The sequence below is a fragment of the Bradyrhizobium canariense genome (genome assembly GCF_019402665.1).
In the GTDB taxonomy this organism is placed as follows: domain Bacteria; phylum Pseudomonadota; class Alphaproteobacteria; order Rhizobiales; family Xanthobacteraceae; genus Bradyrhizobium; species Bradyrhizobium canariense.
Genome location: NZ_VSST01000017.1, coordinates 57,672 through 115,342, shown reverse-complemented (window position 1 = coordinate 115,342; position 57,671 = coordinate 57,672). Strand labels below are relative to the sequence as shown.

Here is a 57,671-nt window from a genome sequence, read left to right as displayed (position 1 = left end):
CCTCGTGCGACGAGCGCGGATGACACCAAACGCCGCGACTTCGGGCCGACCAAGTCTGACGAATCAGTGGCGGATCGGTTGGTTCCCCCTGCCGATCGCAAGCCGCCGCGCGATGCACTTCCGCATCGGGGCACTGAGGCGACAACAGTCCAAACGGAGGCGCCCAACAGGCCGCTCTCTGCGCCAAAGGATCGCCCGAAGCCTCCGGCCAATTATCCTTCGCGCGGCGCGTCGGATGTCCGATCGTTTGAGGCCTATCGGCTTGGGTTCTCGGGAGGGACGACGACACCGGCCACCGGGATCGACCCGCGCATACGATCGGATTTAGCCGCAGGGGAGCGGACTGAGACCTATGCCTTTCTGCTGATGGATTTCCTGCCGGACGCGGCCACGGAGCGCACGCTGATGAGCGAGTTCGGGGTCGCATCGCTCGGGCTGCATGGGACAGCACTCAAGGTCCGCGTCCCCCTGCAAGCCCAGGCGTTGGAGGGTATTGCCAGATTGCCCGGGTTTAGATCACTGGCTTACCCCTTGCCCGACCAAAAATTAGCGCCGGAGCTGAGATCTGCCATCGAGCGTTTCGGGGCCGAGGTGGTTCGATTTCCAATTGTCATCAGCCTGTTTGAAACTGATCCCAAAACTTCGTTCGCCGAACGGGTCCAAGCTACGGGTGCGGAGGTCGGTCGCTACGACCCGGTGTTGCGGAGCTATGAGGCTCTCGCAACACCCGAACAGATCCGCATTCTTTCCGGTTTGGATTTCATCCTGTTCATCGAAATCGAGCGTCGCAGCGGCGGCGGACACGATCAGAGCATGGCTACGAATGGCGTCGATTACATCCGAGCGTCCGGCTTCCTGGGTGCGGGAACTGTGTTGGGCTTACTCGACACCGGCGCCATGTTGGGAAGCGCGGCGGCAACCATGCACCAAGACCTCAACAAGAACGGTTGCGGGATTAATTTCACGAGTGACGCTGCGGGCGTTTGGAATGATCAGAATGGCCATGGCACTCACGTCCTCGCAACCATCTCCGGAACTGGGGCTGCGAAAGCGCGGTTCCGGGGCGTCGCAACTGCGGTCGGTTCGCGTGAGCGCATCCGGGTTGGAAAGATCTGGAAATCGACCAACACTGGACAAAACTCTTGGTTGCGGGACGCAATCGACTACATGGCGGACCCGACCAGCTGCGACGCGCCACGCCCCTCTGTCATCAATCTGAGCGGTGGGGCGAGCGGATCGGGACAGACTGGAACCGATTCCGAATCGCGCAAGCTCGACGCCCGCGTCTGGGAAACACGCCAGGCCTACATCGTGTGCTCCGGCAATAACGGCCCGGGCGCACAATCGATCTGGTCTCCCGGCGTGGCCAAGAATGCTCTTACGGTCGGAAACGTGCAGGACGCGGGATCGAGCTTGGTTGGCGAACTGTCCGGCAGCAGCAGCCGCGGCCCGACCGGCGATAATCGGATGAAGCCAGACCTCGTTGCAACAGGTGCTGTCGTGACCTCCGCGCAGGCGGGAACGACGGATGGTTATGTGGATAAGAGCGGATGCAGCATGGCAACGCCACATGTCAGTGGCATCGCGACGACGTTGCTGGAGCACTATCCTGATTTCAGAGATCGACCGCACTTGCTGCGTGCCCATCTCATGGCTTCCGCTACGCTGCATTCGGACGAGGTCAGTCCGGCGAACAACACCGGTGGCGGACGCAATGATTTTGGGCTCGGACGCGTCTCCGATTATCAATCGCATTGGGCGCGCCTCGACCCCAACGGCTGGAGCGGCCATTGGGCGTGGATGACAATCACCGACAAGTCTTGGGGCTTCTTCGACATCGACGTGCCTCGGGGTACCAAGCGGGTCGTCGCTGTGCTTACTTGGGACGAGCCCGAAGCGAGCGCAGGGGCATCACAGGCGGTGACATACGATGTTGACCTGTGGGCCGATCCCGGCGCCAGTTGCACGCCGGACGCAGTTGGACAATGTGGTGGCTGGGCCTCGCAGTCTAATATCGACAACGTCGAATATCTCATCATCGACAATCCGCCTCCTGGCGTTCTCCGGCTCAAAGCAATCAACTGGAGAGCTCCCTCATTTGGCTTGCCGGTGGCAATCGCAGCTAAAATCATTCGCGGCGATCCAACGCCTGCGATTTCGATGACGGCTACGCCGAGCACAACGTCTCCCGCGATCGGCTCGACCTTCACAATCAAGACAACCATTTTCAACCCGAGTTACGAGGCATATGGGGTTCAGGTGTCAGCGGCGGCGGGGTCTAGCGGTCTAAGCCTGCTCGGGGTCTCGACCACCCGCGAGGATGGCGTGGCGATGGATTTTTCAAATGCGGCCAGCCTCACACTTGGCACTGTGACGGAGGCCGATACGCGCTCCGCCATCTGGAAATTCAGTGCCACCTCGCGAGGCCCGCAGACCGTCCGCTTCAGCGGCCGTTCCAACAATGGCGGCACCGTCTTCAAGAGCGTGACTGTTACACCTTGAGCACCCAGGACTGAGTTTGACCAAGTCGCCTGAGACATTCACACTTTGCTCTCAGCTCAGAGTTCACGGTCGGCCGACTCACCAATGAATAGTTGTTGACTCCAGGGGAGAGCACGCGAGGGTTCGAGACGATAGCCCGAATAGCGGACCTCTCCGAGATCAGCAGCTTCGGACCAGAGGCCGACCTTCCGCAGAGATTTTCGGATCCGTCAGTTAACGGATTAGTAACGGCTTCTTGCCAGCCTGAATCATTGCAGATCGTCGCAACTGCGACTTCAGAAGCATATCGTCTCTCTCAGTTCATACCTGCTCGGTTGGCAGTCTCATCAAGGGACAAGTCCGCTATGTGCAAGGGAATTCTGATTTCGCTTAGTGCGCTGTTCTTTTTGCTGGTTTGCGATCAGTTCTGGTCGAACGGCCGCTATACGGACGTTGCTATCGTGATGGCGAAACACATCAGTCGCTCTTTCGGTGTCTGATGCAGCCAGTTTCACGAGCTCGAAATGACTGTCGCAGATGCTCTTGACGCATTGAACCAGAGAGAATGCCCGGATTGCTGGTCAAAAAAGATGTTATCTGGATTGCGGGTTGACATTGCGGAGCACTTGGAATGCCTCGCCTGTGAGGCACGCTTTTACGTTGCTCCGCGACCTCCACATGCCATAGTTTTCATCCGACAATAGGTCCATGCGAGAATCAACAAGCGCTTGCATTGGTCAACAGCGCCTGCCGTCATTGCCGACCACCTACCTGCAGCCGCGGCAGATCGTAAGCTTGCGCTGCAATACCTCATCTACTTGCTCAACCAGGTGCTGTGCCGCGATGTTGTCTGCCCCCGAATTGGGCTAGGAAGGTCTTGCTGCGCGGGACTTCATGGTTCGCGCCGCGTAACCTGACGTTTTACTATCGTCAACCGTGCCGACGCTAAAGCCATCGTAGTCCCCGGCTGGGCTGAGGACCGACGCAGGCGCGCCGATCAATGGTGTAGACAAAACCTTGTTCGACGCTGCCGGCCGGAGAGCGTCGGTCCGCGATGACGGCCCGCCATTGGTCTTCGCCGAAGGCCTTGGATTCTTGGCCGGCGCCGGTGGCGACGATACTTTGGCCGCCGCCGTTGTCGGCCAGGCATTCTTAGGGGTGGCCGGAGTGCCGGCTCCCGTTCGCTCGATGGCGGAGCGAGCGGAAGCGGCGGAGCGACTAAGGTCTGACCTATGGCGGCGCCCTGCTACCAAACGCCAGCAGACACGAAGCCAACGACCAACAGCGTCGCGCTTTTCATCCGCGTCATTCAAACGGCTTTGGTTGACCATTGACGCATGATCCTCCGAAATATCCAGCTCATATGGCGATCAACGTTGACGGAAATGGGAGGGAGGGGCGTCTGCACGAATCCGGAGCTTATTTCATAACGTGGCGCGCACGGCCCGCTCTCGAGTCAACGCACCGCTCTCATGGACATGATGGACGAGACCAGACACTGCCTATCGATCAAAGTGTCGCATTGCCGACTGATACAGGCCAATAGAGCTGACTTTTCTTATCCGGCTCGGTTCGACTAAAACCAGTTGGACACAAAGGAACCGCGTCGATTGTCGCGTGGCTAGTCGAATGGCCGACCAACCAGTATTGCCGGCATGAGCGAGGTATCATACTGATATGCAAGGGTCATCCCCAGTCAACGAAGGCCTCCTGAATCAGCGCCTCATAGAGCTCGGGTCAATAGCGAGCTGGGCGCCGCAGACCCTTTCGAACCTCGAAGGTTTTATTCGCGCCTCCGGCGACTATGATCTCTTTCGAGTCAATCCTATCCAATATGCGATTGCCAACGGCCTAAGTGACGCCGAAGGAATCGAGCTGTTCGTGCACGCCGCTAAGGTTGGCCTATTCGAGATGCAGTGGCTGCTCATCTGCGCCTATTGCCCGCAGGTCGCCGGCACTTTTCGTGAGCTAGACCAGGTTCATCCACGTTTCCAATGCGAATTCTGCAACGCCCTCAATGAGGCGGCGCTTGACGACTACATCCAAGTCACCTTTACGGTCTCGAGTTCGGTTCGCGACATCCTATATCGTCATCCGGACATGCTGTCCGTCCAGGACTACTATCTCCGTTACAACTTCTCCAAGGACTTCAAGCCCCCGCACGGAATGACACACGAGCAACTCGTTGCGGCACTCTCGCGGGGATTTGCCGATATCGAGGCGGGTCAGCGGTTGAACTTTGAATTCGCCGTAACGGCCGGCCGATTCGAGGTGCTCGATCTTAGCCATAAGCTTCTTCTGGTTTTCTTCGCGAACGGTGAACCGGCGGAACGCCAAGAAACGCTGGTCCAGCTCGAATCGGGCCGGTTCGTAGTTGCTGATCGGCCCACTGGACCGAGAAATATGATCCTTGGCGACGGACGCTTTGCGTTTCGACAGACGGCCGATCTTAGCCCAGGCAAACACATCATCCACATTGAGAACCGCACCAAGGATCGAGGCCGCTTCTGGTTTCTCCAGTATCCTTCCCAGTTCCAGCCCCATCTGGTCGAGTATGAGCCTTTTCTTTCCGGTAAGCGATTATTGCTCACCCCCTGCTTCGCCGAACTCTATAAGACTCAATTGGTGGACGAGCGCGATAGTCTAGCCGTTTCCGACATCACTTATCTGTTCACTGATCTAAAGGATTCGACTCCGCTGTACGAAAGCATCGGCGATGTGAATGCCTACTTTCTCGTCCGTCAGCACTTCGACATTTTGAATAAGATCATTAGGAATCGATCTGGCACGATCGTGAAGACGATCGGCGATGCAGTCATGGCTGGCTTCGAGCGTCCACAGGATGCCGCTGTTGCATCCGTCGAGATGATCGAAGAGCTGTCGCGATTCAACAAAACCGCTTCGCGGCCGCTCGGCCTCAAAATCGGCGTGCACAGAGGCAGGGCCATCGCCGTAAGGCTCAACGATCGGATCGACTACTTCGGACAGGACGTGAATATCGCCGCCCGTGTGCAAGGTCTAGCCGGTGTCAACGAAATATGCCTGACAGAGATGGTGATGGAGGCTCCCGGAGTCAGTGACATCGTCAAAGGATGCCCGGCGTCGCGCGACTACCAAAACTTGAAGGGCATCGGTCAGAAAATGGAAATACATCGGTTCAAAATTTCTCCCACGCAGAGATGAACGACCGCGCCCGTCCTGCGCAGCGGCAGACCGATTCTCGGCTGCGGTTTACCGCCAATTTTCGGCGCTGCTGCGTTGGTCTCCTGTATATTCCCGGCGGACGACGCCAGCAGGCATCAGCGTGTCTGCGTTCCCAAGCCGCGCGATCGTTCGGGTATCCTTCATTATGGAATATCGAAGTCGAGTTTACATCAAGATCGTGTTGCGGAAAGCCCGCCTGGTTAGTTACTGAGCTAGAGGGATTCCACGTGTGGCCTTAGCACGTCAACCGTCTCAATCAGCCCCGCAGCTTCCATCACGAGCAAGAGCTCCGCCGGCGTCATTTCCGGTTTCTTGAAGCGTTCGCGCATACACCGAATGGCTGCAACAGCGCGAGCTTCGTCGAGCGCGATAGTATCCGCAATGAAAGCGTCGGCCGATTTCGCCTCCATGTTCAGGTCGGAAAGAACTGCCGCGGGAAAGTCCTTAAGGTTTTCGGTTACGATCATTGCGGCCTGCGTCTTGGCCGCCGCAGCAACAACGTGATGATCGCCAGGATCGGGGAGCCCAGCCGCAACGGACAAGAAGTTGTCAAAATCCGTAACCATGGCATCTTCAAAGGCAGCTTCCATGCTGGCGCGCGCCCGCTCTGCACGCGCCGCGGCATCGGCAAAGCCTTTGGCGTTCAGGATCTCCTCGATAGCTGTTTCGGTCTCATCCAGAACGCGGCTTGACCAGCGGAGACGAAAAAATTCCGCCTCCGCCAATGAGAGAAGCAGGTTCCTTTTGAGCGCGCTTGCAAGCGAGCACGCATCGACGAATGCGGTGAAGCGGTTTGCAAACAAGCTTACAGGTGCTCCGCGTCCTGCTCAGCGAGATTCGCAAGCGCTTTGCCCCGCTTCTCATCACGCGTGCGCTTATATGCGAATAGGTCCTCTGCCCTAATCCTGCGATGACGCCCCACTGTCACGTGCTGAATTTCGTTCTTTTCGAGCAGCGAGACCAGAAACGGACGCGAGACATTCAGAATGTCGGCAGCTTGCTGCGTGGTCAACATCTCATGCACAGGCACAAGCGTCACCGCATCGCCGCGACCGATATGCCGCAGCAATTCCATCAAAAGACTCGATAGCGCCGGCGACAAGGTTATCTCAGCAGCCTGCTGTGCATCGTCGAGCAGTCGCAGTTTGGCATCTCCCGTCGCATGCGAAGCGAGTATCTGACGAAGCTGGTTGGCTGCCGCCTTCTCGCTCGCGGAAGGCAGGCGAGTACCTCCCAGCTCTTCAGCGTAGGCTGGCATCGTCATCGTATCTTCTCCCCTGTACGGCCTTTTGTATAGGCCACATTCGAAATAAACGCAACAAGCGAAATAAACGAAATGGCCCAAAGTTCCTGACCAGCTGGGCCCCCTGCCCTTTGTCCCAAGCCGATCCTTGGGAACTTTTGGCGTTTGCCGTGCCTCATGAGCTGGTCGGCTAGGAATAAATTCCAAAATCTATGTTCTGCGAACAAATAAAATTTAGCTATATCAATGGCTTTAGCCAGCTCGCCCGACATTTGAACAGAGAGATTCTTAGACCGTCATCGATTGCTCCGCATTGGCGAAGTGATCTCGCGCACGAGCGCGCACGCATCGACGCCCGAGTGTCTCCTCGCCATATGGACTGGGCATTGGGGCGAGTCTGAAGCAGCAAAGGGTTTCTTGGTCCCGAATACAGGGCCTTCCTAGGAGGCGTTCGCCCGAGATCATTCGCGAGCCGCACGGCGGCGCTACCGGCGTTCGTGCCGGCGCAACCTTGGTAGGCTGGCGCCGAGTTCGAACGGCTGAAGGATCCAAGATATCCTAGCGCCCTCGGCACCGGAATGCAGAGGAACTTCGATCGAAATTCGGTCGATCAGGCTTGCCGGGTTTGAATTTCGAACAGTTTCGGCATGCCCCCGCAACCAACAATCCAGTCCCAGCAACCGCTTAAGCCCAGAACTCTGCTTTGGCACGCAATCTGCGTAGCTCCCCTTGCGTCCCTCGCCTCGTAGCGGAGGACAGAACAAAGCTTTCACAACGGGAGGGAATGCATGAGTGAGCACAAGACCAACGGCGCGCGTAAACATGAAAGCCTGGACGCCATCGTGATCGGCACTGGGGTTGCCGGCCTTTACCAGCTCTACAAGCTGCGCGACGAGCAAGGCCTCAAGGTCAAGGCCGTCGATACCGCCACGGGCGTAGGCGGCACCTGGTACTGGAATCGCTATCCGGGCGCACGGTTCGACTCCGAGGCCTATATCTACCAGTACCTGTTCTCCGAGGAGCTCTACAAAGGCTGGAGCTGGAGCGAGCGCTTCCCCGGTCAGCCTGAGATCGAAAAATGGCTCAACTACGTCGCCGACAAGCTCGACCTGCGCAAGGACATCCGCTTCAGCACGACGGTCGCTAGCGCCGTCTTCAACGAGGCGACCCAGCGCTGGACCATCACGACCGACGCGGGCGACACCATCGACGCGCAGTTCCTGATCACCTGCTGCGGCATGCTGTCGGCGCCGCTGACGTCGATGTTTCCCGGACAGGACACCTTCAAGGGCACGCTGGTCCACACCGGGCGCTATCCGAAGGAGAAGCTCGATCTCGCCGGCAAGCGCGTTGGTGTCGTCGGCAATGGCGCCACCGGCATCCAGGTGATCCAGACCATCGCCGGCGAAGTCGGCAGCATGAAGGTGTTCGTGCGCACGCCGCAATACATCATCCCGATGAAGAACCCGAAATACGGGCCGAAGGAGGTCGAGGCTTACAAGGCGCGGTTCGACGAATTCCGCAAAACCCTGCCCCACTCGTTCACCGGCTTCGAATACGACTTCACCAACGGCAAGTGGAAGGATCTCAGCCCGGAACAGCGTCATGCCGTTCTGGAGAAGATCTGGGATGAAGGCTCGCTTCGGCTGTGGCTCGCCTCCTTCGTGGAGATGTTCTTCGAGGAGGATGTCAGCGAGGAGATCTCCGAGTTCGTCCGCAAGAAGATGCGCGAGCGCCTCAAAGATCCCAAGCTGTGCGATACGCTGATCCCGACGGACTATGGCTTCGGCACGCATCGCGTCCCGCTCGAGAGCAACTATCTGGAGGCTTACCACCAGGCGAACGTCGAGCTGATCAGCGTCAAGAACAACCCGATCAAGCGGATCACGCCTCAAGGCATCGAGCTCGCGGACGGAACGTCGTATGAGCTGGACGTGATCATCCTGGCCACCGGCTTTGACGCCGGCTCCGGTGCCTTGACGCGCATCGACATTCGTGGCCGCGGCGGTCGCTCGCTGAAGGAGGAGTGGAGCCGCGACATCAGGACCACGATGGGGCTTCAGGTTCACGGCTACCCGAACCTCTTCACGACAGGCGCGCCGCTGGCGCCGTCGACAGCGCTCTGCAACATGACGACATGCCTTCAGCAGCAGGTCGAGTGGATCAGCGATTGCATCGCCTATCTCAAGAAGAACCACCTGAGCGTCATCGAGCCGAGCAAGGATGCGCAGGATGCCTGGGTCGCGCATCACGATGAGGTCGCGAACACGACCCTCGTGACCAAGACGAACTCCTGGTACATGGGCTCCAACGTCGAGGGCAAGCCGCGCCGTCTGCTCTCCTATATCGGCGGCGTCGGAACCTATCGCCAGAAGTGCGATGAGGTCGCCTCCTCGGCCTATCCCGGCTTTGCCAAGCAGTAACGACACAAGGGGCCGCGCAACCATTTTTGGTGGCGCGGCCCTGCACCCGCATCATCACAACAATTCGGAGCAACACATGACCAAGGAATTCAAGTCGGCGGCTGACGCCATTCTCAAAGAGACGGTCACGACGGGCCAAGGCGTCCCGGGCGTGGTGGCGATGGTGACCGATCGTACCGGCAACATCTACGAGGGCGCCGCCGGCAAGCGGCGCATCGACCAACCGGCCCCGATGACGGCCGACAGCAGTTTTGCCATTTTCTCGACCACCAAGGCAATCACCGGCACGGCCGCGCTGCAACTGATCGAGGAAGGCAAGCTCGACCTCGATGCCCCGGCACGAACCTACGCCCCCGACATCGGCAAGCTGCAGGTGATCGAGGGCTTCGATGCCGAGGGCCAGCCCCGGCTTCGTGCCCCGAAGGGTGAGGTGACCACGCGCATGCTGCTGCTGCACACCGGCGGATTCGGCTATGATTTCTTCAACGAGAACTATCTGCGGCTGGCGACCGACCACGGACAGCCGAGCGTGATCACTTCGTCGAAGGCCGCCCTCATGACGCCGCTGCTGTTCGATCCCGGCTCGAAATGGGAGTATGGCACGAACGTCGACTGGGCCGGGCAAGTGGTCGAGGGCATCACCGGCAAGCGGCTTGGCGAAGTTTTCGCCGAGCGCATCTTCAAGCCGCTCGGCATGAGCGACACGACGTTCGAGATCAACGATGCGGTGCGCGGCAAACTTGCCGGCGTGCACGCGCGCAACGCCGACGGCTCGCTGACCCCGATGGACTTCGAATTGCCTGCCAATCCCGAGGTCCATATGGGAGGCCACGGCCTCTACAGCACGGTCGGCGACTACATGCGCTTCATCCGCATGTGGCTGAACGACGGTGCCGGCCCGCACGGCCGGGTGCTGAAGCCGGAGACCGTTACGATGGCCGAGAAGAACCAGCTCGGTGATCTCAAGGTGACGGCGCTGCCCGGCGTCATCAAATCGCTGTCGAACGACGCGGAGTTCTTCCCGGGTCTGTCGAAATCCTGGGCGTTCACCTTCATGGTCAATGACGAGAAGGCGCCGACCGGCCGCCCGGCGGGCGCGCTCGGCTGGGCTGGTCTGGCGAACCTGTTCTACTGGATCGACCGTCAGAATGGCTTCGGAGGCTACTGGGCCACCCAGATCCTGCCCTTTGCCGACGTCGCTTCGTTCACCGGCTATATGCGTTTCGAAACCGCCTTCTACGACAGCCTGAGCCAGCGCAGGGTCGCCTAGCTTCTGCCGGCTCGATGCCTTCATTCCGCCTCCGATCTCACTCTTTTTGCGGTGCGGTCGGAGGCGAGCCAAATGGCACCAAGGTCGGGATACGCGATTGCGCGTTTTCATGGATGGCCTCACAATCAGGAGATAAAAGCTCGGGGTCCGGCAGATCATTTCGGACTACTCAGCGCGTCGAAGGAGGGAACGTGTTGGGTCAGGCGCCAGAGGATGCTTTCGCAAATCCATCTATCGAACGCGACGTCCTGACGAGCTGGGAACGCTTCCTATCCGGAAGCAACAGCACGCGTCAGCAGATCGTGCGGTCGGCTATTACCGATTCGTGGCAGCGCTGCCAGAAATCGGACGTCGACTACCGGCGTGGCCAGGCTCCGATGCCGATCAGGGACGACAAGCTGCAGCGCCTGCTCGACAAGCGCAACCGCCTGGTTCAGGCGGGTGCTTCGACGATGTCCCTGGCGCGCGACTACCTGCTGGAAACCGGCACCGTGATGGTGCTGACCGACGCCGACGGCATTGTTTTGCGCTTGGAGGGCGACACCAAGCTGGCGCTGCGCGATGCCGTTGAAAAAACCCACCTGCTGCCCGGCAGCAACTGGAGCGAGACGACCTGCGGGACAAATGCGATCGGCACTGCATTGCAAACCGGGCAGCCCATCCAAGTGCATGCCACGGAGCATTTCTGTTCCGGCATCCACCGTTGGACTTGCTCGGCCTGCGTGATCCGCGATCCCATCGACGGCGCTGTGATCGGCGTGATCGACATCTCCGGACTATCCTCGTCTTATGGGCGGCCGGCCCTCGCATTGGCGATTTCGGCGGCCGCGCGCATCGAGGCTCAGCTACTGCAGATGGAGCTGGACGCCCGCTACCGGCTGCTCGACCAATGCTTCTGGATGCTGCCGCCTTCGGATCGGCATCATGCCGTACTGTTCGACAGCGCCGGACGTCCATTCAAGGCCAGTGGAGAGATGTCGCAGATCATGCGCGACCTGGGCGCGCCGGGATGTCAGTCCGGCTTTCCCCATCTCGGCAGCCGCGACGATCAGCTCTTTGGCGCCTCGCGTCCGGCATGGATCAAGGAGGAATGGCTGAAGCCGGTGGTGCAAGGGGGTGAACACCTCGGCACCGTGATGGTGGCGCCGAAGCCGGCCCCTTCGGGCAAACTGTTGTCAGCCGCGCGAGGCGAGTCCCAGGCCTTTGCCAATACCGTCTACAGCAGCCCGAAGATGCACAACGTGGTCGAGACGTGCCGTCGCGTCGGCATATCAGCTGCTCCGGTCCTGCTGCTTGGCGAGACCGGCGTCGGCAAGGAGGTGTTCGCGCACGGACTCCATGCCGTGTCGCCGCGCCGGAGCGGCCCGTTCATTGCCGTCAATTGCGGCTGCGCCTCGCGCGAACTGCTTGCCAGCGAGCTTTTCGGCTATGTCGACGGCGCATTCACCGGCGCCCGGCGCGGCGGCGTGGCGGGGAAGATCGAAGCCGCGGCGCGGGGCACCCTGTTCCTTGACGAGATCGGCGAATTGCCGCTCGACCTCCAGCCCATGTTGCTGCGGGCGCTCGAGAACGGCGAGATCAGCAGGATCGGCGAGACCGCAGTGCGCAAGGTGGACTTCCGCCTCGTCGCCGCGACCAATCGCGACCTGCAGGCGGAGGTGGACGCCCAGCGTTTCCGCAAGGACCTATTCTACCGGCTGGCTGTCGTCCCCGTCGGCATACCGCCGCTGCGCGAGCGCTGCGAGGACATTCCGCTGCTGGTCGATCACTTCATCGCTCAGGCAGCGGCGCGCTACGGTCTTTCCGATCGCCGGTTTGCGCCGGAGGCGCTTGCGCAGCTTCAGCGCCATGATTGGCCCGGCAATGTCCGCGAGCTGCGCAATCTGGTCGAGAGCCTCATGCTGACCAGCAACGGCGAGCTGATCGAACCTTCGGACCTTCCCGATGCCATCCGGGGAACGGAACGAACAAGCGAGCACAATCCGGGCCTGTCTCTCGCCGAAGCGTCCGAACGTGACCTGATCGCGCGCACGCTCCGCTCGTGCAACGGCAACGTGACGGCCACCGCGGCCGCTCTCGGTCTTGCCAAGAGTACGGTCTATGCGAAGTTGCATCGTTATGACATTCGCTTCGAGCTGCGTAGTAAATGGTGACATTGGAAGCGCTGGTTGAGTTGCATGTTTGAGTATGGAGCTTTCAGTATGGAGCGCAAAGCAAGGTAAGAGCGCTCTATTTCTTTGGTTTGTATCTGGCAGAGGCTCTGCGGCTTTCCGCGCCGAGCACGACGACCAAATAAAACCATATCCCTCAATGCCTTACGCCGTGGCCACCGCATTGCGCTGCTTCAAAAGTCGAGATTGCCTCCCGACCTCCTTACGACGCGCTTGCTTGTCTTCGCCGTATGGTGTCCCGTTGGCGGCCTGCGTCGGCTCTTCGACCGTGCGGATAGAAGCTGGCTCCATTGCTTGGGCGTGGGTTCCTTGGTCACGAGAACCTAGCTTCCCTTCTCGGTAACAGTGCTCGTCGAATGGACAGCTTGATTCCTTCGTATGATGGAGCGAATTATTGAAGCGACCCCAAGCGGACTTGCGCCCCATACTAAAGCAAACGCCCCGGATCACGCCGGGGCTTTGACGTTGGATATCGCGGTCAGATCGCCCAAGAGCAAATTTCCCCTTCCGTTTCTTGGCCCGACTCGGACCTCCGGCCATATGGCGTTTTGCGCCGCTACTAAGGGCATAGCAGACGTCAAGCGCGCCTCGCACGATGCGACGCGGTCGCGCAGCGGTGAGTTTTGGGGCGGGGCGTCTCGAAGGATGCGCCGCAAGGACGCCACCCGCCAGGTTCACGCTGCCGTGCTGCGCGGACTCTCCGCTGTTTCCTTGTCCGTCTCCTTGTCGCGAGACAGCCATGCTGGAAAGCGAAGCAGGCGTTCGTTGCCGTCTTTCGGCAGCTCGATGGGAGCTTCATTGGACGAACTCGGGAGGTCCAGTGCTACGTGGCCGACTCGCACCGCATCCGCGCGCTGATCCAGTTCGCGCAGCAGGGGATCGAGCACACTGTCGATTTCGGTCGCCACCGACACGAGGAAACTATTAAGCTCGCGAGCTTCGGGCACAACTGCTGCAGCCGACTCGATCGCCTTGGAGAGACCATCGACGACGGGTGCAAACGCGCCGGCGGCTTGCCTGATTCGGGATTTTATCGCTTCGATTTCGCCCAAAACGCGATCACGCTCCCGCCTGGACTTCTCCTCCGAAAGGCGGGCTTCAATTTCGGCGATCTGGGCCGTCAGGGTCGTGGCTTCGGATGCGAGTGCATCGCGTCTTCCGCGCGCGCGATCAAGATCGCGGCTGAGATTGTCCAGTAAATCGTCCTTTCCGAACATGGCTTTGCTCCGTAGGACAGCCGTTTTGGTCTGTAGGACGGCCTTGGCGCGAACCGCCAGCCGGTTGAGCGACCGAAAGGCTGGATCGGCCGAAACAGGCATCAACTTCGGTCGCGTCACATGGGCCGACATGGTGATCCCCCACTCGTCCACATTAGCCGCCGGCATGGTTAACAAGTGGTTAATGTCAACAGATGATACACGGGGCACCATGCCGGCGACGCCGCCTTTGTCTCCTCGCCGCCATCCATTTCCGCTATAATCGCTGCGGTAGCATCACCCGGAGGCGCATCCCGTGGAGCACGCACCGAAACCCGAGCCCAAATACCTCGTCATCTGCTGTGACGGCACCGGCAATGAGAGCTCCGAAAACATCTCCAACGTCCTGAAGCTCTATCGCTGCCAGCGCAAGACGGACAGGACGTCGCTGCGGCTGCCGGAGTCGGCGCGGTGACGGCACTCGTAACGTTAACCGTCCATTAACCAACGCGGCCTAGCCTGCGGTAATCGTCCCGCCATCATTAGCTCGAAATGCCTTCCCGGTTCGCTCCAGGAGAAGCGCCGATGTGCGTTGAGTTGTTGACGTATGCCGATCTGGGCGCCCAACTCAGTATCTCCCGAGAGGCCGCGCGTTCGCTTGCGAGACGCCGCCGGTTGCCGCGCTCGCAGTCGGAGGACGGCAAGGCCCTGGTGAGCGTTGATGTCTCCGAGCTCCGGTACACACCCCGCCCACGACGCGCCCGCCGGGCCCCGATCGATGCCTCCCTGGCACAGATCGAAGCAGTCAAGATCGAGGCATTCAAGGCGGAGGTCGCGCGGCTCAAGGCCGTCGCAACTGCCTACAGAGCAGTGTTCGAGCGCGAGCGCGAGCGCGCCGATCGCCTCGCCGTCGAGTTGACGCAAGCGGCCGCCGAGACGACGGCCGCCAATGCGTGGGCGGCAATACTGGAAAACGAAGTGGCGGTTCTGCGGAACGGTCGCCACGCCGGCGGCGCGATCGCGGGACAAGCCGCGCGTCGTCGATTGGGACATCTGGCCGCTGCGATCGTGGAAGCAAACCGCCCGAGTCGCAGGTAGCACTCGATCCTCATCTCCATCCCCGGCTTGCCGGAGCAATCACGAGGGAAGAATGACTGGCACCACCGATATCCACGAAATGAAGGCCCGCATCGTCGTGTTTGGTGTCGGCGGCGCCGGCGGCAATGCGGTCAACAACATGATCACGGCCGGGCTGCAAGGGGTCGAGTTCGTGGTCGCCAATACCGACGCGCAGGCGCTGGCCATGTCGAAGGCGAGGCACCTCATCCAGCTCGGCACAAAGGTGACCGCAGGCCTCGGCGCCGGCTCGCAGCCGGAATTAGGACGCGCCGCAGCCGAAGAGGCGATCGATACGATCCGGGATCAATTGACTGGCGCACACATGGTGTTCGTGACGGCTGGCATGGGTGGCGGCACCGGCACCGGCGCTGCCCCCATCGTCGCCAGGATCGCGCGCGAGCTCGGCATTCTCACGATCGGCGTGGTCACCAAGCCATTCTACTTCGAGGGAAAGCGCCGCATGCGCTTTGCCGAAGCCGGCATCGAGGAGTTGCTGAAGACGGTCGACACCCTGCTGATCATCCCGAACCAGAACCTGTTCCGGGTGGCCAGCGAGAAGACCACGTTCGCCGATGCCTTTGCCCTTGCCGACCAGGTGCTTTATTCCGGCGTGGCCTGCATCAGCGACCTGATCGTCAAGGAAGGCCTAATCAATCTCGATTTTGCCGACGTCCTCTCCGTCATGAAGGAGAAGGGCAAGGCCATGATGGGACGGGGCGAGGCCTCCGGCGAGAAGCGCGTGCTTGCCGCTGCTGTGGCCGCGATTTCCAATCCATTGATCGAGAATCCCTCGATCAAGCGCGCCAGTGGCCTCATCATCTCTATCACCGGCGGCAAAGATCTCATGCTGTACGAAGTCGACGAAGCTGCGACCCGCATTCGCGACGAGGCCGACCCGGACGCCAACATTATCGTCGGCGCGTCGTTTGACGATAGCCTCGACGGTATCGTCCGCGTCTCGGTGGTGGCGACCGGAATCGATAATCTCGATCCGGCGTCTCAGGCGCAACCGGTGGAAACCGCCATCGCCCAGCTCGCGGGCAGGCTGCGCAACGACGGCCGCCGCATCGCCGATCGCATCGAGCGCAGTGCACCCCTTCCGCAAGCGGAAAGCCCGCCGCTCCGCTCCGAAGCGCAACAGCCCGTAGGGCAACCGGCAAGGGCGGCTCCGGAATATGCGCGCCACGCCGCCGACCGGCTGCTCGATCCTTACGGCCGCACAGCTGCGCCCAATACGCCCGATGAAGCTATTCTCGATATCCCGGCCTTCCTGCGCCGCGCCGCCAACTGAACGGTCGCAGGACGGGAGTTACGGTCGTCATGCCGGGGCGCGACGAAGTCGCGAGCCCGGGATCCATCAAGCCGCGGTCACTGTTGAGCGACAGAAAATATTGCGTCAGCTTCTGCGGCTTGAATCAAATCACTCGCGCGCTGAAAAGTGGCAGACAAAACCGCGCGCCGCATCCCGAGCAAAGCGAGCGCAATGCAGACGGCGAAAGCTCCGCCGATGAGCAAGGCAGCAGTGAACCCGCGCCCAATCATCGTCCGGTCGGCTGGTAGGGCATTGCGTGCGAGAGCGTCATCAGATCTTCGGTCCTCATGTGCGCGTCTCTCTGCCGATGAGCGCCGCCAGCGCCTTCAATCCGCGATGGATGGTGATCTTCACGTTTGATTCCGACATGCAGTACCGAACTGCCGTTTCGGCGACGCTCCTACCTTCGAGTTTCACAGCCGCGATCGTCAGGCGGGTCACTTCCCGCAAAAGGGAGGAAGACACCAGTTGGTTCCTCTCGGACGTTGGTGGACGCGATGTGAAATTTGGAGGCCGCGCGGAATATCGGGACCTCAGATGGACAGCCGGGCCGGTTCCTTTCGACAAGGCGCTGCGCCGTCGATAAGGGCGGGATGGTCTAACTTCAGACAATCGCCACAAATTTCACCGACAATCAGTCTTCACGAAGGCCGCTATGTCCCAGTATTCACTCGATATTGCGTCAGCGTGGTCAAGATGCTCGGCGAGCTCCATGGCATCCACGGCGAGCTCGATATCCATGTTGCCCTTGACCGCCATTCCAGCCCGCGACCCTGACGCATTAATTAATAGAACGCGACAGCAACTCTTTTCTCTTTACGCCAGACAACCGCGCAGCGGCGGCGGTCACCGTCGGGAATAACAGTCAGAGCAAATTCGTCGGGAATTTTTTCATCTGCAGCAAGATCGAGGGCTGCACCGAACGCAGATATGCTGCGAATGGTGCAATCTGTTTTCGAACGGCCGAAGCTGATCAAGCCTAGTCTGGTAACTTGTTTCGAATGAGGGTTCTTCTCATCCATAGTGTCCTCCAAGGCCCGAGGAGCGAAAATCCATGGGCAATGATTCGGCGGCGATGGTGCGTACCCATCAATCTCACCGAATAGTTGGCTCACAATTTGATTAGCCAATTCACTTTCAACGCCCTGTCGGCAGCGGCAGGGGCTTGCTTTCCTCAAAGAAAATCTCGCAGCCGAGCGATTTCGGCTATCTGTTCTGCGGACAGCACGGCCGTAACAAGTTGCGTTTGCGGAGCAGTATGTATCTCGTAGAGATGACCTTGGCTGGCAGGCTTCGCTAGGAAAGCTCGGATGCATGCGTCCAAAGTGCCCTCGAATACAAGGTAAGAACTAACCGATGCCGCTGCGCGTTGGTTTCCAAGTGAAGGCCATTTTTTTAGTGCTGCTGCGGCAGTGAAGTCGATGCGCACGCGCTGCTTCGAGCCGACCAGTGCCCCTGACGCGCCTCTCCGGCGATCCGCCGATTCCGTTCTTTTCGAAGCTCTAATCATTCGGCCAATCAAAGCCTGATGGGCCAGGGTCCCGACCGCAATGATTGCGCTCTAACTTTTCCGGCTCGGTCAATAATAACTTTAGGAACTCCACCCTCGGTGCTGCGGAACTTGGACCAAACTGAGCAGCAATATCTGCGCTGGGGGCTTTCATGGCCAAGGTTTCAAGTTTGCCTATGTCGTGTTCGTTCGGAGGGCGGATGTTGCGTTGGGTCATTGTCCTCTCCTCCCGATCCACATGGTCCCCTGCAGGATTTTCCAAAAGATTAGAGTGCCGGAGCCGACAATCGAAACATTAAATGTCACATTAAATTTAGACTTATTATCACATTATAATTCAATAATAAAGTTAATAATCCTTTGACTGAAGCGACGTCTGTGATGCTCGAAAATTCACAGGCTTCCGAAAAATCTCGCCTTCGCGTCTTGTCCAGCGAGTACAGGGCACGCCCTCCGCTCAAGCACTCGAAGAAACGGCTCCTGCATTCGGGGGGCGAAGCAGGAATGCCGGAGTCTCTCTGCGATCTTGTGCGTTCATCCGGCACAATTGCCCAATTATAATCCAAGTAAAATAGATCGCTAGATTTAATACGGCTTGTTTCCTTATTTAATTGTTATGGTCGCCGCGCCACCGTGGACCATTTCACGTCAAGATGCCCGACAATCTGTGGTAGGCTCCCAGTCACACCACGCTCACCGCGTACAGAAGACCGTTTCTATGTCCGAACCTGCTGCACTCGCCGGGGCGATCTCGAGCACGCCGCCAAATAGGCCATTGAACCCCGCGGCGGAGATCGTCGGGAGGGTCAAGGCGTTGTTGGTCGCCATGGATTTTCTCGACGCCGCGGCCCACGAGCTGCGTGCGGCGGCCTCGAAAGGATATTCACCTGGGCAGCACCTTGGTTGGTGTGACCGACGAGAGCGACTGATTTAAGGATATCACCGACATAACAGTTCGAGGCCTTTTCGGTTTGCCGCGACCGCGATACGGTCATCGAAGAACTCGAGCGGCAGAGTCCGCGGCAGCGGGATCCGAACGCAGGGAGTGACCGCGATGGCCATCACCTATCCCGTGGCGTTCCGTTCGTCATGGCCGACGACGGCGTCGCGCCCGGCGAAGCTTTGGAGGGCCTAAGCGCCAACGCCGCGGTCATGCGCGCCGAAGCGCTCTCCCGGAAGAGCCAGGCTGCGACGGCGCGGTCGCCTTTTTCGCGGACCGGAGACCCGTCGAGCGGCGATTTTGGCGACGCCAAGGTGATCGGGAAGTTCGGCGAGGTGCCGGACGATCTCAGTACGCTGTGATCGACACGAGCCACGATCATTCCTCGCTCAGGGCGGCGGCATCTCCCGGAACGAGCGGGCTCAGCACGGTCTCGATCTGCGCGAGCAGCCTCTCGATTTCCTCGCGGGCCCGATCTGGGCCTTGCTGGTCAGAGGCGGCACTATCAGGCGCCGGCTACAATGCTGAAATCCTAATCTCAAGAGCTCTCCGGCGGAAGAAGAAAGCTGCCGAGGAGGCAAGGTGCAAATCTGGATGACCCCCGAATGACGTCATTCCCGGTAGCAATCAGACCGCCTGACCCAGTGCGCTTCGAGCGCGAGAAATTGATTGGGCGATTGCTTCCGCGGATATCATCGTGGCCAGCGGCCAGGCGCCGCGTTCACAGGCCGAACATATGACCGCACCGTCATCCCTTGTTCAACCAGAAAAAGATCTTGCAGCCCGGGCCGTTCCACATATGGGCCAGAGCCAAATTTCAAGCCGAGTGACAGTCTTGCTCTTCATGAAGACACGCTCCAGGAATTGGACCGAGAGCGTACCCGGGGTCTAGTCGACATAAATGGCGCTCTCTGTCCGGAAGCAGGACAGGCGATCTTATGATCGCGCACTTACAAACCTTAGACCGAAGGGCTTGAGATCACCGTACTCGCGAGTGCTCGGCATGGACGTCCAAAATGCTCGCTCCATTCAGGTTTCGCGGAACGCGCGGGAGAAGCTGTCGAGGATAGGCTTCATGATGTACTCGAAAAACGTACGCTCTCCGGTCTTGATGTAAACGTCCGCGGGCATCCCGGGCGTCGGGATGAATTCAGGCATTCGTCTGAGAACATCATCCTGGTCCAGGCGCACCCGAACGACGTAGAATTCGCGACGCGTGTCAGCGTCGGTACGGGTTTCGGTCTTCGCCTGCACTTGCTCCGCCAAGGCGTCCGCTGACACGTAGATGACGCTCGCACCGACCATCGGCGTGATGCGCTGGTTGAGTGCCGACAGCCGCACCAGCGCCTCCTGGCCAACGCTCACATGCGAAATGTCCTTGGGATTCAGATGCGCCTCGATGATGCGCTCGTCGCCAATCGGGAGGAGCTCTAGGATCACGGCACCAGGAGAGACGACGCCGCCCGGTGTATGGAAGTTGTTCTTCACCACAATACCTCGGACTGGCGAACGAACATCGATCCGGTCAACCACATCCTGCGCAGCACGTATTTGCTCCTCAACGTCGTCCAGCTCCGCCTCGGTTTCGCGCAGCTCCTTGGTCGCGTCGCGGAGCGCCGTCGCGTGCAGCTGGGCTATTCTTTCGTTCGCCTGAGCGATCCGCTCCTTCGAATCGGCGATGCGGCCGAGATACTCGCCGAGCTCACCCCCGAGACCCGCCTCTGAGCGTCGCAACGCCAGCACATCCGACTTGCGCACCAGCTGCTGGCCAAGAAGCGAATTCTTGTCCTTCAGTTCTTCGGCGAACAAGGCAATACGCTCTTTGGTCGACTGAACTTGCGCCTGATATCCGCGGATGCTTTCCTCCAGCCCGGCGATTTGCTTCAAGAGTACGCTTTCCTCGCTCACCCGACTAGCCCGGCGCGCCTGAAGCTCGGCACGTTGCCGCTCAAGAATCGCTTTGATTTCTGGATCACGAGCGTTCTCGCTGAATTCGGCCGGAGTTTCGATTGCATCCGAAGAGCTCAGTTCAGCTTCAAGACGCGCCTTCATGGCGAGCAGTCGATACTTCTTCAAAACCAGCCGTTTCAGCTTGGCGTTGGCAGGGGTATCGTCCATGCGAACGAGGACCTGGTTGGCCTCGACGAGATCTCCGTCCTTGACCGCAATCTCGCGGATGATGCCGCCCTCGAAGTGCTGGACTAACTTGTTCTGCCCGGTAGCCACGAACGTGCCTGAAGCCACGACCGCACTGTTGAGTGGGGCGACTGCAGCCCAAACGCCGAAACAGCCGAGCCAAACAACCAGGATGGCGAGGCCGGTGAAGATGGGCCATTTGGCGCTCAGCGGAACACCGCGGTACCACTCGCCGATGTCGTCCTTTACCGCTCTCATGCTGTCCTCCCGCGCTGGTCACCCGCCCGAGGATTCGATGCGTTGCGGCTGCACCGGCTCATCAACGCCGGCCCTGCCGGGGGACCGAACCAGGCGATGCAACACCTCGCTCGGAGAGCCGAATGCTTCCGCGCGTCCGGCCCGCAGTATGAGCACTTTGTCAACACTGTTCAGCAGCGCCGGGCGCAGGGTTACGACCACCGCCGTGACCCCCCGCCTTTTGGCGCGCTGCAGGGTCTCGGTCAGAGCCTGCTCCCCCGCCGCGTCGAGATTCGAGTTCGGCTCGTCGAGCACGACAAGGGACGGATTACCGAAGAAAGCCCGGGCGAGCGCGATGCGCTGCTTCTGTCCTCCCGAGAGCGGCCCGCCACTGCGGTCGAGCACGGTCTCGTATCCTTGCTTCAACTGGCAGACCATGTCGTGAATTCCCGACAACATCGCCGCCTCATAGATGCGCTCGTCGGGCAAGTCGTCGCGCATGCGGCAGATGTTCTGCTTGATGGTCCCGGGAAATAGCTCGACCTCCTGGGGCAGGTAACCGCTATATTCCCCGAACTGGCGGCGATCCCAGTTGCGCAGCTCCGTTCCGTCCAGTCTGACCTTGCCGGCTGTCGGCACCAGACAACCCACCAAAATGCGCGCGAGGGTCGACTTGCCCGATCCGGACGGTCCGACAATGGCCAAAGACTCTCCGGGCGCGAGGTCGAGCGACACACCATTGAGCACCGGCTCCTTCGAGCCGGGCGGCAAATACAAGACCCGATCAACGCTCAGGCGCCCTTGCGGTCTGGGCAAGCGCAGCTTAGGCCCCTCGCGCTGGAATGACTCAACCGCCTGCTTGACGTGAGCATAGGCCGATCGCGCCTGAACGCAGCTGCGCCATCCCTCAATCAAGCCCTCGAGCGGCTGCAGGGCGCGGCCGGCAATGATCGAAGCCGCGATCATCATGCCCCCCGTGATCTCGGCGTGGAGGGCCAGATAGGCCCCGGTGCCGAGGATCGTGATCTGGGCCACGAGCCGGACGAATTTCGACGCACCGCTGATCCAGAAATTCCGGTCAAGGGCCTGGCTCTGCACCGTCAGTGCTGGCGCCTGCCGGCGCCCCCAGTGGAGAATGCTTTCGCTCAGCATTCCCATCGCATTGATCACCTGCGAATTTCGCGCCAGCGACTCGGCCGCCGCATCGGCCTCGGCGGCATACAGGCCTGCCTCGCTCAGACGCTCCGAGGTCGCTTTCTGGTTGATCAGCGCAATCAGTGCGAGGACCAAGCCCGATACGACTGCGATCCAGCCAAGATGTCGATGAACGAGGAATATGACTGCGAAGTAGAGGGGCGAGAGTGGCGCGTCCATCAGTAGAAGCATGATAGGGCTCGAGATGAAGCCCCGCACCTGGTGAAGGCTGCGGATCGCCTGGATGGTTCCTCCCTCGCCGGCCCTGGCGTTATTGATGCTGCTCGCCAGCACTGCGCCGCCAAGCACCGCTTCCATCTTGGTCGCAAGACGCCCCAGCACCTGTCGACGTAAAATGTCCACGATGGAGAGGATACCGATGAACGTCAGCGCGAGAGCCGAGAGCATCAGCAGTGTCTCGAGACTACGGCTCGTCAGCACGCGATCGGATATTTGAAAGAGATAGATCGGCAACGTGAGCATCAGCAGATTCACAACGACCGAAAATGCTGCGACCGCTATGAGGTTGATGCGCGCGACCGAACGCCAGGCGGCCAGCGCGTTGACAGGTCCGACGTAGTCGCGGGCCTCGCCGCCGGGTGCGACCCGAAGTTGAGCCCCGGAGTTGGTGCGCGGCGGACAGTCCAGTGTCTCGACAGCTGCCATGTTTGCCTCCCACTAGAGGATGGCATCATGAGTCCCGACATGATCAATCGAAGTATTATCCAAGATGTCGGGAGGCGGCGGCGCGGGTTTTTGGACGTCGGCAGCCACCGGCGCTGAAACGTCTTGAGCCGATGCGGCGTCCCCCTGAGACGCGGCAGTCTGGGAGGGCGCGATGTCGCTGCTGAGCGTGACGCCGTAATCTGTATACTGGGTTCCGTTGAACAGCGAATCTGCCGGAGGCGGTGGCGCATCGTTCAACGCGATCACATCGTTCGCGACGGCGGTCGTCGCCGCGGCATTTGATTTGTCCGTCATGACGTTCTCCGGGGCAGTGGTGGCGGATCCCGAACTCTCGATCGGTGCGTCAGCGGTGGTGGCGAGAGCAAGAAGCGTTTCGGCCGATCCAGGAGTTTGAGCGCTGGTGGTGTCCGGCACGGCCGGCTCTCCCGGTTCGGTCGCGGGGTTGCTGAGCGTGTCTCCGGCGCTGGTGAGCACCGGCTCGGCCGTGTTAGCGGCCGGTGCCGCAACCGCCAAAGCATTGCCAGCCACGCTGGCGGTGTCGGCCGGTTGCGACACCTCGCTGGTCGGATCGGTCAGCGCGGCAGCTGTTGTGGTGAGCACCGGCTCGCTCGTGTCCGCGACCGGCGCCGCACTCGCCAGAGCATCGCCAGCCACACTGCCCGTATCGGCCGGATGCGAGACGTCGCTCGTCGGGTCGGTCAGCGCGGCAGCCGTTGTGGTGAGCACCGGCTCGCTCGTGTCCGCGACCGGCGCCGCACTCGCCAAAGCATCGTCAGCCACACTGCCCGCATCGGCCGGATGCGAGACGTCGCTCGTCGGGTCGGTCAGCGCGACACCTGTTGTGGTGAGCACCGGCTCGCTCGTGTCCGCGACCGGCGCCGCACTCGCCAGAGCATCGCCAGCCACACTGCCCGTATCGGCCGGATGCGAGACGTCGCTGGTCGGGTCTGTCAGCGCGGCAGCCGTTGTGGTGAGCACCGGCTCGCTCGTGTCCGCGACCGGCGCCGTACTCGCCAGAGCATCGCCAGCCACACTGCCCGTATCGGCGGGTTTCGACACGTCGCTGGTCGGATCGGTCAGCGCGTCAGCTGTTGTGGTGAGCACCGGCTCGTTCGTGTCCGCGACCGGCGCCACACTTGCCAAAGCATCGCCAGCTACGCTGCCCGTGTCGGCCGGTTGCTGCGACACGTCGCTCGGCGCATCGGTCGGAGCCGCTGCTGTTGTGGTGAGCACCGGCTCAATCATGGCAGCCAGTGGTGCGGGACTCGCCAAAGCCTCGCCAGCCACACTCGCCGTGTCGGCCGGATCCGACAGTTCGCTCGATGGATCGGTCGGAGCCGCAGCTGTCGCAGTGAGCACCGGCTCGGTCATGTCAGCCACCGGCGCCGCACCCGCCAAAGCGTCGCCAGTCACACTCGCCGTATTGGCCGGATGCGACAGCTGGCTCGGCGGATCGGTCGAAGCGGCAGCTGTTGTGGTGAGCACATGCTCGCTCGTCTCAAGGACCGGCGCGCCACTCGCAAGAGCATTGCCAGCCACATCGGTGGGCTGGGATACATCACCAGGCGCACCGTTACCCGTGGTCAGTGCCGACTCCGCGATCTCAAGGGGGGGTGCTGAACTATCAAAGGTGTGAGTTCCCGTGCTGTCCGATGCAACCGTTTGCGACAACGCGCTCGACTGAGCGTCTGGACCCCTCGTCTGGCCAACCACCTCGTTGCTCACCGTGCTCACGGTGTCGATAGCCGTCGCGAGCGCAGGCGGCACCGTCGCCTCGACCGGCGCGATCGCGCCAACCATGTCGTCGGGCAGCGTACCCGCAGTGTCGGCCAGCGTCGATAGCGTCGGCTGCGTCGCCGCCTCGAGCGGCGTGATCGCGCCGGCCACGTCGTTGGGCAGCACACTGACGGCGTCGGTCGCCGTCGCGAGTGCTGGCGGCACCGTCGCCGCGACCGGCGCAATGGCGCCGACCACGTCGTTGGGTAGCGTGCCTGCAGTGTCGGCCAGAGTCGATAACGTCGGCTGCGCCGCCGCCTCAACCGGCGCGATCGCGCCGGCCACATCGTTGGGCAGCGCGCTGACGGTGTCGCTCGCCGCGGCGAGTGCCGGCATCACAGCCGCCTCGACCGGCGCAATTGCGCCAACCACGTTGTTCGGCGGCGCGCTGACAGTTTCGGCTGCCGTCGCGAGTGCCGGAGGCACCGCCGCCTCGGCCGGCGCAATTGCGCCAACTACGTCGTTCGGCAGTGCGCTGAGGGGCGCCGAGGCGAGTGCCGGCATTACAGCCGCCTCAACCGGCGCAATGGCGCCGGCGACTTCGTTGGGTAGCGTGCCCGCAGTGTCAGCCAGAGTCGCTAGCATCGGCTGCGCCGCCGCCTCAAGCGGCGCGATCGCGCCGGCCACGTCGTTGGGCAGCGCGCTGACGGTGTCGCTCGCCGTGGCGAGTGCCGGCATCACAGCCGCCTTGACCGGCGCAATTGCGCCAACCACGTCGTTCGGCAGCGCGCTGACAGTTTCGGCTGCCGTCGCGGGTGCCGGCGGCACCGCCGCCTCGGCCGGCGCAATGGCGCCAACCACGTCCTTAGGTAGCGTGCTGACTGTGTCGGTCGCCGTGGCGAGTGCCGGCATCACAGCCGCCTCGACTGAAGTAATCGTACCAACCACATCGTTGGGCAGCGTGCCAGCGGTGTCGGCCAGAGTTGATAGCGTCGGCTGCACCGCCGCCTCAAGCGGCGCGATCGCGCCGGCCTCGTCATCGGATAGCGTGCTGACGGTGTCGCTCGTCCCGAGCGCCGGCGGCACCATCGCCGCAACCGGCGCAATCCCTACCACCACGTCATTGCTCACATCGCCGATCATTCCAAGCAGGGGAAAGGAGCTGATGATCGACGGGCTAAACGAGTCGCTAAGCAAGTTAGACCGAACGGATTCGATGCTTCCGAGGTCGGAATCCGCTGACAGCGAGTTGACGCAACTAAGGTCGGCTGAGATGTGACCATGGTGCTTGCAAGAATCGACATCGTCGCCACCCCCACCCCCACCCCCACCCCCACCCCCAGAGCTCGCAGTAGCAACTGCTTCGCCACGAGCGGTGCTCGGTCTGGGCGCGTCTTCATGCGGCTCCGCCAAGCGCCCGGTCGGATCGAGCTGAGCCACATGCGTGTCCGACGAGGCGGCCGCCCCCTTGGGCCTCTCATCCTCCCAGCCCGGTTGCGCGGGGTCGCTCGCAGGCAGCTCGTCGTTTGTTCCTTGCGGCCCCGCACCTGCCTGAGCGGCTGTCGCGTCTTCTTGCCTGGCCAGCGCAGATTTGAACGGGGCGGCAAGAAACTCCTCGCAGGCAACTAGCTGGGCGATAAAGAATGACCGGGTCAAGAAACTGAAAGAGCCGGATCGCTTGTCGGCACGCTGCACTCCGGCTTCGAAAATCTTCCGCTCTCGTTCGAGCAAGTCGCGCTTTTCTATCTGGTGCATGACCGCCGCCTTTCTTGTTCAAAAACCACTCTCGCCCGGCAGCATCCACCGCCAGACGAGCCTCTTCGGCCTGTCAGGCGCCCGTGTCGTGCGACGTATCCGTCGCCGTGTCGAAATGCCCCACGTCGAAGTGATCCATTGGGCCCATCAAACCGATGGCGTATTCGAGCGCATCGTCGGAAGACATCGAAGCGAGCGCGCCGTGTATGTCACCCGAATGATCTGGACCGTGCGAGCTGAAATCACCCGCGAACTCACCGTGGGAGAAGTCGAACTTGGCCAGCGCGTCACCAGGACTGCGATCGGTGTCGCCCCTGCTGCCATCGTCAGCCGGCTGGAGATCGCAATGGTCCTTGGGCTGGTATTCACCGTCCTTGGCATCCTTCCAGCCCCCATCGTGCTCTGGGTAGGTGCCGTCTTTCGGGTAAGCGCCCATGCCGCTAAGCTTGGAGTAATTTTCTTTGCCGTCGCCGGTCGAATACTCGTCGTTACCGCTGTGATCGTCATTCCACTTTGACTGCTTGCCGTCGCCACAGTCGTCCGGCTTGGTTGACGTGCATTCCTCGGCTGGGACGCCGGTTCCCGTGAGCTTTATCAGTCCGAGAATGGTCATCACACTGCTCAGGATAGACATGGCTTCGTTCCTCGCTTCAGCTTTGCGACGGTCACAGGCACCTGCGCCACGCGCGCGTGCCCTGCCCGGATCACCACGCCGTCACTCCTACTGTCGCCGAAGCACACCTATGGATGCAGCGGCGAGAAAAATAGTTTCACGCTTCATTCGAGCTGCCGGCGCATGGCCACGAGCTCTCTCCGGATCCACGCTTTGACGGTTCCGACGGGAACCTGGAGGTATTCGGAAATCTCCTCGTGCGTGCGCCCGTCGACGATCGCCAAGAGAAGGCTCGCGCGGCGCTGTGGCTCGAGTTGATCGAGCATGGTTCGCAACGTCATGCTGTCTGGGATACAGAAGGCAGGGTTCGGAACCGTCTGTTCCCGCGCACAGATGGCATTCAATGCTTCGTCCTCCAGCGCGAGTTCGCGCCTGGCGTTCTGGCGCATCTTGAGCGCCGTGTTGCGGACGATCGCGTAGATCCAGCCCCGGGCGGATCCGCGTGCAGGATCGAAGTTTTTCGCATATCGGAGAATCTGCGCGAATGCGTCGTGGATGACGTCCTCGGAACGCGATCTGTCGTGCACGATACGGTGCGCCATCGCGCGCAACTGCTCCTTCTCGCGCGCGTAGATCCTGCCGACGGCGGACTGCGATCCGGAGGCGCACTCAAGCAGAGCTGTTTCGTAATTAAGAGCCGTCTCGCCAGTGAGACAGCTGTCATGGCGCGCTGCGCCGGAGCGAGACCTTGCCTTCGTTAAATCGAGGCACTGATGGGGCATGGTCGAAGTCACCCCTCGTAAGGCACTGCGGCATTTTATGCCGCGCATTTACAATTTATTTAAATGACCGATTTTAAATAAAAACGAAATCGGCTGTCGGCGAACTCAAGTCAGCAAGCAGCGACTTCGTTCCCGGAAGTTTTCAATTTTTTTTCCCGATCACCAAAGGGCAAACGTGGTCGTCAGGGGTGCAGGCGGACCATGGCTTGTCGTGCTCCCCGGCCAGGTGAGCCGCTGCGAGCAGCAACGTAAGTCCTCGAGCCAACTTCGAAAATGGGCAACGTCAACATCGTCGCTAGTCGCGTTTAAAACTTCAGAGCACGCAACGGGTCCGAGTCCCGCGTAATGCCACCGAAGGACATTCGACGCACCCTCCCAACACACTATGTCAAAACACGCGTCGACTTGCGCACCTTTCGCGATGAGCCATCGAATCAAGCTAAGGCGCTTCCCGGACCGAGCTCGCCACATGGCGCGTCAACGCGCTTTCCTTCGGAAGGCGCAATGTCGCATCTCGGCCGCGCAGAACATCCAGCAGACCAGAACCTCCAACTCACTCTGACGAAGCCGCCCTGACTTCTACTTAAAGCGCCTTGCATACGACATTGCAAAAATCACGATACAACAAGCGTGAAACACTTGCCGCTCACAAAATTTGCGCGACCGTGCATCCAGATCGGCGTCTTGCACCTAGTGATGACGTGGCAACAGTTACATCAATGTTCCGCCACCTAACCCGAAAGGAGACCAACATGCTAGAGATGACCAATCTTGCTCACCCTATCGAACTGTCTGATGAGGAGCTCGACCTCGTGGCCGCCGGCACCGGCGGCTGTGGCGGTGGCTGCCATGATGGCGGATCACTGATCCGAACTGGCGACATCAATGTGCTCAGCGGAAACCAAGTTCAGGTTGGCCTGCTGTCCAAGCAGTCCCAAGTCTTTATTGGGTAAAGGCGGGATGCATCGGCGAACCGCTTCTCCATCAGGAGAAGCGGTTCTCCGGTATCCATCCGCAGTCTTGCTTTGGCGGAAGATACTCCGCGCAGCGCTTCAGCAAGGTGCGTCCATGGCGAACCGACCAACTCTGTTTCGTAAGGAAGCCGTCGACTTTTTGCATCAGCGCCACACCTGGGGTGAGGTCGTATTGCTGCAGCCGCTGTCGAGCACACTGCTTAGCTGGAGCCTTGCGGCGCTCGTTGTATTCATTTTGTGTTTTCTCTCCATCGCGCAATACGCTCGCAAAGAGACCGTCTCCGGGTATCTGACGCCGACCTCCGGCACAGCTAAGATTTTCGTATCACAACAGGGCTTCATCAAGGCGATACACGTGAAGGAGGGGCAAGAGGTTGCGGAGGGTGACCCGCTCCTGACCATAGTCACTTCCCAAATCACGGCCAATGGCGATGACGTCAATGCGACCGTACTTGCGGTGCTGACGCAGCAACGCAATGTGGTCGAGCGACAGATCGATGCCGAAGATCGCCGAACCGCCTCAGAACGGGATCGCCTCGGTTCCACGATCAAGGGGATTGAAGGAGAAATTGTCCAACTCGAGGACCAGCGGAACATCCAAAACGAGCGACTGAAACTTTCCGAGAGCTTCGTATCAACGGGCGCTAAGCTAACCGCGAGCGGCGCATTGCCAACGATTGAGCTCAAGCGCCGCGAGCAGGCCGCACTTGAGCAAAAGCAGAGTGTGGTGTCGCTCGATCAGCAGATCACCGCGCGACACACTCAGTTGACAGACGCTCGGCATACACTCGAGCAACTCCCAACCATCGCCGCAGAGAGGATCCGAGGACTGCGTAATGAACTCTCCTCGATCGAACAGCGCGTGGCGGAGGTAAATGGGCGGCAGGCTTACGTTATCAAGGCGTCAACGAGTGGGCGCGTGTCCACGCTGCAGGCGACAATGGGCCAAATCGCGGATCCTCGGCATATGCAGCTCGAAATCATTCCCATTGATGCGCACTTGCAGGCGGAGCTGTTCTTTCCGACACGCGCGTTTGGTTTTGTGCGCCCCGGCCAGCAGGTTAGGATACTTTACGAAGCATTTCCTTATCAGAAATTCGGCACCTACCGCGGCAGCGTGACCAACGTCTCTCACACCATTCTGACCGGCAACGAAACGACCGGGCCGATCGCCCTCAAGGAACCGGCTTACCGTGTGACTGCGGCTCTCGAGCGGCCCGACATCGACGCCTATGGCCGTAAGATGCCGCTTCAGCCGGACATGCTGCTCAGGGCCGACGTTATCCTTGAGCAGCGGTCCCTGATGAGGTGGCTGCTTGATCCGGTGGTAAGCGCAAGGATGTAGCCAAGGATGTAGCCCATGCAGGGACTATTGAATTTCAGCGGCCGCAGATTCCTCCCGGTCATCCGGCAGACGGAGGCGACGGAGTGCGGGCTCGCTTGCCTTGCCATGGTAGCATCCTATCATGGTCATCGAACTGACTTGAACAGCCTGCGGCGCCGGCATCCAGTGTCCCTAAAAGGGGTCACTCTCCGCGACCTCATGGAAATAGCAGCTCGCCTCGGGCTGGCGTGTCGGCCACTGCGTATCGAGATCGGCCATCTCTGCCAATTGCGTCTGCCGGCTATCCTGCACTGGGACATGGCTCATTTCGTTGTTCTGAAAGCATATAGGAACAGGGGAATCGTGGTGCACGATCCGGCAGCCGGCGAGAAATGGTTTCCCCTCGCTGAAGCATCTAGACATCTCACCGGAGTCGCGCTCGAGCTCTCGCCCACTGAAGAGTTCTGCCGCACAGACGAGAGAGTGAGATTGCCGTTCTCGGTATTCTGGAGCGGAATGAACGGGAACACTTGTGCCCTCGCCCAAATATTAGTTCTGTCAGTGGTCATCGAAATTCTTCTCCTCGCCGCCCCTTTCTATATGCAGCTCACCGTTGACGAGGTCATCGCCAGAGGCGATGTCGATCTCCTGGTCGTCCTCGGGCTCGGATTCGCTCTGCTTCTCCTGATACGGGTCGCGTCGACCGCGACCCGCTCGTTCATTATTCTTGTTCTGCAGAACACGTTGAGTTTTCAGATCGGCGCGCGGCTGTTTCATCATCTGGTGCGCTTGCCACTCTCATTCTTCGAAAAGCGGCACATCGGCGACATCCTGTCTCGTTTCAACTCGATCGAGCCCATCCGCAACGTGCTCGCGGAGGGATTGATCACGGGGTTGATTGACGGTCTCATGTCGGTGTTGATGCTGGCGTTGATGTTCACCTACAACGTCCAGCTCGGACTTGTTGTTCTGCTGGCGTTCGCGTTGTATGCCACCCTGCGGCTCGCTCTTTTCAGCATGTTCCGGCAACGGAGCGAAGCGGCCATTCACAGCAAGGCAGATGAGAACTCCACTTTCATCGAAACCGTGCGAGCAGTGCAAAGCCTAAAGTTGCTCAACCGAGAAAACGAACGGGAGAGCCAGTGGCTGAACCGCTATGCTGCGTATATAACAGCCAACGTGCGGCTAGGTCGGGCGAGGATCAGCTTCAAAGCGATGAACGACACGATATTCGGCTTGGAGAACGTGATCACAATCTACCTCGCCGCTCGCCTCGCACTGGACAACCTCATCACGGTTGGCATGATATTCGCGTTCGTCAGCTACAAGTTGCAGTTCGCTGAGCGGACAGCGCTGCTGATCGAGAAGCTGGTGGATGTCCGCATTCTCGGGCTGCACCTGGAACGTCTCGCCGACATTGCGCTCACCCCGCTCGAGCGCGGGCACGACCGAGACCTGTCATATATCCGACAGATTCGCGGCGAGATCGAACTGCGCAACGTGTGCTTCCGGTATGCAGAAGGAGAGTCTCTGATTCTTAACAACGTCAATCTGTGCGTTGCTCCCGGACAATTCGTGACGATCATGGGACCATCGGGCTGCGGCAAGTCAACTCTTGTCAAGATTATGCTTGGGCTGCTCGAGCCAACGAGCGGTGAGGTTCTGATCGACGGCCTTCCGCTGGGCCAGATCGGACCGCGCGCTTATCGCGAGCAAATCGGCGCGGTGATGCAGGAGGATCAATTGCTGTCGGGATCGATTGCCGACAATATCTGCTTTTTTGACACAGCGTTCGATCTACAAGCCATGATCGATTGCGCGCGAATTGCCGGCATCCACGAGGACATCGTGGCAATGCCGATGAGCTACAACAGCCTCATCGGCGACATGGGAAGCTCGTTATCCAGTGGCCAGAAACAGCGAGTACTGCTTGCGCGCGCGCTCTATCGCCGACCAAAGATCCTGTTTCTGGACGAGGGCACGGCGCATCTCGACACACAGAAGGAGAAGGAAATCAATGCGAATCTCCGGCACCTTAGTATGACGCGCGTGAGCGTAGCGCACCGACCCGAAATTACCCAGGGAGCAGATATGATCATCCATCTTGCCGCGACGGCCAGACCGTTTCGGGTCGGAATGACGAGCCTCAGACGAGAAGCTGGGGCTGCGCAAGATGTCGGTGTGACCGGGTTTGCTGCCGAAGGTGCGAAATCGGCCGAGACCGATGACTGCCCCGGCGACGCCACGGGGGATGGCTCGAAGCGCGATGGTGACTGGAAAGACGCCAAGGACGACGACTGCCATTCAAAGGACTGCTGCCAGCTGCGGAAGGACTGCACCCCCAAGCCGTCCGACGACGGTGGCAAAGGCGACAACCCGGGTGAAGCGCTAGCCAGGATCGACTTCTCACGATGCTGATTCGGCTCGCGCAGTCTGATCATTCGCGTGACATGGAAGGCGCATTCGCTTCGAAGACGTCCGATGACGCGCGCGGATACGCCATCGGCGGCCAAACGCCTGCTGCAGTCGCGCGAGCGACGTACTGGCCGGATAGAGACCAAGCCGTTTCCTCGCGCTTTTATTGTTGCGTCGATTCCGACGTACGGCCGGGCTCAACTTTTCCCCAGCCTTGAGCCTGGGTCGCTCCGAACCTCATGGAACTAGTGTCGGTGCTCACGCGCCGGTTGGCTGCTGCCGCCATCAAGGCGTTCGGAGAATGCCTGGACCAAACCAGTCGCGGTCCCGCCTGTTCACGCTGGCGGTGCGCCATCAATATGCGAAACACCGACGTTTTCGCAGATTGAGACGAACGCCCTCTTCGCCTCAGCGTCCTCAAAGCAAAATCGTGTGCCTTGGACTGCGCGCTCAATCCACCAATCGATTTTGTTTGCCCGCGAAATGCGGGATGCCTCGCCGCGCAACTGATCCAATTGCCGTCCATAGGCCCGCACGATCACACAATTTGTCATTCGTTAATCCCCCAGAAACGCGCCGTTCTAACTAGCGCTGAACGCAAGTATCCGTCCGACTGTTCATCGCCCACGCGCGGTGAGCTATCCCCTCGAAACGCCAGAAAGTCACAGAGTCAGTCGCTGCGCAGCGATCGCACGTCAATCGCTCCTCGCCGAATATGTAGCGCCCGCGGATCGCGGAAGCGGAATTTTTGCCTGATGGATAAATCAACAAACAATTGCGCATACGCCAGCGCATCACCGCCCAACACCTTCGACGCCCCTCCGTGAGCCCGGTACCTCGCTGAGGAGGAGCTTAGCGAAACTTTGCACGCCTGAATGTTCGATCGCTAACACAGGAACCGCGACCACTTGCCCAGGCGTGGTGGGCATCCTTTCCGAATGTTGCTAGGCTACGCTAACTGCGAGAGAGCGATGAGCAATGACTCGAAAGATCCGGGCCTTATGGCGCTGATCAGCGGCATTTTTGCTCCGCCCGCGCCGCCCACCCCCGCGCCTCCGGCGCCGGAGATGCCGCCAACGCTCGAAGAGGAGCCCGTGACCGCGGCAGCGTCGCCTGCAAAACCGGTCGCACCCTTGTCCGCCGGCGGCCCCGATGGAAAACGAGCGCGACTGCCCGCTGTGGCGATCGCCGACCTCGTTCTTGGTGAGCTTCGCAAAGTTGAAGGCTTTTCGAGATCCGGAGTCTCGATCACCGTCTACGGAAGTCGACCTTGGAATGCGATGGTCACGTTCGCACCGTTCTCGACCACGTCCCAAGACGCTGCACGCCTGCGACACGCTTTGCCGGATATCGTCTTCAGGCTTCGTCAGTGCGTCGAGATCGAACAGTAGGTTCGGCCGATCACCTTCCACTCGGCGGCCCGACCCCCGCGCTCGGGTAGAGCGTGGACTCATTTAGCGCGCAGCCAAATGCGGATTGATGCGAGCTTGATGAAACGCCAGATAGTTGACTGAGAATTTGTGGTATCGGGTCGCGACCCGCCGACATTGCTTGATCTTGTTGAAGAACCTTTCGACGAGATTTCGCGCACGATAGAGATACGGACTGAAGCAGATCGGGTCTTTGCGATTTCGTTCCGGCGGAATATCGCGGTCCATTCACAATCGCTGAGTTCGTAGCGCGTGATTCGAGGCCGATTTGAGAGCTTGAATCACGCCCAAAGCGATACCATCAAGCCGCAGTTGGCCGCAAAACCGCTAACGCTCCAGATTTACTTCCGCTTTCGGCGAGCAATGGACATGGCCGGGTTGGCCATTGCTTGGCGCAGAACGCGAGTGACCCATGGCGGACTTACGGGTACTATTGTTTGCTTAGCGAGGATCACCCCTTCGGTCCCGGGCGGTATCGCCAATTGTTGCACGGCAGCAAAGTATGAGCCGGTCGAGGTAGATTGGCGGAGTGGCCTTGGTAACATCATGCTTCTTGGATGAAGCCGATTAGCACGGGCCCTTCATCACGATGGCGCCCGGCCCCCCCAGCTACGTCGATATCCGTTCGTGGTCTCCCGAGGAAGAAGCGCAACTTCTTGCGTTATTCGACAGTGGCATGAGTGCAAGCGAGATCGGCCAGCGGTTAGACCGCACTCGCCTCGCGGTCTACGGTCGATTGCAAGGCTTCCATAAGCAGCAAGGTCGAGTAAGCCGCACTAGCGGACGCGTCTTCGCGCAGCGGGCCGGGTTTGAAAACGTGGAAAGCGGGGCCAAGAATCGGCTGTTCCGCTGGACACTTACCTCGGCTTTTGGACCATCTTGCATGCACGAAAATGCGGGGGTGGACGGGACGTCGGAGTAGGTTCGTTACGCTTTCGAGGAGAGCGAACGACGTCATAGGGGAGCCGGCGCCGCTCGAGGCATCGCCAATCACCGTTCCTGCCGCAAGGCGAACGCTGATCCCCACCCGTCGTGAAGGTTAGATTGGCGTATTGCGCCGTATCGAAGCCGCCGTTTCCATCGATAAGCTCACCGATCTGGCCGGCAATACCGCCACCAGCCCATGTCAGTCATCCGTCAACGATTGGATCGCTAAAATCGGTTGGACAGCGGACATCACGGTGACTGAGGCGCTCTTCGGCTTGGGGCCGTACCGCACGTTCTAGATTGTCTCGCGAACACTCTCGAACCCCGCCTCGATGACGGTGGACCCGCGAGCGGGCTACTCGTCTTGGCGTTGGTCAACGTAGCTCGGGTAAAAGACTTCTGCTATTGCGGTGAAGTTTTTAGATTTGCAACGGGGGCAGTGAGACGGCAAGTGAGCCCGCTCGATCCGTAGGACACAGTAACCGCCCCTCGGAAATCCTCTTCCAGTGTTCTCGAAATGAGGCGTGAGCCAAAGCCTTTCACGGTCGGCTCCGACACAGATGGGCCTCCGAATTCTTGGCAGACGAAGACAAACTTTTGATCACCCGCTTGATCTTCGGATGACCACACAACCGACACGCGGCCGCTTGTCACGCTCAGAGCGCCGTACTTCAACGCGTTAGTAGCAAGCTCGTGGACCGCCAAGGACAGGGCGAGCGACTGTCGTGATTTCAGAACAAGTGGAGGACCGGAAATCGTAATCCGGTCTTGGCCTGTTCTGTACGGGCTCAGGGCAGTATTGATCACATCTCGCAGTGGGGCGCAGCCCAATTTGCCGCAGTAAGCAAGTCGTGCGCTCGTCCGGTGATTGTCCGGCGCCCTAACCCGACGGACGATCGCGGCGCTGGGCGTCGATGCACCCCTTTGACTACCCCGCCAGCTTCTGGGCGGCGACGCTCGTCGAATTCTGCGAACGTAGCGATACCGCTGCGCGCGCCGCGGCAGCTCGTCATAGGTCTCTGGGAACGTGGAGGAGCTTGTCGCTTGTCCTGGATACCAAACTGGTTGAGGCTCCTGAAGCATAACTCCGTCGGCTTAATTGATCGCGGGCCGGCGACTTCCAGCCCGGGAGGGGCATTGCAAAGTCCCCATACCCTATTCACACGGCGTGCCAGGGTTCATGTGCGATGACGGAACAGCCTTTGGAACCATCGGTTCCGGACTGACTTGGTTTGATCCACCGGACCCTTACCGCCGAATACGTCCGGTGCGGAATGGCGGCCCCAGCCCTTGGCCCCCCATCCCCGCTGGGGCCGCTCTGTTTGCGCCCCCTGAGCGATGGCCGCAGGTTGTTGTGCCAAAGCTTCGAACCTGACGCCCTTCCGCATGCGCGCGGATTGACCAAAGGAAAGAGGGCCGAAAAGGAGAGGGCCGACTGAGGCGGCCTTCCGTTACGAGGGCGAGCACCACCGCCCGATGAGTTAGCGAGGACTTGGCGTAGCCTCGTGGTCGTAATCTGGGCAAATCAAACAGGTGGACCATCATAGGTCCCGACTCCTGCCTGACCAGTTCAGACCTGAATCGCACAATGCGCGCCCCGGAATTCGATCGACTTGGATGCTGATTCATGCCCACTCTCCGAAGAAGAAGAAGAAGAAGAAGAAGAAGAAGAAGAAAGAGAGTAGCTTCCCGTTAGTGCGACCGACTATCAAAGATAGAAAGTAGGACACCCAAAAATTCGTAAGACGTGAGGGTCAAAACGGGCCCGTTTTGAGGTCAACGGCGACATCGGCTGACGCCAAGTTGCGTCGAACTCAAGCGAACGTGCAGCCGAGCCGTTGCGAGGTGCGCTGTTGGGCAAAACGCGAAGAGCAGAAGCGCGAGCAGGTCTAGTCGGCTATTCTTCCTTAACAGGCAGTCAGCGAAAGACGTAGCTACATCGCCTACGGGCCAGGTGCATCGCCGCCCACGACGACGTGTCGGCGTTGCCGTGCACGAGCAACCACACGGGGCGAATCCGTGAAGACGGCGGCGGCCGCTTGCCGCTCGATTCCGCCCCCAAATCAACAACATCCGAAACACATCGTGACTGAAGTAATTGCATACGCAGCAATTTGACGGCGGCCGGGGCTTCCTTCAGTTCGTTCCGTATCCAGAACGAACCGAAGGAAAGTCGCTGGCGTTGCAGATTTACGACCCGCACAGCGGACTGAAATACTAAGCTCGGCCATTGAGACAACCGAAACATATTCCATTCTTAGTTCGATATGGTCGGCGGGGGCGAACGATGTTTGATGTCTATCGCAATGACAAGCGCGGCTTGCTCGTTCTAAGTACAGGCTCGGCCGTACCTGCGCTTTACTCTGCACATACCTGGCGAAAGAGCAGAAAACGAGTTCTCAAGGTTAGCAACGAAATCAAGTCAGCCGTTCAGGCACAAGGCTATTACATCCGCAGCCTGCGGGCCACTAAGGAACGAATGATCTACGTCAAGTAGGTCGGCAGCCGGTGTTCCCCATTTGCAAATCTCTATGACACGGCAGAAGCCAATCCGCCACTATCGCGCTTCGTCAACTGTCGACGCCCGCGCTTCGGTGGTAGCCCGAACCTCGGTGAAGCCCTAGGTCAGGATCCGTCGCCTGCACATGCTAGATCCTCGCCGTCGACTCCGTGCTCAGGCTGTAGCTGGGCAGGCGGGCGCGGCCGCTTCGAAGGCCCGTATTGCGTGGAGCGGCTTTAGCAGCACCTCGCTACCGTATATGCCTCGGTCGCTTCACGTCCCAGCTCAATGTTCGTCATGCTTATTCGCTGTAGGACCGTTGTGGACCTGTTTCGGCGGTCTCGTTTGAGGCCAAGCAACGCCGAGCCCGCTCGATCTGGCTGTTGGTGGCTCCCTGATTGCGGGCATACATCTCGGCCACAGCCGCCGAATACCTCGCAACGTAGTATCGGACTTCCGAACAGGAAATCCGCTCTCCCGGTCTGTGCTGGCGCGCGGCATAAGCTTCAGAGCTCACCGCGATCAGGAACAGGGCGGCGGCGCCGATCCAACGCGTAACAGTCATTGTGTCCCCCACAGCTACAAGGTTCGTTGCGGGAGCTGGCCTGAATCGTTCTGACTGTGCAAATTAACATTCACGCACTCGCGCAAGGTGTTGTGGAGTGTTGCTTTCCTGCTGCACATGCCAGAGCCGTAGAATCTAAGCAGACTTGTGGGCGCAATATGTGGGATCACGCCTTGCTCCCGGCGCCCGGTCATATGGATCCCCCCGTACTGACTTTGCGCCAGCCTCGATCTTCGTCGTGCGCCCTTGAGCGACGATCGCACGGACACGCCCAGGCTCCTGCCGAGCCGGCGGCTCTCCTAGCGCCGACGAGCCACCCACAATCCAAGTAGAAACGCGGCGAAGAGCGACTGCAATGAGGAAGTCGGGGTTGCGGCGGGCTATTTGCTTCAACCTCGGGAAGTCATCAGGCGGTTCCGGCATCTGAATTCTGCATGAACTCTTCGAATGCTTTCCGCTCTCCGCAGCTCAAATGCAGGGCGTGCTTCGTGCGTCGCTCCAGGATATCTGCAGGCCTGCTCGCCCATTCTGCCTCCTGCAGATAGTGGACCTCGCGTTCATAGAGCAGCCCGCCGAAGTGCCGCCCGAGCTCCGGGATGCTCCGCACGGTGCCTAGGAGGTCCCACGCACGGGTACCGTAGAGGCGTGCATAGTGCTGGATCAACTTGCGCGGTAGATTGGGATATTCGGCCGCGATCGCCGCCACGAACTCCTGGAACGTACCGCCGATCTGACCGCCTGGCAGTGGCCGGCCGGCGGTCCATGCCGATGACATACTCGGAAACCACGGCTGCAGCCGCTCCAGCGCCTGCTCCGCCAGCCTACGGTAGGTCGTGATCTTGCCGCCGAAGATCGACAACAGAGGCGGCTCTTCGGGCGCGCCGTGCACCTCGAACACATAGTCCCGAGTCACCGCCGACGGATTTTTCGCATTGTCGTCGTAAAGCGGCCGCACGCCGGAAAACGCATAGACGATGTCGCTCTCTGCTGGAGGCGTCTTGAAGTAGCGCGCCAGCACGCGCAGCAGATAAGCGATCTCGTCGCCGTCGATCGCGACATTCTCGGCGCTTCCCTCATAGGGAATGTCCGTGGTGCCGATCAGCGCAAGGTCATCCTCATAGGGATTGACGAAGATGACGCGGCGATCCTCGTTTTGCAGCAGATAGGCTTGCGGCCCGCTCCAAAATTTCGGCACCACGATATGGCTGCCCTTCACCAGACGCACATTGTGTGACGAATTGAGTTTTGCCACTCCCTGGACGACATCCTGCACCCACGGCCCCGCTGCATTGACCAGTGCACGCGCCCGCACGCGTTGTGAGCGTCCGTCCTCGCTTAGCATCTCAAGCAGCCAGGTCTCGCCCTCCCGCCTGGCACTCACGGCGCGCGTGCGCGGCAGGATCATCGCCTCCTTCTCCCTGGCAGCGATCAGATTCAAGACCACCAGCCGCGCATCATCTACCCAGCAGTCGGAATATTCAAAGCCGCGCCGGAACTCCGCCTTGAGCGGCGCGCCTTCGGGCGCCTTGGCGAAATCCAGTCCGCGGCTTGCCGGCAGCTGCTTGCGGCCACCGAGGTGATCGTAGAACAACAGCCCGGCGCGGACCAGCCAGGCGGGCCGCTGCTCAGGCGAGTGCGGGAGCACGAAGCGCATCGGCCAGATAATATGCGGCGCCGAGGCGAGCAGCACCTCGCGCTCGATCAGCGCCTTGCGTACCAGGCGTAACTCGTAGTATTCGAGATAGCGCAGGCCACCATGGACGAGCTTGCCGGAGCGCGACGAGGTGCCCTCGGCGAAATCGCCCTTCTCGCACAGCAGAACCTTCAGGCCGCGCCCTGCCGCATCACGCGCGATCCCGGCGCCGTTGATGCCCCCGCCGATGATGGCGAGATCGACCAGCCCGTGATCCCTCCCCGGCGCCGTCGCTGACATCACGTCCGGCTGCGCTTGATCTCAATCGCCAGGCGCGCGGCGGCCTTCTTTGCCTTGCCAGGTTTGGCCTTGGCAGGTTTTTTGGGCGTCTGCAGGCCGTAGGTCGAGAAGCCTTTGGCGGTGTCGGCAATCTCGGCTTCGCTCAGAATGTGCGGCTGACCGAGCGCCAGCGACAGATAATATTGCCGCGCGATGGTCTCGAGCTCGACTGCGAGCCACATCGCCTTGTCGAGGTTGGCGCCAACCGCGATCATGCCGTGATTGGCAAGCAGGCAACCGTTGCGTCCTTCGAGCGCGGCGAGCGCGAGTTCCGACAATTCGGCGGTGCCGTAGCGCGCATAGCCGGCGCAGCGGATGTCGTGGCCGCCAAACGCCGCCATCATGTAGTGGCAGGCGGGGATCGGCTTGCGCGCGATCGCCAGCACCGTGGCGTAGGTCGAATGGGTGTGTACGACGCCGCCGACATCCGGCCGGCCGCGCATGATGTCGAGATGGAAGCGCCATTCGGTGGAGGGCTGGAGCGGTCCCGACCATGAGCCGTGCTTGCCTTCGAGCGGCATCGCCGCGATCATCTCCGGCTTCATCGCATCATAGGGCGTCGCCGACGGCGTGATCAGCATGACGTCCTTGTAGCGCGCCGAGATATTGCCCGAGGTGCCCTGGTTGAGGCCGGAGGCGTTCATCCATCGGCACTTGGCAATGATCGCTTCGCGTAACTGGCGCTCCTCACGGGTCATCTCAACATACCTCTCCTCGTCAACATGGATTGAGCGGCGGCTCGCCAGCGAGATAGCGGCGAACCTCCTCGGCCGCTTGGTCGGCGGCGACGGTTACTGTGCGCACTGAGGCGCCGGCGATATGCGGCGTCAACGTGACATTGCGCAATTGCAGTAACGGCCAATCCGGCGGCACCGGCTCGACCGCGAACGTATCAAGCGTGGCGCCGGCCAGCCGCCCTGCGGATAATGCCTCATGTAGCGCCTTGTAATCGACCAGCGGGCCCCGCGCGGTGTTGATCAGGAATGCGTCCTTCTTCATCGCGGCCAGTGCGTCGTGGCCGATGAATCCCGTAGTCTCCGGCGTCACCCGCGCATGCAGCGTCACCACATCGGCCCGCGTCAGGAGGTCGGCAAGCGCGACATGCTCGACACCGTCATTGCGGTCCTGCGCGCTGATTTGCACATAGGGGTCTGCGACAAGGATCTTGCAGCCGAACGCTTTCAACAGCTTCACCACGCGGCTGCCGATCGCGCCATAGCCGACGATGCCGATCGTCATCTCGCCGAGTTCGCGCCCGGTGCGATCGGCACGATAGAGATCGCCGCGCCATTCGCCGCCGCGTAGCGATTCATGCCCGCTGCGGATCAGCCGGGTCTCCGCGAGGATCGCGCCAATGGTGAACTCAGCGACGGCGCTGGCGTTGCGGCCGGGCGTGTTGACGACCAGCACCTTGTGATCGCTCGCCGCCTGCATGTCGATATTGACCGGCCCGCCGCGCGACACCGCGATGAACTTCAGGTTCGGCAGCCGCTCCAGCATCGCCCGCGAGACCGGCGCCAGATGCGTGACCAACAGCGACGCATCGCCGATGAAGGACACGACTTCGTCGGGATCGCCCATGAACTCCTTCAGGCCGTCGAGCTTGGAGCCGGCATAGCCGTGCTCCATCGGCTCGTCGGGCCATGGCTGCTCGAGGGTGCGGATATCGATGCCGTTGCCGCAGGCCGCCGTGATCTTCTCGACGAAGATCGAGGGAAGCATGAATCGATCCCCAATGACGGCAATGGATTTAGACATGACCAGCTCCCGCGCGCAGCGCCGCGAGCTGCTTCCAGACCGGATGTGACGCCAGCCGGGCATCGAGATAGGCCGGGAACATCTTTGCATAGCGCGCGGCCAATGCCGCGTCAGGCGCCTGCGGTTCGTTCAAATAAGGTCTCACCCAATCCTCGGCACAATCAGTCATGTTGGAATAGAGTCCGGTCGCGACGGCTGCGATCATCGCAGCTCCCGCAGCACCGGCTTCGCCGCGGCTACAGACGCGAACGTTGCAATCGAGCGCAGCGCTCAAGATCACCCCCAGCGCGCGGCTCCTCGCCGCGCCACCCGTGATCCGCACGTCGCGCGGCAGACTTCCCATCGCGGCGTAGCAATCGCGGGCGGCAAAGGCGAGCCCTTCTATCACCGCGCGCATCAGGTCCCAATAGCCATGGCGCGAGCGCAGGCCGAGGAACTGCGCGCAGGCCTCATGCGCGACGAACGGACCGCGCTCGCCGGCATCGGAGATGAAGGGGTGAAACAGCAGCTCGCCGGGCTTCGCCTCCAGCACCCGATCGTCCAGCCGCCGGATCATGTCGGCGCGCGTCCGCGCCACGCCCTCGGCCGCGAGCAGATCGCGCGCGAGATCGAGCAGCCAGTCGATGTTCAGCGTCGCTGCCATGTTGGATTGCATCTGGGCGTAGTGGCACGGCACCGGGAACGGCATGGTGTAGCCGGTCGCTTCCGCGTTCAGCGTCACTGCGCCCGCGCTCGACGCCAGCCGCATATGCATGCCGGTCGAGCCGATGATGGTGCAGCCGACATCGGGTGCCGGATCGTAAAGCCCCGCGCCGAGCGCATTGCAGATCACATCGACATAGCCGAGCGTAACAGGCACATCGACGGGCAGACCGGCTTCTTCCGCCGCGGTCGCGCTGAGCGGATGGGTCGTCGTCACGCCGTCGACGACCTCGGGAAACAGCCGCATGCAATCGGAGATGCCGATCAGCCGCGCCGTTTCGGCATCGAAGCGGCGCTTGTGGAATTCGCCGCAGGAGAATGTGGCCTCCGACGGATCAGTGGCGCGCTCGCCGGTGAGGTTGAAGTAGAGCCAGTCCTTGCAATGGAACGCCGTCGCCGCGCGCGACAGGGTTTGCGGCGCATGCGTCTGCAGCCAGGCCAGTTGCGGACCCTGCTGACAGGCATTCAACCCCGAGCCGGTGCGCCGATGGAGCGCGATGTTGCGCTCGCTGGCCCTGATATCGTCAACGATCTCGGCAGAGCGTGAATCCAGCCACAACAACGCTGGCGCCACCGGGCCGCCGCCATCGTCGATCAGCCAAGTGCCGTCGCCCTGCCCCGTCACCGCAATCGCCGTCACGCGCGTGGCAAGCTCGGGCACTAGCGCCGCCAGCCCGCGCAGCGCTGCGACCGTATCTGTCCAGGTCCGCGCCATGTCCTGCTCGACACGCCCGCCGGGCAGCGTGACGTAGGTATTCGGCAGCGAGGACTCAGCCAACTGCTTGCCGTCCCGCGTGAACGCCACGGTCTTGATCAGGGAGGTACCGGCATCGATGCCGACGATCACGTCACGGCGCTGCGGATTGAGCATCGTCAGCGCACCTCCGCATGACGGATGCAGGTGCCCTCAGTGCCAAAAATGTGCAGATGGCGCGGCTCCAGCCCGAAGGAAATGACGTCGCCCGGTCGCGCCGCCACCCTGCCCGCCGTCACGGCGATCAGGAAATTTCCGGCACATTCGCCGGCGACGTGCGACTGGTCGCCGAGCCATTGATTAGAGACGATGCGGACGCGCACGTCTCCGCTGCCGACCGCGACCTTCTGCGGCCGGATGCCGACGCGCACGCGCGGCGTCTGCTGCAGCGCCTGTTGAGCGGTGGAATCTAGCCTGTCGCCCGGAATCAGAAACGCCATGGCGCTGCCGACCGACAGGCGGAAACCACCATCGGCGCGCGCCACCTCGGTCTCCAGAAGATTCATCGGTGGTTCGCCGATGAAGCTGGCGACGAACAGGTTGGCGGGCCGGTTCTTCAGCTCCTTTTCGCTGGCGAATTGCTGCAGAATACCGTCTTCCATCACCGCGATCCGGTCGGCGAGCGCGCTCGCCTCGGTCTGGTCATGGGTGACGAAGATCGCGGTCATGCCGCGCTCGGCCAGTAGGCCCTTGATCCGTCCGCGCAACACTGCGCGCAGCTGCGGCTCGAGCTGGCCCATCGGCTCGTCGAGTAGATAAAGATCTGCATCGCGCACCAGCGCCCGCGCCAGCGACACCCGCTGCTGCTGTCCACCGGAGATCGCCCGCGGATAGGCGTCCAAGATGTCCTCGATTTCGACCAGCCCCGCGATCGCATCGACCCGCCGCGTCACCTCGCCGCGCGACAGCTGCTGGGCCTTCAGGGCGAAGCCGATGTTCTCGCGCACTGTCAGCGGCGGGTAAAGCGAATAGCCCTCGAAAGCCATCGCCACCTTGCGCCGCGCCGGGGGCAGCGCCTCGATCCGCCGATTGTCGAGCGCGATCGAGCCTGAAGTGACGTCCTCGAAGCCCGCGATCATGCGCAAGGTCGAGGTCTTGCCGCAACCGGACGAGCCGAGTAGCGCGACGATCTCACCCTTGCCCACCTCCATGTCGAGCGCGCGCACGGCGTGCACCGGCGGCTTGCCGCGACTGCGGTAGACCTTGTCGACATTCTCTAGCTCGAGCATGCCCCTCGTCGCTCCTATGCCGCCTGGCGCCGGTGCGGCAGCCCGATCCGAACACCGGTCGCACGATCGAACAGCAATGATGCTTCCGGCGCGAAGCGGACGAAAACGTCATCGTCGGCCACGGTCGCGCTTGGCGGCAACGCCGCCAGCCATTCAGTACCATCCGTGAAGCGCAACAGCAGCACCGCCTTCTCATGCATCGGGGTGACCGCGACGACGCGCGCCGGGATGGCATCGCCGCTGGCTACTTGCGAGATCACGAGATCATCGGGCCGCACCCCGACCCAGCACGCCCCCAGATCCATCGGCTGGTGGTCTGCCGTATCGAGCCGCACGCGCGTTCCTGAGATATCTGCGAACAAGACGCCACGCTCCGCGACGGGCACGACCTCGGCGAGATTGATGCTGGGATCGCCGAACAGCCGCGCCACCGCAACTGTGGCCGGCCGGGCATAGATCTCCTCGGGACGCGCGACCTGCACCAGGCGCCCCTCGATCAGCACCGCGATGCGATCGGCAATCGCCATCGCCTCGCGATAATCCTGAGTCACATAGAGCACGGACGCCGAGCCGCGCCGCAGCAAGGTCGGCAGTTCGAGCCGCATCTCATAGCGCAACTTGGCGTCGACATTGCGCAGGGGATCATCGAGCAGCAGCACCTCGGGATTGCCGATCAGCGCGCGGGCCAGTGCCGTGCGCTGCTTCTGTCCGTTCGACAGTTCGCGCGGACTATGATCAAGGACATGTTCGATCTTCAACAAGTGGCTGATCGACTGGACTTTTGCGGACACGTCGGCGCCCGCGCCCCGCGCCCGCAAGCCGCTCGCGATATTGGCGCGGGCAGTCATGTGCGGAAACAGCGCAAAGTTCTGGAACGCCATGCCGATGCCGAGCCGCTCGGGCGGCGCGCCGACGATCGAGTGGCCGCCAACCAGGATGTCGCCCTCGTCCGGCTCGAACATCCCAGCGATCATCCGCAGCAGCACGGTCTTGCCGCTCCCGGACGGACCGAACACGGCCACGATCTCGCCCGGCTCGACGGCCAGCGAGAGATCGGCGGCGCAGCTCACAGCGCCGAATGCCTTACCCACGGAAGAGAGTTCGAGACGCGCCATGCCCTAGCCTTTCACCGCGCCGAGCGACAGGCCCTCGACCAGATAGCGCTGCGCATAGAGCGCAAGCAGCAAGGTCGGTGTCACCGAGAGCACGATCGCCGCGGCGATCTGGCCGTACTGGATGCCCGAAGCAGTGACGAAGGCCAGTGCACCGACCGTCACCGGCTGCTTGTCCGCCGAGGCCAGGATCAGTGCAAAGACGAAATTGTTCCAGCAGAAGATGAAGGACAACAGCCCCGCCGCAGCAATGCCCGGACCCGCGAGGGGTACCGCGATCCGCGTAAAGGCCTCGCGCCAGGAGTGGCCGGCTAGCCGATAGGCATGCTCGATATCCGGGCTGATATCCTCGAAATAGCCGCGCACGATCCACAGGATCAGCGGCAGCGCGATCAGCTGATAGACCCAGACGATCCCGAAATAGGTGTCGTTGAGCCCGAGCTGCTGGTAGTAGAGCGACAGCGGCAGCAGCACCAGCAGAGGCGGCGCAAAGCGAAACGACAAGAGCGTGAAGGCGATGGTCTCGCCGAGACGAAATTTGAACCGGGCGAAGGCATAGGCGGCGGGCACGCCGAGCAACAGCGCGAGCAGCACCGCCGCGCTCGACAGCACAAAGCTGTTCATCAGGTTGCGCATGAAGGAGATCTCGAGATTGCCGGCTGTGGTACGCAGCTGGCCGGAGATCAGCGCCTGGTAGTTGAAAAGCGTCGGCTCAAACAAGATGCGCGGCGGTATCCGCAGGATCTGCTCGTTGCTCTGGAACGACATCAGGAATATCCAGACGATCGGAAACATGAAGAACACCAGCACCAGCGCCAGCGCCACGCCTCGAAAAACTCGACCTGCCAGACTGCTGTGCTCCATCGCGGTCCCCTGATCGCCTAGGCGTGGCCGTGCGCGCGCTCGCGCAACCGCAGCCAATTCTTGATGAAGATGTTGGAGAGGATGTTGGTGATCAGCCAGAGGATCATCAATAGCGCCGCCGAGCGGCCGACATTGGTGTACTGGAAAAATTCGAGATAGGCCTGCACCTGGAACACCATCAGCCGGTCGCCGGGTCCTCCTTGCGTCATTGCATAGATGATGTCGAACTGCTGGATCGAGTCCAGAAGGCGAAACAGCGAGGCCGTGATGATATAGGGGGTCAGCATTGGCAGCGTGATGCGGAAGAACACGAAGCTCGCTGGCACGCCGTCGAGCGCGGCGGCCTCGAACGGCTGGCGCGGCAGCGAGCGCAGACCTGCCAGCAGAAGGATCATCATGAAGGGCGTGTAGACCCAGACATCGACCAGAACCACGGTGAACAGCGCCGTCGAGGGATCAGAGGCCCATTTGAAATCATGGATGCCGAGCAGGCTCACAGCATAGGACAGGATGCCGAAGCTCGGATTGGTCATCAGCTTCCACATCAGGGCGGCGATCGCCGGTGCCGTCATCAGCGGCAGCAACAGCATGATCGACACTGCGTTGTGGAAGCGGGTCGGCCGCCTCAGCAACAGCGCGATCCCTAGACCAAACAGCAACTCCGCGACAACGGTCACTGCGGTATAGACCAATGATATCTTGAGCGTATTCCAGAAGGCGGGGTCGGACAGAAAGTCGATGTAATTGTCGACGCCGATGAAGCCGCGCAGATAGGGCAGGTTCAGCCGGTAGCGCTGCAGCGAGTACACCGCCGCGGTGACGAAGGGCACCAGGATGGCGATACAGACCAGCAAGGCCGGCAGGCTCAGCAAGTAAGGCAGCCAGCGGCCGCGCGGCCTCGGCTTGATGCGCGCCGTCGCGCTGGTCTGGAGGAGTTGGGCCATGCTCATGATGATAACGGATCAGCTGTGGGCGTGAACACCGCCGGTTCGGAAAGGGCCTCGATCCCAACCGGCGGGTTGGCGTGGTGCGGAGGAAGCTCCACCACGCGATGCGTCAACCTAAACCCGCCTGCTTGAGCTGGCGGTTGATATTGTCAGCGAGCTTGTCGAGCCCCTCATCGACGCTGACCTCCTTGGCGACCATCTTCTGCAGCGACGCCGCCCACTCCGTGGTCAGGTCGAAGAACAGGGGCTGCGCGGTGAAGTAGATCTTTGCGCCGGGCGCCGAGACATCGTGCTGCTCCAGATAGCCCGGATAGGATTTGCCGATCCGGTCGCGGAATTCGGAGTCTTTCCACACGGACGCGCGCACCGGGTTGACGAAATCCATCTTCCGCGCGCCGAACAGGTCATGCTCGGTCGAGGCCGCCCATTGCATGAACAGCCAGGCCGCGTCCTTCTGCTTGGAGAAGCTCGACATCGCCAGCGACCAGATCCAGACGTTCGGCGTCGGCGCCTTGGCCGCCGGGTTCGCCGCGAACGGCGCATAGCCGAGATGGCCCCGCTCCTTGTTCTCGCCGCCGTTCATGAAGTAGCCGAGGATGTCCGCATCGAAGATCATGCCGGAGGCGCCAGCGCCAAGGTCGGTGCCGACCTGGTACCAGGTGTAGGTCGACCAGTTCTTCGGACCCGAGGTCTGGATCATCTTGACCCACTTCTCGTGGAAGTCCTTCGAGGCCTTGGTGTTCATGGCGGCCTTCAGCTTGCCGCCTTCCATGACGAAATCCTTCTGGCCGAAGTTCGAATAGGCCGACAGGAAGCCCGGATGGATCGTCGCCCAGGAGCGCGAGCCGCGGACGCCGATACCGTAGGGACCGCCGGCATCTTTGGTGATCTTGGCCGCGACCTCGAGCATCTCGTCAAGATTCTTCGGCGGTTTGACGCCAACCTTGTCGAAGATGTTGCGGTTGTAGGTGATGTTGTTGAGCTCATAACCCCAGGGGATGCACCACTGCTTCGCCTTGCCGGAGCCGAGTTCGGAGCCGGCGACGCCATCCCATGCGGTCGAGGCGCGCAGGCCCGGCAGGACGTCGTCCCAAGCAAAGGATGGGTTCGTCTTGGCGGGATCGTTGATGTAGGTGTTGAGGTCTTCGATCCAGCCGGCCGGACCATAGGTCCACGTCATGTAGGCGCCGGTCATGAAGGCGTCGTACTGGTCCGACTTCGACGAAAGCGCCGCCGTCACCTTGTCGAAATAGACGTCCTCAGGAAAGATGTCGTAGGCCAGGTTCATGCCCGTCAGGGACTTGAAGGCTTCAATGTCCCCGATCATCGCGTCAACGTAGGGGTGCTTGTTGAGCAGCAGCTTGATCGTCTTGCCGCTCTGGGACTTCCAATTGAAGTCGGCTGCCATCGCCCGCGATACCGAAGATGCGAAGGCGGCATTGGCGGCGGCCCCGGCGATCCCGAGCTTGGCGGCGCCATCCAGCAGGTCACGCCGGCTGATGCGTTTGGCAGCGTAGGACTCGAATAGATTCTTCTCTCGATCGTACACTTAAACCTCCCTGTTCTAGCGTTTACTTCCCTTCCGACCTTCTTTTTTTCCTTTGCCGGATGTGACCTCCGGCTTGTCAGCAGTGAGCGCAGACGCGGTCGCTTCGTCGATAATGAGCCCGTGCAAAAGGCCGCTCTTCAACACCGCGCGCAAAGCCGTCAACTTGGCGAGGCCGCCGGCGACGGCGACGATGCGATGCTTTTTCAGATCCGCCCGGGTCATCGAGGTGGCGCGCGCCGACAGGTCGGTATCGAGCAGTGCCCCGTCGTCGTTGAAGAAATGACCGAGCAGGTCGGCACAGGCCCCTGCGCGCTTCAGTTCCGTGACCTCATCAGGTCTGATCATGCCACTCGACACCAAAAACCCATCGCTGTGGATCTGGCCGATGCCGACGAACAGGAGCGAAGCCTTGCGTGCCAGCGCGAACACATCGGCGATGCCGAATTGCTGCATCAGAACGGCGCGATCGGCCACGGAGTTCGCAAACACCGGCACCGGCAGCAGGTAGGCTTCCGCGCCGGTGCGTTCAGCCAGCCGGTGGATCACGTCAAACGGATTGGCGGCGAATTTCCGCGTCAGGCCGCCGAGCAGCGAGACGAACTGCACCTCGCGCGCCGGCGTCTGCGGCAGCTGCTCGACCACGGCGGCGAGCGTACGGCCGTGGCCGACGCCGATGACTTTGTGCTCGCCGCGTTCAAGCGCCTGGCGCAGGAAGCTTGCGCCTTCCAGCGCCAGAGCCTTCAGCGGAAAAGCGCCTTCGCCGAGGTCGGGCGCCACGCGGCAGTAGGACAGGCCGTAGCGCTCGGCCAGGACGTTTTCCAGCGCCACGCACTCGGCGATGGGTCCCTCGACGAACACGCGGATCATGCCTTCGCGACTGGCCCGCGCGATCAGCCGGTGAGCTTTCGTGCTCTGGATGTTGAGTCGGTCCGCCACTTCCGACTGAGTCAGTCCCCCAGCAAAATGCAGCCAGGCGGCACGCGTCGCGAGCGAGGCCTCGCCATCCATCATCGGCAGTCTGTCGCTGGATGCGGTCACGCGCGGAAAAGCCTCTTGCAATTTTCTTCACGGCTTGCAAAAAATTGCAGAGGTCGGGCGGGGCGTCAATCCCCCAAACGTGCTGCAGCGCAATCGTTAGCCCGCCCGAGCCCCGAAAGATCAGGCGCATCAGCGATAAAGCGGGCCGCAAAAGCTTCGGTAAGGTCGAATGGCAGGCTTGTTCCTTGGCATTGACGTCGGCACCAGCGGGGTCCGCGCCTGCGCGATCGACGCGCAGGCCGCCATCCGGGGCCAGGCGTCGGCCGGACTGCCGCCGCCGCGCGTCAATGGCAACGCCGTCGATCAGCAGCCGGAGCTATGGTGGCAGGCAACGCTTGCCGCGCTCCGTAAGCTCGGCGAGCACGTCGATCTCGGCGCGGTCGAGCAGATCGTCGTTGACGGAACGTCTGGAACTTTGCTGCTCGTCGATGACGCCGGCCGGCCGTTGACGCCGGGCCTGATGTACAACGACGCCCGCGCAAAGGACGAGGCCGCGCGCATTTCCGATGTGGCTCCAACAGACAGCGGCGCGCATGGCGCCAGCAGCGCACTCGCAAAGCTCTTGCATCTCCTCGCTCGTGATGACGTCAGCCGTGCGCGCTACGCGGTGCACCAGGCCGACTGGATCGCCGGCCGCCTCGCCGACCGTCACGGCATCAGCGACGAGAACAATGCGCTGAAGCTCGGCTACGATCCTGTAACGCGGACATGGCCCGGCTGGCTCGATGAGCTCGGCGTGCCCCGCCATCTGCTGCCCGAGACCACGATTCCGGGGACGGCCTTCGCCGACATCGATCGCAATATCGCGCGCATGCTCGGTCTTTCTCCGCGAGCGAAGATCGCTGCAGGCACCACCGACGGCGTGGCCGCGTTCATCGCCACGCGGGCCGACGCAGTCGGCGATGCCGTCACTTCGCTCGGCACCACGCTGGTGGTGAAGCTGCTGGCCTCGCAGCCGATTTTCGCGGCCGGCCAGGGCGTTTATGCACACCGGCTCGGCGATCGCTGGCTGACCGGTGGTGCCTCCAATTCCGGCGGTGCGGCGCTGTTGATGCACTTCTCGCCCGACGACATGGAGCGCTTGACGCCTCAGCTTGAGCCGGAGGCACCGACCGGACTCGATTACTATCCCCTGCCAAAGCCCGGTGAGCGTTTTCCAATCGCAGATCCGACGCTGACGGCGCGGATCACGCCACGGCCGGCGGAAGACCATCGGTTCTTCCAGGGCTTGCTCGAAGGCATCGCGTCGGTAGAGGCGCTCGCCTACCGGCAGCTCGCAAAACTGGGTGCGCCAGCGTTGCGGCGGGTCGTCAGCATCGGCGGCGGCGCGCGGAACAACAACTGGACCGCAATCAGGCAGCGCACGCTGGGCGTGCCCGTGACGGTCGCCGAGCAAACCGAAGCGAGCTTTGGCGCGGCGCTGCTTGCGCTGAACGGTGGTCCGCCATGACCATTGCCAGGACCATCACCGGCCTTCGCACTATCGCCGATCACTTTGATCACGTGCTGCTCGATCAATGGGGCACGCTGCATGAAGGCATGACGGTGTTTCCCGCCGCCCATGACTGCGTGAGGCGCCTGCACGAGGCTGGCAAACGGATCCTGATCCTCTCCAATTCCGGCAAGCGCGCCAGCAGCAATCAGCGGCGCCTCGCCACCCTGGGCTTATCGCCGGACATTTACGATGGTGTGTTATCATCAGGCGAAGTGACCTGGCAGAGCCTGAAGGCACGCGCGCAGACGCCCTTCACGGACCTCGGCCAAGCCTGCTTCCTGATCTCGCGCGATGGCGACCGCTCCATCGTCGATGAGCTCGACCTGGCCCTGGTTCCAGATATCACATCCGCCGACTTCATCCTGCTCGCGGGCCTCGACGACAGCGTTGCGGAACCGGAGCCATGGCGCGAACGCCTCACGGTGGCGGCCGTCCGCAAACTGCCGATGCTGTGCGCCAATCCCGACCTCGTGATGTTTGGGGTGACCGGGCTAATCCCGGCTCCGGGCGCGCTGGCGGCCTTTTATCAGCGGCTCGGCGGCAGGGTTTCGTTTATCGGCAAACCACACGCGCCGATGTTTGCCGCGGCACTGGAACGATTGGGCCATCCCTCGCCCGACCGCATCCTCGTCATTGGGGATTCCATCGATCACGACATCGCCGGTGGGCGTGCGGCGGGCATGCTGACCTTGCTAGTCGGCGCGGGCGCGCATCGGGAAACACTTGCAGGATCGCACAATGTCGCACACGCGATCCGGCAGGTTGCCGGCGCGGATGCGCGGATGCCGCACTGGACTGTGCAGCATCTCAGTTGGTGAGGATCGCTTCATGAAACAGCCTCGCGCCTTGTCCGAACTTCGCCGTATGTCCGCCCGCGTCGGCAAAAACATCCTGCTGGTGCAGGGCGCCGGGGGCAATTCTTCCGTCAAAGAAGGCGACGTGCTCTGGGTCAAAGCCTCAGGCACTTGGCTCGCCGACGCCGAAGACAAGGACATCTTCGTGCCGGTCGCGCTGTCAGACGCTCGCACCGCTCTGGCGCGCGGCGATGATCGGGTGCCGTTGGCCCCAAATACTATAACTCAACTACGCGGTTCGATTGAGACTGCGCTGCACGCGTTGATGCCGCATCCTGTCGTACTGCACGTCCATTCCGTTAACACCATCGCATGGGCGGTGCGCACCGACGCTCACCAAGAGTTCGAACATCGCTTGCGCGGATTATCTTGGCTTCGGCTCGGCTACTTCCATCCGGGCCTGCCGTTGGCCCAAGCGGTCAGCGAAGCGATCGCGCATGTCCACGTCAACGTGCTGATCCTCGGTAATCACGGCTTGGTCGTGGGGGCCGAAACTTGCGCGGGCGCGGAAGCCCTGGTGATGGAAGTCGAAGCGCGTCTGGCGCTGCCGCCACGCAGTGCCGCGTCAGGCGATCAGAACGCGCTCTGCATTACCTGTGCAGGTACTGATTATCGCTTACCCAAAGATCGGATCTGTCACGGCATCGCGACCGATCGCTATTGCCGCGTTATTGCCACCAGCGGATCCCTGTATCCCGATCACGTCGTCTTTCTCGGGCCGGGCTTGCCGATCTTGGAGCAAGGCGAAAGCCTGCAAAATATGAGCTTGCGCGCCGAGGCTGCAGGGCAATCACCGCCCGTTGCTCTGCTCGTCCCTGGACTTGGCAGTCTCATCCGCACTGACGCCAGCGCTGGCGCCGAAGCCCTGCTGAGCTGCCTCGCCCTCGTGACCAGCCGCCTCCCCCTCGACGCCGAGATTGTGTATCTCTCCTCCGAGAGCGAGCATGATTTGCTGAACTGGGACGCGGAGCGCTACCGCCAGCAGCTCACAGCAAGCCGCTGACGAAGCCTGAGTAGCCGCCGGTCTTCCCGGCTACATCTGAAAGACCGATAGCCCGGCAATTCCGTGGTTCATAATCTAGGAACCTCAAACGCGCCGGGCTGAATCCATCGCGCCATCAGAAGCGTCTGTAAGGCTAGGTACTAAATTTTTACAGAGACCTCGGGATGACGTTCGTATTCGCGCCGTCGAAACACTCAAGCTGATGGTCCACGCGATGTTGCCGTCAGTGACGATGAGAATTACTGCCGTTGGGGATCAGCAGAGGTGAGCCCTACCTAGTTAGCCTGCTCAGTCCCTTCAACCTGACCAGGAGCCGACTAGTTGGTAAGGTTATTACAGCGAGATGGGAGGCGTAGGGTTCGCGTTTGAACTCTCCCGCGCCGTCATTACTGTGATTGAATTGCCAATTGCCTTTCCCGCCGCGCGGACGGTGTCGATGAACAGCTTCGCGGCCGGGTTGAAACCAATCGGACCACCATGTCCTCTAGCTCCATCGCCAGTATCGCCAAGAAAGCGCCCCGGAGGCTGAGGCGGATTTTGCCACCTGGCTCATGATGGCCAAGCTCGGTGGTTTCGATGACCTGCCGTCCAGCGCCCAAAGCTTTCTGACTAACTATCGAACTCGGCCGCTGTAGACCTCGCGAACGGCTAGGGGCGTGGACTCGGCCCTCGCTCATTGTCTCGAGGGCGCAGCGCCGGAACCAAAGGCTCGGACGCCAGCGACAGAAAATCCCTCCCGGCACTGCTGATTTTCGCAAGCATAGTGGCACTATCGCATTCGGATTGTTAGCGCAATAAGACCGCCCGCGGATTGTGTGCGACGTCCGCTTTTCCCCCGATAGCGACCCAAATAGCGGACATCGTGCACTTCGCTTGGCCAAGAACAGACATCAAGGGGAAACCCGTGGCGTATATTGGTCGGCAAAACGGAGCCGCCGTATCCAGTACCTTTAGTGTTGAGTATCGGAGGTAAGAAATGATCGTAGCTCGTCGAGAAAGCGTGCCAAAGCCGGCTCGCCCTCCAGCATGATGTGATTCCGGCCTTCGAGCGGGACAAAGCGGGCACCGGGAATCCCCGCGGCCAGCCGACGGCCCGACTCGAACGGCACCCTCGCGTCGTTGCGGCAATGCATGACAAGGGTCGGCACCTTGACCTGCGGCAGTAGTGAACTGATTTCCACTTCGCCATTTGCCAGTAAATTGCGCGCTGCGTCTTCGGCCGAGCTCGAGATACGCTGTAGCTCGTTAAACCAGTCGGCCTGCTCCTTGTTAGCGTCCGGAATAAACTGGGACGTGAACATCTGCCTGAAGGCCGGGTTTTCCTGACCCCATCCCAGCCGCATCAGCGTCAGCATCGCATCCCCGGCCGCCTTCTCCGCCTCGGTCCTGGCGCGCTTCTTCCACCCGACGACATAGCCTCCGTAGAGAATCAGATGCGACACTCGCTCCGGATGGCGGACCGCGTAGGCAATCGAGACGGCGCACCCCTGGGATATGCCGAGCAGCGCGAACCGTTCGATGCCCGCGGCGTCGACCACCGCATCGAGGTCGTCGACGAACCGCTCGAATGTTACGTCCGGGACGTCACGATCCGAAAGCCCATTTCCCCTTGCGTCATATCGGATGAAAAGGTGCTCGCGGGAAAATTCCTGGTAGAGATGCCGCCAGATCGGACTTTCGAAGTCGAATTCGATGTGAGTCATCCAGTGCCCTGTCTTCACCAGCGGATGCCCTTGGCCCATCCGGGCGTAGGCCAGCTGCACGCCGTCCCCGGTCTGGCAGAAGTGAATTTCCTGCTTGTGTTGGACGGTTGACGCCGCCACCGTGTCTTCCGCAGACGAGGGAATCGCGGCGTCTGGAATTGCCTCGATGTCCTTGGCAGTGAGCCCGAACACGCCGACCGCGCGCGAGATGTTCTTCACAGCCTGCTCGCCCAGATCAGCAAACGCCATCGACAGCTTGTCCCGGATCTGGTCGTTCGCCGCCCTGGATATGCATACGCCGCCGGGCTCGCAGAGCGTTTCCAAGCGTGCCGCGATGTTGACGCCGTCGCCGAAGATATCGTCGCCGTCGATGATAATATCGCCGACGTTGATCCCGATCCGGAACACGACCTGCCGTTCCGCAGCGATCCCTGCGTTGCGCCCCACCATGCTGCGCTGAATCTTGACAGCACAGGCGACCGCATCCACGACGCTGGCGAATTCCACCAGCATCCCATCGCCGGTGGTTTTGACGATGCGGCCGTGGTGCTCGGAAATGCCGCAGTCGACCAGTTCCCGCCGGTGCGACTTGAGGGAATTGAGGGTCCCCACCTCGTCGGCGCCCATGAGTCGGCTGTAGCCGACCACATCCGCCGCTAGAATGGCCGCAAGCCGACGTTGCATGGCTCTTGCCCTCTCATGCCACTGCTAGTCTGCCCGCAATCAGTGGCCGCGACAAGGCTGAAGCGGGCCGGTGGAATCCGCCTCGGATCAAAAGCGCCGTTTTGGTTTTGCCGCGCACTTCCGGTCTGTCCCGATGATCGGACGTAGTCGGTGTCGGCGGCCACTTCGCAAAAGGGCCGATTGCGTTGAAAACGGCCGGAGGTAGTTCGTTGTAATGGCGCGATCGCAGATGCGGCCGAAGGGCCAGACTCTGGATGCGCTCATTGATCCGTTCCATGCATTTTCTTTGTCGCGAACTCGGATGAGGTTTGGCTCAGATCGCCATCACCTCATGATGCGGCTCCGGACCTGCCTCTGCACAGGCGGAGGATATCATCCGTGGCAAGCGCGGCGGCGGTAAGTGCACCGGGAAGCATTGACCTAGGTCATGGGCCGGGCGGTGCCATGGCCGGTGCTGGGCTATGATGGACACGATCACGTTCGTTGCCCGACAAGCGGCGAGTACGTTCAGCACCAGTTCGACGCTGAGTCGAATGCGGCACGCGCCTCCTTCATCCTCGTGCGTGCAATGCCCAGCCTGCGGCAATAACCATTTCATCAATCGCGTGACGCACAAGCTGTTGGGCCATGAAGACGACCGCTGATAGTGCCTCCACGCAAAAGCCGCCAAGGTTTCCCTCAGCGGCTTGTGTCGTTGCGTTGCGTTTGCGTAGAGGTTTGCCGCGCCGAGCGGTGCTCGAACGTAGCCCAAGCCTGCCACCCACAGGACGCACAACCTTCATGAATGAGGCAGTCGATGCGTTGCCTGTATGTCGGGGCCAACGTATCCCCGATGGGCTACCACGTGTCACTGGCGACGATGCTAATCAAGCCAGTGCTGCTGTCCTATCAGATGAAATAGATAGCCCCGCGGCCCCCGTGTGCCTCAGTATCACGACCCATGGTAGCAGCTCCACGAGAGAGCCCCCTCCATGAAGCGGCGTAAGTATCATCCCGGCAACTTGATCCCGATGTTCCGGCTGGCTTCGAAGCTGTGCAAGCAAATGCGCGCGGCGGGCTTCACTGATAAGGGAGTCGCTGGAGTTAAAACCTGAACCGCCCCGGGTTTGCCGGAGGCCATTCGGTTTAAGTTATGCCGCCATGGCCGGCTGTTCCAGAATGGCGTAGCAGCGTTGCTCGGCTTCGGCCGGCGGTATGTTGCCAATGGGCCAGGAGCCGCCGCTTGTTGAACCAGTCCACCCATTCCAGCGTCGCGAACTCGACGGGCTGGAAGCTGCGCCATGGTCTGCGCCGATGGATCACCTCGGCCTTGTAGAGACCGTTGATGGTTTCGGCGAGAGCGTTGTCATAGGAATCTCCGACGCTGCCGACAGAAGGCTCGACGCCAGCTTCAGCCAGGCGTTCGGTGTATTTGATAGAGACGTATTGGGCGGATTGGCTGCCCCTATCGCTATGATGCACGAGGCCGCCGCGATGGACCGGCGATCGTGCAGGGCCTGCTCCAGCTCATCAAGCTACGAAGCCTGCGTGCGCCGTGCGGGAGGCCCGCCAGCTGAGGATCCTGCGGGCATACGCGTCGATCACAAAGGCGACGTAGACGAAGCCGGTCCAGGTCGCGACATAGGTGATGCCGGAGATCCGCCAGGCGGGTGAATAGTTCTCGCTTCTTGGGATCGGTCGCCAGGTCTCGGATCAGCGCGCACTCTGTCGCATCCTTGCGGAGCTTTGAACTGAGCCTGCATGTCTTTCATTGCAGCTACTCCGCTCCCGAAGGAAACCGTATAGCCAATGTGCGAAAGCGAACAGATCTGATTGCCGAATTTTCCTAGGCTCCGAACGCTTGGCCTCCCAAGGTCCAAGCACCTCCAGCGGCCCCGGCCCAC

Annotated in this window: 40 protein-coding genes and 5 pseudogenes (1 of these 45 only partly in view); 19 read left to right on the top strand and 26 right to left on the bottom strand. The window is 61.2% G+C overall.

Annotation, left to right across the window (positions count from 1 at the left end; translation table 11 throughout):
- Together FXB41_RS09200 and FXB41_RS09195 are read left to right on the top strand one after the other, a co-directional pair.
- Nucleotides 1–2,502, top strand: partial view of a S8 family serine peptidase gene (locus FXB41_RS09200; RefSeq protein WP_219681388.1) — the 3' portion only. Its footprint begins 258 nt before the window's first position; 2,502 of the gene's 2,760 nt are visible here — the last part of the coding sequence; its start codon lies off the left edge, out of view; the stop codon is at nucleotides 2,500–2,502.
- Nucleotides 2,503–4,158: 1,656 nt separating this feature from the next.
- Nucleotides 4,159–5,664, top strand: coding sequence for an adenylate/guanylate cyclase domain-containing protein (locus FXB41_RS09195; protein ID WP_219681386.1), 1,506 nt, complete (start codon nucleotides 4,159–4,161; stop codon nucleotides 5,662–5,664).
- A 233-nt stretch (nucleotides 5,665–5,897) separates the two neighbouring features.
- On the opposite strand, the gene FXB41_RS09190 is transcribed toward FXB41_RS09195, so the two are convergent.
- Together FXB41_RS09190 and FXB41_RS09185 are read right to left on the bottom strand one after the other, a co-directional pair.
- Nucleotides 5,898–6,488 carry a VapC50 family PIN domain-containing toxin gene (locus FXB41_RS09190; RefSeq protein WP_219681384.1) on the bottom strand — a complete coding sequence of 197 codons (591 nt, stop codon included), beginning with the start codon at nucleotides 6,486–6,488 and terminating at the stop codon, nucleotides 5,898–5,900.
- 2 nt (nucleotides 6,489–6,490) lie between these two features.
- Nucleotides 6,491–6,949 carry a helix-turn-helix domain-containing protein gene (locus tag FXB41_RS09185; protein WP_007601819.1) on the bottom strand — a complete coding sequence of 153 codons (459 nt, stop codon included), beginning with the start codon at nucleotides 6,947–6,949 and terminating at the stop codon, nucleotides 6,491–6,493.
- A 767-nt stretch (nucleotides 6,950–7,716) separates the two neighbouring features.
- On the opposite strand from FXB41_RS09185, the gene FXB41_RS09180 reads away from it, so the two are divergent.
- The 3 genes from FXB41_RS09180 (at nucleotide 7,717) to FXB41_RS09170 (ending at nucleotide 12,774) form a co-directional block, all read left to right on the top strand.
- Nucleotides 7,717–9,351, top strand: coding sequence for a flavin-containing monooxygenase (locus FXB41_RS09180; RefSeq protein ID WP_007601818.1), 1,635 nt, complete (start codon nucleotides 7,717–7,719; stop codon nucleotides 9,349–9,351).
- A 76-nt stretch (nucleotides 9,352–9,427) separates the two neighbouring features.
- Nucleotides 9,428–10,621 (top strand): methyl acetate hydrolase AcmB, encoded by a 1,194-nt coding sequence (gene acmB, locus FXB41_RS09175; protein WP_007601813.1) that lies wholly within the window; start codon nucleotides 9,428–9,430, stop codon nucleotides 10,619–10,621.
- A gap of 191 nt (nucleotides 10,622–10,812) precedes the next feature.
- Nucleotides 10,813–12,774 (top strand): sigma-54-dependent Fis family transcriptional regulator, encoded by a 1,962-nt coding sequence (locus tag FXB41_RS09170; protein ID WP_219681382.1) that lies wholly within the window; start codon nucleotides 10,813–10,815, stop codon nucleotides 12,772–12,774.
- Between the two features lie 692 nt (nucleotides 12,775–13,466).
- Here FXB41_RS09170 and FXB41_RS09165 read toward each other — a convergent pair.
- Nucleotides 13,467–14,141 (bottom strand): hypothetical protein, encoded by a 675-nt coding sequence (locus FXB41_RS09165; protein ID WP_035994494.1) that lies wholly within the window; start codon nucleotides 14,139–14,141, stop codon nucleotides 13,467–13,469.
- 163 nt (nucleotides 14,142–14,304) lie between these two features.
- On the opposite strand from FXB41_RS09165, the pseudogene FXB41_RS09160 reads away from it, so the two are divergent.
- The 4 genes and pseudogenes from FXB41_RS09160 to FXB41_RS09145 all read left to right on the top strand — a co-directional run.
- A pseudogene (locus tag FXB41_RS09160) lies at nucleotides 14,305–14,436 on the top strand (phospholipase effector Tle1 domain-containing protein); the annotation flags it as partial.
- A 137-nt stretch (nucleotides 14,437–14,573) separates the two neighbouring features.
- Nucleotides 14,574–15,086: a hypothetical protein gene (locus FXB41_RS09155; RefSeq protein WP_219681380.1), complete on the top strand. Its 513-nt coding sequence runs from the start codon at nucleotides 14,574–14,576 to the stop codon at nucleotides 15,084–15,086.
- A gap of 52 nt (nucleotides 15,087–15,138) precedes the next feature.
- Nucleotides 15,139–16,398, top strand: coding sequence for a cell division protein FtsZ (gene ftsZ, locus FXB41_RS09150; protein WP_219681379.1), 1,260 nt, complete (start codon nucleotides 15,139–15,141; stop codon nucleotides 16,396–16,398).
- A 29-nt stretch (nucleotides 16,399–16,427) separates the two neighbouring features.
- A complete protein-coding gene (locus FXB41_RS09145) occupies nucleotides 16,428–16,667 on the top strand; it encodes a hypothetical protein (RefSeq protein WP_219681377.1) in 240 nt (79 codons plus the stop codon).
- 37 nt (nucleotides 16,668–16,704) lie between these two features.
- On the opposite strand, the pseudogene FXB41_RS40585 reads toward FXB41_RS09145, so the two are convergent.
- The 5 genes and pseudogenes from FXB41_RS40585 to FXB41_RS41460 all read right to left on the bottom strand — a co-directional run.
- Nucleotides 16,705–16,869 (bottom strand): annotated as a pseudogene (locus FXB41_RS40585) (sigma-70 family RNA polymerase sigma factor); the annotation flags it as partial.
- A gap of 216 nt (nucleotides 16,870–17,085) precedes the next feature.
- Nucleotides 17,086–17,205 (bottom strand): annotated as a pseudogene (locus FXB41_RS09140) (LabA-like NYN domain-containing protein); the annotation flags it as partial.
- Nucleotides 17,205–17,441 (bottom strand): hypothetical protein, encoded by a 237-nt coding sequence (locus FXB41_RS09135; RefSeq protein WP_007601788.1) that lies wholly within the window; start codon nucleotides 17,439–17,441, stop codon nucleotides 17,205–17,207. The pseudogene FXB41_RS09140 and the gene FXB41_RS09135, both read right to left, overlap by 1 nt.
- A gap of 480 nt (nucleotides 17,442–17,921) precedes the next feature.
- A complete protein-coding gene (locus tag FXB41_RS09130; protein WP_219681375.1) occupies nucleotides 17,922–18,146 on the bottom strand; it encodes a hypothetical protein in 225 nt (74 codons plus the stop codon).
- 476 nt (nucleotides 18,147–18,622) lie between these two features.
- Nucleotides 18,623–18,757, bottom strand: coding sequence for a hypothetical protein (locus FXB41_RS41460; RefSeq protein ID WP_007601784.1), 135 nt, complete (start codon nucleotides 18,755–18,757; stop codon nucleotides 18,623–18,625).
- Between the two features lie 261 nt (nucleotides 18,758–19,018).
- Between FXB41_RS41460 and FXB41_RS09125 the strand changes: the two genes are divergently transcribed.
- Complete coding sequence (locus tag FXB41_RS09125) at nucleotides 19,019–19,231, top strand: hypothetical protein (RefSeq protein WP_219681373.1); 213 nt, start codon at nucleotides 19,019–19,021, stop codon at nucleotides 19,229–19,231.
- Nucleotides 19,232–19,898: 667 nt separating this feature from the next.
- Here the strand turns inward: FXB41_RS09125 and FXB41_RS09120 are convergent.
- From FXB41_RS09120 to FXB41_RS09100, 5 genes are all read right to left on the bottom strand, one after another.
- Nucleotides 19,899–21,263, bottom strand: a complete 1,365-nt coding sequence (locus FXB41_RS09120) for an HlyD family type I secretion periplasmic adaptor subunit (protein WP_219681371.1) — start codon at nucleotides 21,261–21,263, stop codon at nucleotides 19,899–19,901.
- An 18-nt stretch (nucleotides 21,264–21,281) separates the two neighbouring features.
- Nucleotides 21,282–23,102 carry a type I secretion system permease/ATPase gene (locus FXB41_RS09115; protein WP_007601780.1) on the bottom strand — a complete coding sequence of 607 codons (1,821 nt, stop codon included), beginning with the start codon at nucleotides 23,100–23,102 and terminating at the stop codon, nucleotides 21,282–21,284.
- A gap of 12 nt (nucleotides 23,103–23,114) precedes the next feature.
- The gene (locus FXB41_RS09110; RefSeq protein ID WP_219681369.1) at nucleotides 23,115–26,594 is read right to left on the bottom strand and encodes a hypothetical protein; all 3,480 of its coding nucleotides are present in this window, start codon (nucleotides 26,592–26,594) and stop codon (nucleotides 23,115–23,117) included.
- 73 nt (nucleotides 26,595–26,667) lie between these two features.
- The gene (locus tag FXB41_RS09105) at nucleotides 26,668–27,228 is read right to left on the bottom strand and encodes a hypothetical protein (RefSeq protein ID WP_219681368.1); all 561 of its coding nucleotides are present in this window, start codon (nucleotides 27,226–27,228) and stop codon (nucleotides 26,668–26,670) included.
- Nucleotides 27,229–27,371: 143 nt separating this feature from the next.
- Nucleotides 27,372–27,989: a sigma-70 family RNA polymerase sigma factor gene (locus tag FXB41_RS09100; RefSeq protein WP_219681366.1), complete on the bottom strand. Its 618-nt coding sequence runs from the start codon at nucleotides 27,987–27,989 to the stop codon at nucleotides 27,372–27,374.
- Between the two features lie 752 nt (nucleotides 27,990–28,741).
- On the opposite strand from FXB41_RS09100, the gene FXB41_RS09095 reads away from it, so the two are divergent.
- The 4 genes from FXB41_RS09095 to FXB41_RS09080 all read left to right on the top strand — a co-directional run bounded on the left by FXB41_RS09095 (nucleotide 28,742) and on the right by FXB41_RS09080 (nucleotide 34,093).
- Complete coding sequence (locus tag FXB41_RS09095) at nucleotides 28,742–28,942, top strand: hypothetical protein (RefSeq protein ID WP_007601774.1); 201 nt, start codon at nucleotides 28,742–28,744, stop codon at nucleotides 28,940–28,942.
- A gap of 115 nt (nucleotides 28,943–29,057) precedes the next feature.
- Nucleotides 29,058–30,308: a beta-barrel domain-containing protein gene (locus FXB41_RS09090; RefSeq protein WP_219681364.1), complete on the top strand. Its 1,251-nt coding sequence runs from the start codon at nucleotides 29,058–29,060 to the stop codon at nucleotides 30,306–30,308.
- A 15-nt stretch (nucleotides 30,309–30,323) separates the two neighbouring features.
- Nucleotides 30,324–32,705 (top strand): peptidase domain-containing ABC transporter, encoded by a 2,382-nt coding sequence (locus tag FXB41_RS09085; RefSeq protein ID WP_219681362.1) that lies wholly within the window; start codon nucleotides 30,324–30,326, stop codon nucleotides 32,703–32,705.
- A 968-nt stretch (nucleotides 32,706–33,673) separates the two neighbouring features.
- Nucleotides 33,674–34,093, top strand: coding sequence for a hypothetical protein (locus FXB41_RS09080; RefSeq protein ID WP_219681360.1), 420 nt, complete (start codon nucleotides 33,674–33,676; stop codon nucleotides 34,091–34,093).
- A gap of 59 nt (nucleotides 34,094–34,152) precedes the next feature.
- Here the strand turns inward: FXB41_RS09080 and FXB41_RS09075 are convergent.
- Nucleotides 34,153–34,351 (bottom strand): annotated as a pseudogene (locus tag FXB41_RS09075) (transposase); the annotation flags it as partial.
- 833 nt (nucleotides 34,352–35,184) lie between these two features.
- Here FXB41_RS09075 and FXB41_RS09070 point away from each other — a divergent pair.
- Both FXB41_RS09070 and FXB41_RS09065 read left to right on the top strand, forming a co-directional pair.
- A complete protein-coding gene (locus FXB41_RS09070) occupies nucleotides 35,185–35,358 on the top strand; it encodes a hypothetical protein (RefSeq protein ID WP_157158666.1) in 174 nt (57 codons plus the stop codon).
- A 1,988-nt stretch (nucleotides 35,359–37,346) separates the two neighbouring features.
- Nucleotides 37,347–37,556, top strand: coding sequence for a hypothetical protein (locus FXB41_RS09065; RefSeq protein ID WP_219681358.1), 210 nt, complete (start codon nucleotides 37,347–37,349; stop codon nucleotides 37,554–37,556).
- Nucleotides 37,557–38,530: 974 nt separating this feature from the next.
- On the opposite strand, the gene FXB41_RS09060 is transcribed toward FXB41_RS09065, so the two are convergent.
- The 10 genes from FXB41_RS09060 to FXB41_RS09015 all read right to left on the bottom strand — a co-directional run bounded on the left by FXB41_RS09060 (nucleotide 38,531) and on the right by FXB41_RS09015 (nucleotide 50,022).
- Nucleotides 38,531–40,057 carry a glycerol-3-phosphate dehydrogenase gene (locus FXB41_RS09060; RefSeq protein ID WP_007601763.1) on the bottom strand — a complete coding sequence of 509 codons (1,527 nt, stop codon included), beginning with the start codon at nucleotides 40,055–40,057 and terminating at the stop codon, nucleotides 38,531–38,533.
- Nucleotides 40,057–40,794, bottom strand: coding sequence for a class II aldolase/adducin family protein (locus FXB41_RS09055; RefSeq protein WP_007601762.1), 738 nt, complete (start codon nucleotides 40,792–40,794; stop codon nucleotides 40,057–40,059). Before FXB41_RS09055 ends, FXB41_RS09060 begins: the two co-directional genes overlap by 1 nt.
- A gap of 19 nt (nucleotides 40,795–40,813) precedes the next feature.
- Nucleotides 40,814–41,854 (bottom strand): 2-hydroxyacid dehydrogenase, encoded by a 1,041-nt coding sequence (locus FXB41_RS09050; protein WP_007601760.1) that lies wholly within the window; start codon nucleotides 41,852–41,854, stop codon nucleotides 40,814–40,816.
- On the bottom strand, nucleotides 41,847–43,427 hold the full coding sequence (locus FXB41_RS09045) for an FGGY-family carbohydrate kinase (RefSeq protein ID WP_007601759.1): 1,581 nt from the start codon (nucleotides 43,425–43,427) through the stop codon (nucleotides 41,847–41,849). The genes FXB41_RS09050 and FXB41_RS09045 overlap by 8 nt, the downstream gene beginning before the upstream one ends.
- Nucleotides 43,428–43,429: 2 nt before the next feature.
- Entirely contained in the window at nucleotides 43,430–44,539 is a 1,110-nt protein-coding gene (locus tag FXB41_RS09040; RefSeq protein ID WP_219681356.1) for an ABC transporter ATP-binding protein, read from the bottom strand.
- 14 nt (nucleotides 44,540–44,553) lie between these two features.
- Nucleotides 44,554–45,654 carry an ABC transporter ATP-binding protein gene (locus FXB41_RS09035; RefSeq protein WP_219681354.1) on the bottom strand — a complete coding sequence of 367 codons (1,101 nt, stop codon included), beginning with the start codon at nucleotides 45,652–45,654 and terminating at the stop codon, nucleotides 44,554–44,556.
- 3 nt (nucleotides 45,655–45,657) lie between these two features.
- The gene (locus FXB41_RS09030; RefSeq protein ID WP_007601756.1) at nucleotides 45,658–46,515 is read right to left on the bottom strand and encodes a carbohydrate ABC transporter permease; all 858 of its coding nucleotides are present in this window, start codon (nucleotides 46,513–46,515) and stop codon (nucleotides 45,658–45,660) included.
- Between the two features lie 17 nt (nucleotides 46,516–46,532).
- Complete coding sequence (locus FXB41_RS09025; RefSeq protein ID WP_088941204.1) at nucleotides 46,533–47,459, bottom strand: carbohydrate ABC transporter permease; 927 nt, start codon at nucleotides 47,457–47,459, stop codon at nucleotides 46,533–46,535.
- A 112-nt stretch (nucleotides 47,460–47,571) separates the two neighbouring features.
- A complete protein-coding gene (locus FXB41_RS09020; RefSeq protein ID WP_007601754.1) occupies nucleotides 47,572–49,011 on the bottom strand; it encodes an extracellular solute-binding protein in 1,440 nt (479 codons plus the stop codon).
- A 15-nt stretch (nucleotides 49,012–49,026) separates the two neighbouring features.
- Entirely contained in the window at nucleotides 49,027–50,022 is a 996-nt protein-coding gene (locus tag FXB41_RS09015) for a sugar-binding transcriptional regulator (protein WP_035995620.1), read from the bottom strand.
- A gap of 196 nt (nucleotides 50,023–50,218) precedes the next feature.
- Between FXB41_RS09015 and FXB41_RS09010 the strand changes: the two genes are divergently transcribed.
- Genes FXB41_RS09010 through FXB41_RS09000 form a run of 3 tightly spaced genes read left to right on the top strand, consistent with a single transcriptional unit; the run spans nucleotide 50,219 to nucleotide 53,401 of the window.
- Nucleotides 50,219–51,499 carry an FGGY-family carbohydrate kinase gene (locus tag FXB41_RS09010; RefSeq protein WP_007601751.1) on the top strand — a complete coding sequence of 427 codons (1,281 nt, stop codon included), beginning with the start codon at nucleotides 50,219–50,221 and terminating at the stop codon, nucleotides 51,497–51,499.
- Entirely contained in the window at nucleotides 51,496–52,362 is an 867-nt protein-coding gene (locus FXB41_RS09005; RefSeq protein ID WP_219681352.1) for a TIGR01459 family HAD-type hydrolase, read from the top strand. Before FXB41_RS09010 ends, FXB41_RS09005 begins: the two co-directional genes overlap by 4 nt.
- A 10-nt stretch (nucleotides 52,363–52,372) precedes the next feature.
- Nucleotides 52,373–53,401 (top strand): class II aldolase/adducin family protein, encoded by a 1,029-nt coding sequence (locus FXB41_RS09000; RefSeq protein WP_219681350.1) that lies wholly within the window; start codon nucleotides 52,373–52,375, stop codon nucleotides 53,399–53,401.
- A 950-nt stretch (nucleotides 53,402–54,351) separates the two neighbouring features.
- Here FXB41_RS09000 and FXB41_RS41695 read toward each other — a convergent pair.
- Together FXB41_RS41695 and FXB41_RS08990 are read right to left on the bottom strand one after the other, a co-directional pair.
- Nucleotides 54,352–55,788, bottom strand: coding sequence for an alpha/beta fold hydrolase (locus tag FXB41_RS41695; RefSeq protein ID WP_219681349.1), 1,437 nt, complete (start codon nucleotides 55,786–55,788; stop codon nucleotides 54,352–54,354).
- A gap of 1,130 nt (nucleotides 55,789–56,918) precedes the next feature.
- Nucleotides 56,919–57,426: pseudogene (locus FXB41_RS08990) on the bottom strand (DDE-type integrase/transposase/recombinase); the annotation flags it as partial.
- Between the last annotated feature and the right edge of the window lie 245 nt (nucleotides 57,427–57,671).

Excerpts from the sequence above, each read along its gene's own strand:
- FXB41_RS09130 (WP_219681375.1), bottom strand. The coding sequence starts at position 18,146 with ATGACCCAACGCAACATCCGCCCTCCGAACGAACACGACATAGGCAAA.
- FXB41_RS09015 (WP_035995620.1), bottom strand. The coding sequence starts at position 50,022 with ATGATGGATGGCGAGGCCTCGCTCGCGACGCGTGCCGCCTGGCTGCAT.
- FXB41_RS09045 (WP_007601759.1), bottom strand. The coding sequence starts at position 43,427 with ATGCTCAATCCGCAGCGCCGTGACGTGATCGTCGGCATCGATGCCGGT.
- FXB41_RS09025 (WP_088941204.1), bottom strand. The coding sequence starts at position 47,459 with ATGGCCCAACTCCTCCAGACCAGCGCGACGGCGCGCATCAAGCCGAGG.
- FXB41_RS09055 (WP_007601762.1), bottom strand. The coding sequence starts at position 40,794 with ATGACCCGTGAGGAGCGCCAGTTACGCGAAGCGATCATTGCCAAGTGC.
- ftsZ (WP_219681379.1), top strand. The coding sequence starts at position 15,139 with ATGACTGGCACCACCGATATCCACGAAATGAAGGCCCGCATCGTCGTG.
- FXB41_RS09120 (WP_219681371.1), bottom strand. The coding sequence starts at position 21,263 with ATGAGAGCGGTAAAGGACGACATCGGCGAGTGGTACCGCGGTGTTCCG.
- FXB41_RS09010 (WP_007601751.1), top strand. The coding sequence starts at position 50,219 with ATGGCAGGCTTGTTCCTTGGCATTGACGTCGGCACCAGCGGGGTCCGC.
- FXB41_RS41460 (WP_007601784.1), bottom strand. The coding sequence starts at position 18,757 with ATGGCGACCAACAACGCCTTGACCCTCCCGACGATCTCCGCCGCGGGG.
- FXB41_RS09180 (WP_007601818.1), top strand. The coding sequence starts at position 7,717 with ATGAGTGAGCACAAGACCAACGGCGCGCGTAAACATGAAAGCCTGGAC.
- FXB41_RS09090 (WP_219681364.1), top strand. The coding sequence starts at position 29,058 with ATGGCGAACCGACCAACTCTGTTTCGTAAGGAAGCCGTCGACTTTTTG.
- acmB (WP_007601813.1), top strand. The coding sequence starts at position 9,428 with ATGACCAAGGAATTCAAGTCGGCGGCTGACGCCATTCTCAAAGAGACG.
- FXB41_RS09165 (WP_035994494.1), bottom strand. The coding sequence starts at position 14,141 with ATGTCGGCCCATGTGACGCGACCGAAGTTGATGCCTGTTTCGGCCGAT.
- FXB41_RS09005 (WP_219681352.1), top strand. The coding sequence starts at position 51,496 with ATGACCATTGCCAGGACCATCACCGGCCTTCGCACTATCGCCGATCAC.
- FXB41_RS09095 (WP_007601774.1), top strand. The coding sequence starts at position 28,742 with ATGCTAGAGATGACCAATCTTGCTCACCCTATCGAACTGTCTGATGAG.
- FXB41_RS09115 (WP_007601780.1), bottom strand. The coding sequence starts at position 23,102 with ATGGCAGCTGTCGAGACACTGGACTGTCCGCCGCGCACCAACTCCGGG.
- FXB41_RS09100 (WP_219681366.1), bottom strand. The coding sequence starts at position 27,989 with ATGCCCCATCAGTGCCTCGATTTAACGAAGGCAAGGTCTCGCTCCGGC.
- FXB41_RS09145 (WP_219681377.1), top strand. The coding sequence starts at position 16,428 with ATGCCGGGGCGCGACGAAGTCGCGAGCCCGGGATCCATCAAGCCGCGG.
- FXB41_RS09080 (WP_219681360.1), top strand. The coding sequence starts at position 33,674 with ATGAGCAATGACTCGAAAGATCCGGGCCTTATGGCGCTGATCAGCGGC.
- FXB41_RS09110 (WP_219681369.1), bottom strand. The coding sequence starts at position 26,594 with ATGCACCAGATAGAAAAGCGCGACTTGCTCGAACGAGAGCGGAAGATT.
- FXB41_RS09050 (WP_007601760.1), bottom strand. The coding sequence starts at position 41,854 with ATGTCTAAATCCATTGCCGTCATTGGGGATCGATTCATGCTTCCCTCG.
- FXB41_RS09065 (WP_219681358.1), top strand. The coding sequence starts at position 37,347 with ATGTTTGATGTCTATCGCAATGACAAGCGCGGCTTGCTCGTTCTAAGT.
- FXB41_RS09060 (WP_007601763.1), bottom strand. The coding sequence starts at position 40,057 with ATGTCAGCGACGGCGCCGGGGAGGGATCACGGGCTGGTCGATCTCGCC.
- FXB41_RS09105 (WP_219681368.1), bottom strand. The coding sequence starts at position 27,228 with ATGTCTATCCTGAGCAGTGTGATGACCATTCTCGGACTGATAAAGCTC.
- FXB41_RS09040 (WP_219681356.1), bottom strand. The coding sequence starts at position 44,539 with ATGCTCGAGCTAGAGAATGTCGACAAGGTCTACCGCAGTCGCGGCAAG.
- FXB41_RS41695 (WP_219681349.1), bottom strand. The coding sequence starts at position 55,788 with ATGCAACGTCGGCTTGCGGCCATTCTAGCGGCGGATGTGGTCGGCTAC.
- FXB41_RS09085 (WP_219681362.1), top strand. The coding sequence starts at position 30,324 with ATGCAGGGACTATTGAATTTCAGCGGCCGCAGATTCCTCCCGGTCATC.
- FXB41_RS09000 (WP_219681350.1), top strand. The coding sequence starts at position 52,373 with ATGAAACAGCCTCGCGCCTTGTCCGAACTTCGCCGTATGTCCGCCCGC.
- FXB41_RS09195 (WP_219681386.1), top strand. The coding sequence starts at position 4,159 with ATGCAAGGGTCATCCCCAGTCAACGAAGGCCTCCTGAATCAGCGCCTC.
- FXB41_RS09135 (WP_007601788.1), bottom strand. The coding sequence starts at position 17,441 with ATGGATGAGAAGAACCCTCATTCGAAACAAGTTACCAGACTAGGCTTG.
- FXB41_RS09155 (WP_219681380.1), top strand. The coding sequence starts at position 14,574 with ATGTGCGTTGAGTTGTTGACGTATGCCGATCTGGGCGCCCAACTCAGT.
- FXB41_RS09030 (WP_007601756.1), bottom strand. The coding sequence starts at position 46,515 with ATGGAGCACAGCAGTCTGGCAGGTCGAGTTTTTCGAGGCGTGGCGCTG.
- FXB41_RS09185 (WP_007601819.1), bottom strand. The coding sequence starts at position 6,949 with ATGACGATGCCAGCCTACGCTGAAGAGCTGGGAGGTACTCGCCTGCCT.
- FXB41_RS09125 (WP_219681373.1), top strand. The coding sequence starts at position 19,019 with ATGGCCGACGACGGCGTCGCGCCCGGCGAAGCTTTGGAGGGCCTAAGC.
- FXB41_RS09035 (WP_219681354.1), bottom strand. The coding sequence starts at position 45,654 with ATGGCGCGTCTCGAACTCTCTTCCGTGGGTAAGGCATTCGGCGCTGTG.